Annotated in this window: 48 protein-coding genes (1 of these 48 running past the window's edge); 20 read left to right on the top strand and 28 right to left on the bottom strand. The window is 59.5% G+C overall.

Going from position 1 to position 57671, the window contains the following annotated elements; translation table 11 throughout:
* On the top strand, nucleotides 1-784 hold the 3' portion of the coding sequence (locus tag IEW18_RS18820) for an AAA family ATPase (RefSeq protein ID WP_188559425.1). The gene continues 329 nt to the left of window position 1, outside the view; the window shows 784 of its 1113 coding nt (coding positions 330-1113); its start codon lies off the left edge, out of view; its stop codon occupies nucleotides 782-784.
* A 159-nt stretch (nucleotides 785-943) separates the two neighbouring features.
* Here IEW18_RS18820 and IEW18_RS18815 read toward each other — a convergent pair whose 3' ends face one another.
* Entirely contained in the window at nucleotides 944-1363 is a 420-nt protein-coding gene (locus IEW18_RS18815; protein ID WP_110978668.1) for a nucleoside-diphosphate kinase, read from the bottom strand.
* Nucleotides 1364-1627: 264 nt separating this feature from the next.
* On the opposite strand from IEW18_RS18815, the gene IEW18_RS18810 reads away from it, so the two are divergent.
* From IEW18_RS18810 to IEW18_RS18780, 7 genes are all read left to right on the top strand, one after another.
* Complete coding sequence (locus IEW18_RS18810) at nucleotides 1628-2671, top strand: DHH family phosphoesterase (RefSeq protein ID WP_188559424.1); 1044 nt, start codon at nucleotides 1628-1630, stop codon at nucleotides 2669-2671.
* 47 nt (nucleotides 2672-2718) lie between these two features.
* The gene (locus IEW18_RS18805) at nucleotides 2719-3768 is read left to right on the top strand and encodes an FKBP-type peptidyl-prolyl cis-trans isomerase (protein WP_188559423.1); all 1050 of its coding nucleotides are present in this window, start codon (nucleotides 2719-2721) and stop codon (nucleotides 3766-3768) included.
* A 98-nt stretch (nucleotides 3769-3866) separates the two neighbouring features.
* A complete protein-coding gene (locus tag IEW18_RS18800; RefSeq protein WP_188559422.1) occupies nucleotides 3867-4373 on the top strand; it encodes an FKBP-type peptidyl-prolyl cis-trans isomerase in 507 nt (168 codons plus the stop codon).
* 103 nt (nucleotides 4374-4476) lie between these two features.
* Entirely contained in the window at nucleotides 4477-5382 is a 906-nt protein-coding gene (locus tag IEW18_RS18795) for an FKBP-type peptidyl-prolyl cis-trans isomerase (RefSeq protein ID WP_188559421.1), read from the top strand.
* Nucleotides 5383-5427: 45 nt separating this feature from the next.
* The gene (locus IEW18_RS18790; RefSeq protein WP_188559420.1) at nucleotides 5428-5973 is read left to right on the top strand and encodes an FKBP-type peptidyl-prolyl cis-trans isomerase; all 546 of its coding nucleotides are present in this window, start codon (nucleotides 5428-5430) and stop codon (nucleotides 5971-5973) included.
* 99 nt (nucleotides 5974-6072) lie between these two features.
* Nucleotides 6073-6465, top strand: coding sequence for an FKBP-type peptidyl-prolyl cis-trans isomerase (locus tag IEW18_RS18785; RefSeq protein ID WP_188559419.1), 393 nt, complete (start codon nucleotides 6073-6075; stop codon nucleotides 6463-6465).
* Nucleotides 6466-6603: 138 nt separating this feature from the next.
* Complete coding sequence (locus IEW18_RS18780; RefSeq protein ID WP_229728850.1) at nucleotides 6604-7575, top strand: FKBP-type peptidyl-prolyl cis-trans isomerase; 972 nt, start codon at nucleotides 6604-6606, stop codon at nucleotides 7573-7575.
* A gap of 99 nt (nucleotides 7576-7674) precedes the next feature.
* Here IEW18_RS18780 and recO read toward each other — a convergent pair whose 3' ends face one another.
* From recO to IEW18_RS18760, 4 genes are all read right to left on the bottom strand, one after another.
* Nucleotides 7675-8397 carry a DNA repair protein RecO gene (recO, locus tag IEW18_RS18775; RefSeq protein ID WP_188559418.1) on the bottom strand — a complete coding sequence of 241 codons (723 nt, stop codon included), beginning with the start codon at nucleotides 8395-8397 and terminating at the stop codon, nucleotides 7675-7677.
* Nucleotides 8398-8579: 182 nt separating this feature from the next.
* Nucleotides 8580-10949 carry a type IX secretion system anionic LPS delivery protein PorZ gene (gene porZ, locus IEW18_RS18770; RefSeq protein ID WP_188559417.1) on the bottom strand — a complete coding sequence of 790 codons (2370 nt, stop codon included), beginning with the start codon at nucleotides 10947-10949 and terminating at the stop codon, nucleotides 8580-8582.
* A 119-nt stretch (nucleotides 10950-11068) separates the two neighbouring features.
* Nucleotides 11069-11692: a thymidine kinase gene (locus IEW18_RS18765; RefSeq protein WP_188559416.1), complete on the bottom strand. Its 624-nt coding sequence runs from the start codon at nucleotides 11690-11692 to the stop codon at nucleotides 11069-11071.
* Nucleotides 11693-11962: 270 nt separating this feature from the next.
* On the bottom strand, nucleotides 11963-12286 hold the full coding sequence (locus tag IEW18_RS18760; protein WP_188559415.1) for a 2Fe-2S iron-sulfur cluster-binding protein: 324 nt from the start codon (nucleotides 12284-12286) through the stop codon (nucleotides 11963-11965).
* Between the two features lie 34 nt (nucleotides 12287-12320).
* On the opposite strand from IEW18_RS18760, the gene IEW18_RS18755 reads away from it, so the two are divergent.
* Complete coding sequence (locus IEW18_RS18755; RefSeq protein ID WP_188559414.1) at nucleotides 12321-13550, top strand: DUF8457 domain-containing protein; 1230 nt, start codon at nucleotides 12321-12323, stop codon at nucleotides 13548-13550.
* Between the two features lie 200 nt (nucleotides 13551-13750).
* On the top strand, nucleotides 13751-14818 hold the full coding sequence (locus IEW18_RS18750; RefSeq protein WP_188559413.1) for a hypothetical protein: 1068 nt from the start codon (nucleotides 13751-13753) through the stop codon (nucleotides 14816-14818).
* Here the strand turns inward: IEW18_RS18750 and IEW18_RS18745 are convergent.
* The 6 genes from IEW18_RS18745 to IEW18_RS18720 all read right to left on the bottom strand — a co-directional run bounded on the left by IEW18_RS18745 (nucleotide 14777) and on the right by IEW18_RS18720 (nucleotide 22167).
* The gene (locus tag IEW18_RS18745; protein ID WP_188559412.1) at nucleotides 14777-16135 is read right to left on the bottom strand and encodes a glycosyltransferase family protein; all 1359 of its coding nucleotides are present in this window, start codon (nucleotides 16133-16135) and stop codon (nucleotides 14777-14779) included. The genes IEW18_RS18750 and IEW18_RS18745 overlap by 42 nt on opposite strands.
* A gap of 45 nt (nucleotides 16136-16180) precedes the next feature.
* The gene (gene rodA / locus IEW18_RS18740; protein WP_188559411.1) at nucleotides 16181-17479 is read right to left on the bottom strand and encodes a rod shape-determining protein RodA; all 1299 of its coding nucleotides are present in this window, start codon (nucleotides 17477-17479) and stop codon (nucleotides 16181-16183) included.
* A 90-nt stretch (nucleotides 17480-17569) separates the two neighbouring features.
* Nucleotides 17570-19408, bottom strand: a complete 1839-nt coding sequence (gene mrdA, locus IEW18_RS18735) for a penicillin-binding protein 2 (protein WP_188559410.1) — start codon at nucleotides 19406-19408, stop codon at nucleotides 17570-17572.
* 161 nt (nucleotides 19409-19569) lie between these two features.
* Complete coding sequence (locus IEW18_RS18730; RefSeq protein ID WP_229728848.1) at nucleotides 19570-20082, bottom strand: hypothetical protein; 513 nt, start codon at nucleotides 20080-20082, stop codon at nucleotides 19570-19572.
* Nucleotides 20083-20102: 20 nt separating this feature from the next.
* Nucleotides 20103-21029, bottom strand: a complete 927-nt coding sequence (gene mreC, locus IEW18_RS18725; protein WP_188559409.1) for a rod shape-determining protein MreC — start codon at nucleotides 21027-21029, stop codon at nucleotides 20103-20105.
* 112 nt (nucleotides 21030-21141) lie between these two features.
* Entirely contained in the window at nucleotides 21142-22167 is a 1026-nt protein-coding gene (locus tag IEW18_RS18720; protein ID WP_188559408.1) for a rod shape-determining protein, read from the bottom strand.
* Between the two features lie 361 nt (nucleotides 22168-22528).
* On the opposite strand from IEW18_RS18720, the gene IEW18_RS18715 reads away from it, so the two are divergent.
* Nucleotides 22529-23809, top strand: coding sequence for a PAS domain-containing protein (locus IEW18_RS18715; RefSeq protein ID WP_188559407.1), 1281 nt, complete (start codon nucleotides 22529-22531; stop codon nucleotides 23807-23809).
* 97 nt (nucleotides 23810-23906) lie between these two features.
* Here IEW18_RS18715 and purH read toward each other — a convergent pair whose 3' ends face one another.
* Nucleotides 23907-25442 carry a bifunctional phosphoribosylaminoimidazolecarboxamide formyltransferase/IMP cyclohydrolase gene (purH, locus tag IEW18_RS18710; protein WP_188559406.1) on the bottom strand — a complete coding sequence of 512 codons (1536 nt, stop codon included), beginning with the start codon at nucleotides 25440-25442 and terminating at the stop codon, nucleotides 23907-23909.
* A gap of 455 nt (nucleotides 25443-25897) precedes the next feature.
* Here purH and IEW18_RS18705 point away from each other — a divergent pair, with 455 nt between their 5' ends.
* The 3 genes from IEW18_RS18705 (at nucleotide 25898) to IEW18_RS18695 (ending at nucleotide 28584) form a co-directional block, all read left to right on the top strand.
* On the top strand, nucleotides 25898-27079 hold the full coding sequence (locus IEW18_RS18705; protein WP_188559405.1) for an acyl-CoA dehydrogenase family protein: 1182 nt from the start codon (nucleotides 25898-25900) through the stop codon (nucleotides 27077-27079).
* Between the two features lie 94 nt (nucleotides 27080-27173).
* Entirely contained in the window at nucleotides 27174-27980 is an 807-nt protein-coding gene (locus IEW18_RS18700) for a PIG-L deacetylase family protein (protein WP_229728846.1), read from the top strand.
* A complete protein-coding gene (locus IEW18_RS18695) occupies nucleotides 27970-28584 on the top strand; it encodes a class I SAM-dependent DNA methyltransferase (RefSeq protein WP_188559404.1) in 615 nt (204 codons plus the stop codon). The genes IEW18_RS18700 and IEW18_RS18695 overlap by 11 nt, the downstream gene beginning before the upstream one ends.
* Here the strand turns inward: IEW18_RS18695 and IEW18_RS18690 are convergent.
* The 8 genes from IEW18_RS18690 to IEW18_RS18655 all read right to left on the bottom strand — a co-directional run bounded on the left by IEW18_RS18690 (nucleotide 28581) and on the right by IEW18_RS18655 (nucleotide 34854).
* Nucleotides 28581-29837: a glycosyltransferase family 2 protein gene (locus IEW18_RS18690; protein WP_188559403.1), complete on the bottom strand. Its 1257-nt coding sequence runs from the start codon at nucleotides 29835-29837 to the stop codon at nucleotides 28581-28583. The genes IEW18_RS18695 and IEW18_RS18690 overlap by 4 nt on opposite strands.
* A 102-nt stretch (nucleotides 29838-29939) precedes the next feature.
* Complete coding sequence (locus tag IEW18_RS18685; RefSeq protein ID WP_188559402.1) at nucleotides 29940-31199, bottom strand: BamA/TamA family outer membrane protein; 1260 nt, start codon at nucleotides 31197-31199, stop codon at nucleotides 29940-29942.
* A 182-nt stretch (nucleotides 31200-31381) separates the two neighbouring features.
* Complete coding sequence (locus tag IEW18_RS18680; RefSeq protein ID WP_188559401.1) at nucleotides 31382-32305, bottom strand: geranylgeranylglycerol-phosphate geranylgeranyltransferase; 924 nt, start codon at nucleotides 32303-32305, stop codon at nucleotides 31382-31384.
* Nucleotides 32306-32439: 134 nt separating this feature from the next.
* Nucleotides 32440-32634 (bottom strand): cold-shock protein, encoded by a 195-nt coding sequence (locus tag IEW18_RS18675; protein ID WP_125421751.1) that lies wholly within the window; start codon nucleotides 32632-32634, stop codon nucleotides 32440-32442.
* A 108-nt stretch (nucleotides 32635-32742) separates the two neighbouring features.
* On the bottom strand, nucleotides 32743-33249 hold the full coding sequence (locus IEW18_RS18670; protein ID WP_188559400.1) for a KdsC family phosphatase: 507 nt from the start codon (nucleotides 33247-33249) through the stop codon (nucleotides 32743-32745).
* A gap of 57 nt (nucleotides 33250-33306) precedes the next feature.
* Entirely contained in the window at nucleotides 33307-33543 is a 237-nt protein-coding gene (gene iscX, locus IEW18_RS18665; protein WP_125440131.1) for a Fe-S cluster assembly protein IscX, read from the bottom strand.
* 102 nt (nucleotides 33544-33645) lie between these two features.
* Complete coding sequence (locus IEW18_RS18660) at nucleotides 33646-33975, bottom strand: 2Fe-2S iron-sulfur cluster-binding protein (protein WP_188559399.1); 330 nt, start codon at nucleotides 33973-33975, stop codon at nucleotides 33646-33648.
* Nucleotides 33976-34038: 63 nt separating this feature from the next.
* Nucleotides 34039-34854: a Rossmann-like and DUF2520 domain-containing protein gene (locus IEW18_RS18655; protein WP_188559398.1), complete on the bottom strand. Its 816-nt coding sequence runs from the start codon at nucleotides 34852-34854 to the stop codon at nucleotides 34039-34041.
* Between the two features lie 360 nt (nucleotides 34855-35214).
* On the opposite strand from IEW18_RS18655, the gene IEW18_RS18650 reads away from it, so the two are divergent.
* Entirely contained in the window at nucleotides 35215-37902 is a 2688-nt protein-coding gene (locus tag IEW18_RS18650) for an NIDO-like domain-containing protein (RefSeq protein WP_188559397.1), read from the top strand.
* A 266-nt stretch (nucleotides 37903-38168) separates the two neighbouring features.
* Here IEW18_RS18650 and ccsA read toward each other — a convergent pair whose 3' ends face one another.
* The 8 genes from ccsA to IEW18_RS18610 all read right to left on the bottom strand — a co-directional run bounded on the left by ccsA (nucleotide 38169) and on the right by IEW18_RS18610 (nucleotide 48871).
* A complete protein-coding gene (gene ccsA / locus IEW18_RS18645; protein WP_188559396.1) occupies nucleotides 38169-40772 on the bottom strand; it encodes a cytochrome c biogenesis protein CcsA in 2604 nt (867 codons plus the stop codon).
* Nucleotides 40773-40838: 66 nt separating this feature from the next.
* The gene (locus IEW18_RS18640; RefSeq protein ID WP_188559395.1) at nucleotides 40839-41840 is read right to left on the bottom strand and encodes a hypothetical protein; all 1002 of its coding nucleotides are present in this window, start codon (nucleotides 41838-41840) and stop codon (nucleotides 40839-40841) included.
* A 9-nt stretch (nucleotides 41841-41849) separates the two neighbouring features.
* Complete coding sequence (locus IEW18_RS18635) at nucleotides 41850-42278, bottom strand: cytochrome c maturation protein CcmE domain-containing protein (RefSeq protein ID WP_188559394.1); 429 nt, start codon at nucleotides 42276-42278, stop codon at nucleotides 41850-41852.
* Nucleotides 42279-42462: 184 nt separating this feature from the next.
* Nucleotides 42463-42711, bottom strand: a complete 249-nt coding sequence (locus IEW18_RS18630) for a CcmD family protein (protein ID WP_229728844.1) — start codon at nucleotides 42709-42711, stop codon at nucleotides 42463-42465.
* Entirely contained in the window at nucleotides 42692-43363 is a 672-nt protein-coding gene (locus IEW18_RS18625) for a cytochrome c biogenesis protein (RefSeq protein ID WP_188559393.1), read from the bottom strand. Before IEW18_RS18625 ends, IEW18_RS18630 begins: the two co-directional genes overlap by 20 nt.
* Before the next feature lie 169 nt (nucleotides 43364-43532).
* Nucleotides 43533-44174 (bottom strand): heme exporter protein CcmB, encoded by a 642-nt coding sequence (locus IEW18_RS18620; protein WP_188559392.1) that lies wholly within the window; start codon nucleotides 44172-44174, stop codon nucleotides 43533-43535.
* A 221-nt stretch (nucleotides 44175-44395) separates the two neighbouring features.
* Complete coding sequence (locus IEW18_RS18615; protein ID WP_188559391.1) at nucleotides 44396-47749, bottom strand: TolB-like translocation protein; 3354 nt, start codon at nucleotides 47747-47749, stop codon at nucleotides 44396-44398.
* A gap of 9 nt (nucleotides 47750-47758) precedes the next feature.
* Nucleotides 47759-48871, bottom strand: a complete 1113-nt coding sequence (locus IEW18_RS18610) for an NAD(P)/FAD-dependent oxidoreductase (protein ID WP_188559390.1) — start codon at nucleotides 48869-48871, stop codon at nucleotides 47759-47761.
* Nucleotides 48872-49103: 232 nt separating this feature from the next.
* Here IEW18_RS18610 and IEW18_RS18605 point away from each other — a divergent pair, with 232 nt between their 5' ends.
* The 5 genes from IEW18_RS18605 to IEW18_RS18585 all read left to right on the top strand — a co-directional run bounded on the left by IEW18_RS18605 (nucleotide 49104) and on the right by IEW18_RS18585 (nucleotide 57200).
* A complete protein-coding gene (locus IEW18_RS18605; RefSeq protein ID WP_188559389.1) occupies nucleotides 49104-49739 on the top strand; it encodes an MBL fold metallo-hydrolase in 636 nt (211 codons plus the stop codon).
* A 58-nt stretch (nucleotides 49740-49797) separates the two neighbouring features.
* The gene (gene pssA, locus IEW18_RS18600) at nucleotides 49798-50490 is read left to right on the top strand and encodes a CDP-diacylglycerol--serine O-phosphatidyltransferase (protein ID WP_188559388.1); all 693 of its coding nucleotides are present in this window, start codon (nucleotides 49798-49800) and stop codon (nucleotides 50488-50490) included.
* Between the two features lie 225 nt (nucleotides 50491-50715).
* A complete protein-coding gene (porU, locus tag IEW18_RS18595) occupies nucleotides 50716-54651 on the top strand; it encodes a type IX secretion system sortase PorU (RefSeq protein WP_188559387.1) in 3936 nt (1311 codons plus the stop codon).
* A 57-nt stretch (nucleotides 54652-54708) separates the two neighbouring features.
* Complete coding sequence (porV, locus tag IEW18_RS18590; RefSeq protein ID WP_188559386.1) at nucleotides 54709-55899, top strand: type IX secretion system outer membrane channel protein PorV; 1191 nt, start codon at nucleotides 54709-54711, stop codon at nucleotides 55897-55899.
* A 14-nt stretch (nucleotides 55900-55913) separates the two neighbouring features.
* Complete coding sequence (locus IEW18_RS18585; RefSeq protein WP_229728854.1) at nucleotides 55914-57200, top strand: M16 family metallopeptidase; 1287 nt, start codon at nucleotides 55914-55916, stop codon at nucleotides 57198-57200.
* Nucleotides 57201-57671 lie beyond the last annotated feature (471 nt).

The raw sequence follows: 57671 nt of genomic DNA, 5'->3' as shown, positions 1-57671 counted from the left end.
CCGGGGCGCGTTTGTGTTCTACTCTCCCGACACCGACCGGCAGGAACTGGAGCGCGTCACGAAGGTGCTCACCAGCCTGCTCGACGCCGGCGAGCAGGAGCGCCACCGCATTCATGTACTGCGCTTGGCCTTCAACGACCTGGAGTTTACGCCCCTAAGCATCAAAATTCCGGAGGTAGACCTGGCCACGCACTACAACGACGACCTGCTACCGGCCCACGAAACCATTGTGCAACGCCTGCGCCAGCCCCAGGACAAGGGCATCGTGATTCTGCACGGGCAGCCGGGTACGGGTAAAACCAGCTACATCCGTCACCTGTGCGGCCTCACCGACAAGCCCAAGCTGTTCATTCCGCCCAACCTGGCCCCGCGCATTGCCGATCCGGAGTTTATCAACCTGCTGCACGACAATACCAACTCCGTGCTGCTCATTGAGGACGCCGAGGAGCTCCTGCTCAAGCGCGACGGGGGCCGCGGCAGCAGCGCCGTCAGCAACCTGCTCAACCTCTCAGATGGCCTGCTGGCTGACTGCTTCCACATTCAGATAGTGTGCACCTTCAACACGGATCTGGCCCGCATTGATAGCGCCCTGCTGCGTAAAGGCCGCCTGATTGCGGCCTACCATTTCCAGCCGCTCGTGCAGGAAAAGGCCCAGGCCCTGGCCGCTTCCCTAGGACAAACGGAGCCCGTTACTACCCCTCTGGCCCTAGCCGACATTTACAACCGCGACGCACCTATTTTTGAGACGACAGTGAATGGGAGCCGCATTGGTTTCAGCCGTTAGGCACGCTGGCTTAAGTTTTAGATTGGTATATAATCAGTCTATAAACAGTCTGTTTATGGCACACAAAAAACCCGCTCCACAAGGCTGTGGAGCGGGTTTTTTGTTGTTTTCGCTAAGCCAGAAGCCGCAATTGGACCTTCCAGTAGAAGCAGTGCAGACTTAGAATTGCTCGTCGGCCGTGAAGAAGAAGTTGCCTTCGATCTGCGCGTTTTCGTCGGAATCCGAGCCGTGCACGGCGTTGGCTTCGATACTCTTGGCGTACTTTTTCCGGATGGTTCCTTCGGCGGCCTGGGCGGGGTTGGTAGCGCCAATCAGGGTACGGAAGTCAGCCACGGCGTTGTCTTTCTCCAAGATAGCCGCTACAATGGGGCCCGAGGACATATATTTAACCAGGTCGCCGTAGAAAGGGCGCTCCTTGTGTACCTCGTAGAACTGGCCGGCGCGCTCCGGGGTCAGCAGTACTTTCTTCAGGCTAACGATGCGGAAGCCGCCTTCCTCAATCATGCTCAGGATGCCACCAATGTGGTTTTCCTGGGTAGCATCGGGCTTAATCATCGTGAACGTGCGGTTCGTGGCCATGGGCTCTGTCGTATAGTTGGGGTTGAAATGAGATGCTGCGCGCGAGGCATTGCCTGTTTGCGGGGGCAAAAGTAGCGGGTTTAGCCGGCATTGCGAGGTGGAACCGAAGCATTCCACAAAAGTGTCTTGCTATTCCAGCGGGCATTGACCGCCTTAAACGCACCTTTCCAAAAGGTGTTTTGTTGGAACCCAGATTATTTACGACTTTTGCCGCCTTTGTACGCGGCCTAATCGACCGAAATTCAGTCACCTACCCCGTAGGCAATGTCCACAATATCTGAGCTGAAGGAGCTGCTGGCGCAACCCCGACAGATTTTCATCACCACCCACCACAAGCCCGACGCTGACGCCCTGGGCTCGTCGCTGGGACTGGCCGGTTACCTGCGCAAGAAGGGCCACTCCGTTACGGTCGTGACCCCTTCGGACTACCCGAACTTCCTGGCCTGGATGCCCGGCAACGACGAAGTAGTGGTCTATGAGCCGCGCGAAAACGACGCGCAGGTCCGCGACATCATCGGGACGGCCGAGGTGCTCTTCTGCCTCGACTTCTCCTGCCTGGGCCGCATCAATGAGCTGGGCGAATACATCCGCAACGCCCCCGGCACCAAGGTCCTGATTGACCACCACCAGGAGCCGGAGCAGTTCGCCGACCTGGACTACTCCAACTCCAAAGCCGCCGCTACGGCCGAACTGGTATTTGAAGTAATTCGGGACCTAGGCGACCAGGACCTGATTGACACCGGCATTGGGGAGTGTTTATACGCCGGCATTATGACCGACACGGGCTCGTTCCGCCACCCCAGCACTTCCCGCAACGTGCACCTGATTATTGCCGAGCTGCTCAGCGCTGGCATCAACCTTTCCGATGTACACCGCCGCATCTACGACTCGCACTCCGAGGAGCGTCTGCGCTTCCTGGGCTTCGTGCTGAAGGACAAGCTCACGGTGCTGCGCGAATACAACACGGCCTACATTGCCATTACGGCCGATGAGCTGCGCCAGTACCACTCTAAAACCGGCGACACGGAAGGACTGGTCAACTTCGCGCTCAGCATCGAAGGCATTGTGTTTGCCGCCATTCTCATCGACCGGCCCCAGGCAGTGAAGATTTCCTTCCGCTCGGTAGGTGACTTCTCGGTAAGCGAGTTTTCGCGCCGTCATTTCCAGGGCGGCGGCCACCACAATGCCGCCGGTGGTATCAGCCACGACCCGCTGGAAGACACTGTACAGCGCTTTTTAGGGCTGCTACCGCAATATCAAACCCAACTGGTAACGGCTCCGCTGGCCATTACGCCGCCATCGGTATAATTCGGTGTAACTTGGGCCCACATTCCGTTTTAACGCTAAACCCTTTCATGCTCCTTCAACGCAACCTTTTGAGCCTGGCCCTCGCTGCCGGCGTCCTGGGCCTCGCCTCCTGCAACAAAGGCGGTGATTTCAGCAAGACGAAATCGGGGATTGAATACAAAGTTTTCAAAGGCACCAACGGCAAGTACGATGACCGTGAGGTAAGCGCCGAAGGTGACCCTACCTACAAAGACCGGGTAGGCAAAATCATGGCTCTGCACGTGGAATATCGCACGGCCAAGGATTCTATCCTGTTTAACTCGCGCAAGCAGCAAATGGGCTTCCCGGTGCGGGTGCCCCTGGACTCGGTGCGGAAGGAGCAGCGCGGCGGTCTGGAGGAAGCTATTTCGCTGTTGCAGCCCGGCGACTCGGCCGTGTTCCGCTTCAACGTGGACACTATCTTCGCCAAGTCGTTCCGCCAGCCGGTGCCGCCCTTCATGAAGAAAGCCGGTAACACCATGACCATGTACGTGAAGGTGGACAAAGTCCAGACTCGCGACGAGGCCATGGCCGACGTGCAGAAGATGCAGGTAGAGCAGCAGCAGAAAATGCAAGCCTACGCCGAGACCCAGCTTAAGAAGGACGACGTAACCCTGCAGGACTACATCAAGAAAAACAACCTAAGCGCCCAAAAGGATGCTTCAGGCGTGTACGTAGCCGTAACGCAGCCCGGCACCGGCCCCAAGCCTAAGCAGGGCCAGCTGGTGTCAGTGCAGTACAAAGGCACCCTGCTCGATGGCAAGGAGTTCGATTCCTCCGCCAAGGGCAACCAGGGCAAGCCCATCGAATTCCCGATTGGGGTAGGCCAGGTCATTCCCGGCTGGGACAAAGCCATTCCGCTGCTCAACAAGGGCTCGAAGGCAGTGCTGCTGATTCCGTCCTCGCTGGCCTACGGGCAGCGTGGTGCCGGCGCTAATATTCCCGCCGATGCTATCCTGCGCTTCGACGTGGAGCTGGTAGACGTGAAAAACGCGCCGGCCGCTCCCGCTGGTCAGCCTAACCCGGCCGACATTCAGCGTCAGATTGAAGAGATGCAGCGCCAGCAGCAGGGTAAATAATCCCGCTGGTTAGCGCCCCCAGAAAAGCCCCCGGTCCGGTGCAACCGGGTCGGGGGCTTTTTGCTCTTGTTAACTATACTGCTTTCTCTCCTTTGCGTATGCGTACCGCTTTTTTCCGCGCCCGATTAACTCGCCTACCCCTGCTGCTACTCAGCCTGTTTACCCTGCTACTGGCGGCTTGCCAGAAGGAGGAGGAAGACAACACCGACTACGCCGCCCGCGACGAGGCCGCCATTCAGGCCTACATTGCCGACAACAAGCTCACCTGGTTTCAGCGCCAGCCTTCGGGCCTGTACGTGGCCATTACCCAGCCCGGCACCGGGGCCACTGCCAAAGCCGACCAAACGGTTTCGGCCAAGTACAAGGGCACCACCCTCGACGGGAATGTGTTCGACAGCAATATGAATACGCTGGGCTCGTTTTCGTTTGTCCTCGGCAAGGGGCAGGTTATTGCGGGCTGGGACCAGGGTTTTGCCCTGCTCAACAAGGGTAGCAAAGCCATTCTGCTGATACCGTCTGAGCTGGCGTACGCCGCCCAGGCAAGGCCCTCTATTCCGGCGCACTCTATTCTGCGCTTTGATGTAGAAGTAACCGACATCAAGTAAAGCCCAGACAACTTGCCACGGGCAGGTAGGCCGGGTGCCGGTCGACTTTGCCGCACCAGTTTCTGCTTGGTAGTTGCAACACCCCTCCTTTCTCTATCACACGATGAACACCGCTTTATTCCGCTCCCGGTTGGCTCGGCTACCTCTGCTACTGCTGGGCTTGTTTGCGCTGCTGCTAGGCGCTTGTCAGAAGGAAGACAACACCGACTATGCCGCCCGCGACGAAGCAACCATTCAGAAGTACATTGCCGATAATAAGTTGACTGGTTTTCAGCGCCAGGCCTCGGGCTTGTATGTGGCTATTACCCAGCCCGGCACCGGCCCGACGGCTCAGAAAAACCAAATAGTATCGGCCAAGTACAGCGGCAGCTTCCTCAACGGAAATGTGTTCGACAGCAACACCAACTCCTACAACCTGCTGGATTTTCCCTTGGGCCAAAATATCATGATTCCGGCTTGGGAAGAGGGCTTCACCCTGCTTAACAAAGGAGCTAAAGCTACTTTCCTGGTTCCTTCGGCCCTGGCCTACCGCGAGGTTGGTGCTGGCCCGATTCCGCCCAACACGGTCCTGCGTTTTGATGTGGAAGTCGTGGATGTTGCCGCCTCTATCGACTACGCCGCCCGCGACGAGGCCACCATTCAGAAGTACATTGCTGACAAAAAGCTTACGGGTTTTCAGCGCCAGCCTTCGGGCCTGTACGTGGCCATTACCCAGCCCGGCACTGGCGCCAATGCCAAGAAAGGGCAAACGGCCGCAGCCCGTTACACGGGCACTACTTTAGACGGCAAAGTGTTTGACAGCAATACCTCAGCTGCTAGCCCGTTTTCGTTTGTGGTCGGCAATGGGCAGGTAATAGCCGGCTGGGATGAAGGGTTTACCCTGTTAAACAAGGGCAGCAAGGCCATTCTGCTGCTGCCCTCGAATTTGGCCTACGGGAACAGAGCCGTCAGCACAATCCCGGCGAATTCCATCCTGCGCTTCGACGTAGAACTGGCTGATATCAAGTAAATTAAGACAAAACAAACAGTAGTTCGTTACCTTTTGCGTTTTCCCATGAAGAAGTTTGCGCTGGCCCTCTCCTTATTGGCTTTGCCGCTCGTTACTGTGCCGGCCCTCACCAGTTGCAACACCGAGCCTGACTATATCAAGCAGGCCCGCCAACTGGAAGAAGACCAGAGAAAAGCTGACGACGCCACGATTCAGGCCTATCTCACCCGGCACAACATCACCAACTACTCCCGCCTACCTTCGGGAATTTACTTAGTACCAGTGGTCGATGGGCCAACCAGCAACCCGCTGATTAAGGCTGGCAACAAGGTGAACACCAAATACATCGGCAAGTTTATTGGTGCCAATAATGACGGGCAGGTGTTTGACGCCTCCAGTAATAACCGAACCGCCTGCGGCTGCTTTGGCTTCGTTAACGGGCAGGCTGGAGGAGTTATTCCGGGCTGGAACACGGCCACCTTGCAAATGCGCAAGGGCGACCGGAAGCTGCTGCTAATTCCGTCATATCTGGCCTATGGCGCGAATGGCTCGGCCGCCATTTTCCCGAATACGCCCCTGCTTTTCGACCTTGAGATCCTTGACGTTCAGTAACCAGCAACTTCTATGCGGCACCCGTACCTTGGCATTATAAGCTTGCTTCTGAGTGCTTTGCCCTTTTGGGCGCAGGCGCAGCAGGTACTACCCGTTGCCGTGCCCACCACCACTGACAGCTTGCTGGCCCGGGCTGTTACTACCTCTTCGGGGCTGCGCTACCTGATTCGGCAGCCGGGCAGTGGCCCTACGGCCCGCGCCGGCGAGAAAGTAACCGTACACTACACGGGCTTTCTGACGGATGGGCATATTTTCGATGCCTCCGTGAAGCAAGGCGGGCCGTTGAAAGTGCGGGCCGGTCGCGGGGAAGTGGTACCAGGCTGGGACGAAGTGTTGCTGCTACTACCCCAGGGCAGCCGGGCCCGGGTCTGGATTCCGGCGGCGCTGGGCTACGGCTCGGAAGGCCGCCAAGACCCGGACAACGAGCAGCGCTACCTGATTCCGCCCAACGCAGACCTGGTGTTCGAGCTGGAAGTGTTGAAAATAAAGTAAACAAGCGGCCCACTAGTAGCACACTGGTGGGCCGTTTGGTTTAGATAAACCGAAGGCGGCTCTTGATGCGGCTACCTAACCCGGCCCTGACTTGCGGGCCAGCCCGTATCTTGAGGCCACTGAATCCTTTTCACTTGTATGCAACTTCCTTTGTCCCGCTGGCGCCTGCTTGCGCCTGCCGTCCTGCTGGTGGCTGGTCTGATGAGCTTTCAGGGTGAGCCCGCGCCCTTCAACAAGCTGCGCTCCGGCCTGGAGTACCGAATTTACCGCCGCGAAAATGGGCGGTACGTGCTGCGCCCAGCCCTGCCCGCCACCGGCGACCCCGCCTACGCCGCCCGCGTGGGCCGCATCATGAGCTTGCATCTGGAGTTCCGCACGGCTACGGACTCGGTGCTGATGCACTCCCGGCGGCAGGGCGGCGGCAAGCCCGTGCGCGTGCCCCTGGACACGATACGGCGCGGGCAGGCCGGCGGCGTGGAGGAAGCCCTGTCCTTGCTGCAGCCCGGCGACTCGGGTGTGTTCCGCCTGAACGTGGATACGGTGTTTGCCAAGTCGTTTCGCCAGCCGGTGCCGCCGTTTGTTCGCCGGGCCGGCTCAACGCTTACAGTGCTAGCCAAGGCGGAAAAAGTACAGACGGAGGCCGAAGCCATGCAGGAAATGCAGCAGCAGATGCAGCTGGCTCAGGAACAAGCTAAAAAGCAGGCCGCCCAGCAGAAACTCAAGGACGATGCCCGCATTTTGGCCTACCTCAAGCAAAACAAGCTAAAGGCGCTGAAAACCCCGGGTGGGGTGTACTACGTCGTGACCAAGGCTGGCACCGGCCTCAAGCCCAAGAAGGGACAAACGGTTTCGGTGCTGTACAAAGGTCTCTTGCTCAACGGGAAAGTTTTTGATTCTTCGGAGCGGAATGGAAACAAGCCCATCGAGTTTCCCCTGGGCACGGGCCAGGTAATTCCCGGCTGGGACCAGGGCATTGCCGTGCTCAACAAGGGTAGCAAAGCCATTCTGCTGATTCCCTCTGGCCTGGCCTACGGTCCGCGCGGCGCCGGCAGCGACATTCCCCCGAATGCGGTGCTGCGCTTTAATGTGGAGTTGGTAGGCGTCAAGTAAACGGCCGTTGACCCTTGTCCGTCTCGCTTAAACAAACAGGCCCGACTCAACTGCTGAGTCGGACCCGTTTGTTTAAGCCTATTTCGTTGGCGTACCCGCTTACAGCTCGGCCAGTACCTCCGAGAGGACGGCCAAGGAACGGATGTCGCCTAGGTGCTCTACGTGGAGTTGGTAGTAGCGAATCAGTACGCCCAGCAGCTCCCGGCGCACGCGCCCGTTGGGAATGGCGGCAGTGGCAGGCGTACGGAGCAGGGCGTCGAAGTGCTCCTCGAATTCCTGGAAACGCATGGCCGTGGCGCTGGAGCTAACCGCGCCGCCCGGCACCTCGGAGGCAAAGGCCACCTGAGAAGTAATCTGCTCGCCGTTTTCGGGGCCGAAGCCTAGGTAGTGGCTGAGCCCCAGCAGAAACACTAGGGCAAAGTTCTCAAACCCCTCCTCCTGCCGGTCGAAGGCCAGAATGGAGTCGTGCAGAAACGTAAACAGCGGCTCGTTCTTTTCCTCTTCCTGCAGCACCCGACCCGTAATTTCCGCCAGAAACAAAGCAATGCTGCTTTTGCGCACGTCGTAGGGCAACGTGCGGAACGGCTCGGCGCAGCGGTACTCGGAAAGGCGGGTGAGGCCCCCGCTACGGGAGGTGTAGGCTACCAGCTCCAACGGCGTGAAGGGCTGAAACAAGGCAATGCGGCCCGGAGGCTTGGCCTTGCGCACCCCGTTCACAACGTAGCTCTGCAGCCCCAACTGCTCCGTGTAAATGCGCGCAATGATGCTGGTTTCGCGGTAGCGCATGTAACTCAGAACGATACCACGGGTTTTGATAAGCATGAAGTAAGGGCTACTGGTGAATGATGAACCGACCTGCCGGGTAGAGGCAGCCCATAGCGCAGGGCCGCAGCATTGTAGCGAAGCACCGGCGGGCTACCGAAGTTCGGCTCTGATAAGGTAGAACAACCAGCAAGGCCGGATTGGCTCCGTACTGCGCAGCAAAATTCAGGCGGAATTCAGCTTTAGCGTTCCACTACGGCCACTTTGCTGACGCAGCCATTCTTGCCATCAGCATCCGAAGACAGCACCAGGTACACGCCCGACTGCACCCGGCGGCCGTTGTAATCGGCCAGGTTCCAGGTAACAGTGCCACCATTGGCGCGCGTCTGGTAAACAAGCCGGCCCGCCACATCCGTGATTTTGACCGAGGCGTTGTTGGACAGCCCGGAAATGCCTACCTGCCCCGTAAAGTCCGTGCGAACGGGGTTTGGCGACACGCTGGCGCAGCTGGGCTTGCCTTCCGTGACGGTAGCGCCCCCGCGGTAAGACACCACCCCGGCATCGGTTACCACGAACACCTCACCGGTTTTGTCATTGACTTCCACGTCCACAATCCGGTCAGACGGCAGGGGGCTGTTTGCGGTGGTGAAGTGGGCCAGGGCCTCGTTGCCATCTTCGTTGAAAAGCCACAGGCCCCGGTCGGTGGCAAACCACTTGCGGTTGCCCCCGTCCACGGCAATAGCGCGAATTGCTTCGTCCCGCAGCGCGGCAAAGCCAGTGCCTTCGCCACGCTGCACGATGGGTGTGGTAAACCCCAACGGCTCCGCTGAGTTGAAGATGCCGCCCAGGTCGCTGAATACGGCCGGCCCCTTCAGGGTAGCGGCCCAAATGTAGCCCTGGCGGTCTTTCACCAAGTCGTAAATTTCCCCGTCGGGTAGGCCGTCGCTGACCCCAAAGTAGCGGTTTTCCCGAGTGGTCGGGTTGAGCACGTTAAGCCCCAGCGTCGTACCAATGGGAGCCCGTGCCCTCGATACCCACGCGTTGCCGGCGTCGTCTAGCACGAGGCGCTCCAGGTTTTCACTGCCCCCGAAGTAGGGCACAATCGTCCAGGCAGAAGCTACCGGATCAAAGACAAACAAGCCTGACTGGCCTGCTACCTGGTGCCTATTGACTACCCATACCTTGCCTTCAGCGTCAGTAGTTACATCCGTTACGCGGGTGTAGTTAGGGTCACTGATGGCGCTACGCAGCGGGTTAGGCAAGCCGGAGGTGGGGTTGAACAGACGAAACTTGCCGGGCCCCTTCCATTCCAACAGTCCGTTGCCGTAGCTGGCGATGTACAGCGTGCCGTCGGGAGTGCGAGTACCGCGCGACAAGTCTTTGGGGTTGGGATAGACGGGATTGGGAAACGTGGTTGAAGGCAGGTTCACCGTATCAATGGTAGTCCACTGCCCGTTTTTATACTCAAAAAACCCGCGGCGGTAGTCGCGCTGCAGGTACCGGTCGGAGTAGCCCCCGCTGAAGATGTCCACCGTATTGCTGCGGGCGTCGGCTAGGACGCTGTAGGCTTGGGCTTGGGCCGGAGCATTGGTAATAAACTGCTGCGCCTGCTGTCCGTCCGTGGTTTTCAGCAGGCCACTGGCGAAATCAGCCAGGAAGTAGGCGCCCTCCCGGGTACGGAGGGCGGCGCGCGGGTCGCGCAGCAGGGCGGGCCGCAGCGTGGCCGTTACCGCGCCAGTAGCCGGGTTCAGCACCGATACCTTGGTGTTATCAGTCACGAGCAGGCCGGCCCGCGAGGCAGTCAGCTGCCGGAACTCCGCGCCCCGCAGGGAAGGGGCCACGGGTTGCCAGCCCGTAGCGGGGGTAGCCGGATTGTAGCGGTAGAGCTGGTCGCCGATGCTGCCGGCGAAAACCTGCCCGCTCTGCACCGCCACTGTGCGGAAGGAGTCGCCGCCACGGTTAGGCAGGTCGGTAGTCCAGGCGCGGTAGTCGAGCAGGTTGCCGGCAAGCGGGGCGCGCATCAGCCCATTGGAAGTTGCGGCGAACAGCTGATTGCCGGCCACGGCCGTGGCATACACCCGCACTACCGTACCGCCCGGCCCAATATTGGTGTACGAATCCCGGATTTCAAGGCGGGTCAGGTCCAGCGCTACAATGCCGAAGCTACACGACAGATAGGCCATTCTGCCCGCCACGTGAATGTGGTTGATGGTTTTGGTGCCGCTAATTTCCTTGCGCAGAATATCCGTCAGGTTCAGGATGGCCCCGTCCTTCAGGCGCAGAATATCCAGGTTCGTGTTGCGGTAGGCCACCACTACCTGCTGACTGACGGAGTCGTAGGCCAGCGTGTTCACGCCCACGTCGTGCAAACCGTCGCGGCGCGACAGGAGCTGGGTAGTGTTCAGGCCTTTATCGAAGTAGAAGAAGGCGTCTTCGGCCGCCACGTACACCCGGTCGCCTACTTCGGCCAGGGCCTTGGCCCGGTTGGTGGGCAAATGGAGCTGCCAGTCGCCGTAGCCGGCCGTGGACTGGGCACGAACCTCGGAAGCAGAAACGGTCAGGAAGAAAGCCGCGAGGGTAGCCCCCCGGCGCAGGCGTAACACTAGAGTCATCGGCAGATACGTACGGCACTACTACAAGATGCAGTGGCAAGATAACGCCGCCAGCGGGGCTTTAGTGCTGCCGAGTAGGGCGGGCCGCCTCGGGACTGGTTCTGAGTCGGCCCCCGCGGTTAGCGCGCCTCCGCCTGACTGCTCGGCTCGGTTGCTTTTTCGCGCATGCCTTCCTGAAAGCAGTGGCGGCAGCGGGCTTCGTAGGCATCGGTTTCGCCGAGCAGGATCTTGCTTTCCGAAGCCGTCACGCGGAAGGAGTAAGAGGCTATTTCACCGCAGCATACGCATACAGCGTGCACTTTGGTCACGAACTCGGCCACGGCCATCAGGGCGGGCATGGGGCCGAAGGGCTGGCCCATGTAGTCCATATCAAGGCCGGCCACGATGACACGGGTGCCGCGGTTAGCCAGCTGCACGCACACCTCCACCAAGGACTCATCGAAGAACTGCGCTTCATCTACGCCTACTACGTCGCAGCCGGCGGCTAGTAGCAGCATCTCCTGGGCCACGGGCACGGGCGTGGAGCGGATGCTATTCTGGTTGTGCGACACCACGTCTTGGGCATGGTAGCGCGTATCGAGGGCGGGCTTGAAAATCTCGACCCGCTGGCGGGCAATCTTGGCCCGGTTCAGCCGCCGGATCAGCTCCTCAGTCTTGCCGGAAAACATGGAGCCGCACACAACTTCAATCCAGCCCCGGCGGGCAATATCACGGCCGGTACCGACGCGGGGTTCGATAAACACAGGAGAGTGGGTAAGAAGGTGAGCAAATACGGGGCTGACCAGCCGGTGGGCAAGCGCAGTACCGAAATTACGAGTTTGCTTCCGGATACTAGCAACCGGCCGGGCAAGCTACTGCCGCGCTGGCCAGCCTCTGCTTACAGCTTTGTCATGCTTAACAGCTCAGCCTCTGCGTTGTAGACCAGCTAAATTTTATCCCCTTTTTCCAGCGCCCGGCAGAGCTGGTCGGATACGGGCACTTGTTGCTGTTTCAGAAACAATGTCGCATCCGTATCACTCCGTGTACAGCATGTGGGGCAGCTTGGTGGCCTCGGGCACGCGGCCCGTGACTTCGCCGGCGAGTAGGCGCGTCTGGCAGGTAAGGCGCTCGGTGGGCAGCAGCCGCCCGGCCGCCCGGTAGCGCAACTCCGGCTCGGTGGGCGGCGTTAGCAGGTCCAGGCCGCTGACAACCTGCAGGCGGCAGGTAGTGCAGCGGCCCCGGGCCCCGCAGGCGTGGAGCCAGTCGTGGCCGGCGGCTTGCACGGCGGCCAGCAAGGTAGCACCGGCCGCCACCGGAATCGGCTTGCCGGGCAGATTTTGCACAAGTAGAGTGGGCATCTTTCCCTAAATTGCCCGTTGAATCAGGCTTTTCATGAAGACCAAATATAGCCACGCCAAGCGTGAACAATACGGCCGCCTGCTGGCTTCGCTGCTCTGCGACCAGCACTTTGGGGCCCGCCCCACGGCTACCCTGGATGGGCCGGCGGTACTGCGCTTCACCCCTATCCGGCAGGTCAACCTGTTCGTTGTGCAGCAGCTGCTGGGCAAGTGGACGGCGGAAATGACCAAGCTGCGCAGCCCCTATTTCGACTTTGAGGACGCTGATGTGCGGCAGGCGCTTACGCAGTTCATGAACATTCTCTCGCGCCGCATCAAGCTCAGTCGGCCCGTGTTTGAGCCCCTGCTGGCCCAGGCCATTACCGACACGCTGGGCGGGGCGCTGGCTCCCACGGAAGTCTTCATTCATAAGCTGCTGGGCGAGGCTACTACCTGCACGCCCGAGCAGCTGCGCGAAGGCCTGCGCTATATCGACCTGAACAAGCCCGTTTTTGAAAGCTTCCTGACCACTTTGCCGGCCCAGCAGGAACAGGAGCGCGACTATCTGGTGAGCCGCTTCCGCCTGCACGAGGAGGCTTGCGCCGCGGAGCTGCAGCCGCTGGCTGCCGTGCTAGAGTCGTTTAACGTGCTGCTTCCGCTGACGGAGAAGGAGCTGTACGAAGAGCCGGCTGCTACGGAAGCAGCGCCTGCACCGGCAACCCCGCCAGCAGCGCCGCCGGTTCAAGTGGCGCCGCCCGCACCAGTAATGACTGCCGCCCCCGCCTCTACCCCGCCAATACCGCCCGTACCGGAACCCACGCCAGCTCCCGTAGCGGCAGCCACGGCGGCCGTACCGGCGGCGGCACCGGCACCGAAGCCGACGCCCGAGGCCCCGGTGGAACCTCGTCGGCCACTGGTAGAGCCGGCGGCTGGTGGGGCAGTGCCGTTGTATGAGAAGCTCAAGGCCGAACAGCCGGCGGCGCCCAGCTTAAGCGAGACGCTGCGCCAGGAGCGCTCCAGCGCCACCCTGGCTGAGAAAGCCCCCCGGGTAGAATCCTTGCGCGAAGCCATTTCCATCAACCAGCGCTTCAGCTTTATTAACGAGCTGTTCAACGGGGAAAACATGGAGTACCACGCTGCCATTCAGCACCTAGACACCCTGCCCGATGCCAGCACCGCCAAGCGCTACGTCACGGAAAACCTGATGGAGCAGTACGGCTGGGTGCGCAAGGATGAGCACATCAACAAGCTTCTGAAGCTTATCGAGCGCAAGTTCAGTAACTAGGTACCCCATCGGGAGGCCATAGCTTGGCCTAGACTTTCGATTGGACTGTAATTTCAGGTCTGGCTCTACTACCCCACAGCGGCCGGTTGGCATTACGTCGGCCGGCCGCTGCTGCTTGCGGGGTGCGGTCAGACCCAGCCTCGAGTTTTATTTTTCAGGCGGGAGCTGCCCGCCGTTACGCGCCTTGTATGTTGTCTGGTTTGCCTGCTTCCTCCCGCTTCTTGGCGTTGCGCTGGCCCCGGTGGTTGCTGGTGTACGTGCTGGCGCTGGGGCTGGTGGCCGGACCGGCCTACACCATGTACGTGCACTACGACTTCTCCCACTCTTTGGACACGCGCAGCTACCTGCGCATTGCGCGCGGGGAGTTTGCGGGCGTGAGCGTTACCCGGCGCTACCGGGTGCTGGTGCCCTGGGTAGCCGCGGCCGTGGCCTGGCCCCTGGAAAAGGTGTACGCCCACATCTGGCCCCAGCGGGCGGCCAGCGAGTGGCCCTTACGCCTGGGGTTTTACGTGGTCAACTGCCTGCTGATGGGGGGCTTTGGGCTGGTGCTGTTTCGGACCGGCCTGCTGTACGGGGCCGCGCCCCCGGCGGCTGCCCTGGCCATGGCAGCCGTACTGACGAGCAGATGGGCCGTGTACTCGGCCGGCCTACCCTTGGTGGATAGCTTATACCTGCTCGTGTTTGCCCTGGCTTTCTACGGGGCACGCAGTGGCTCCGCGGCGGCCCTGGTGGCGGTGCTGCTGCTGGGGCCGCACGCCAAGGAGTCGTTTGTGTTTCTGGTGCCGTGGCTGCTGGTATTCGGGCAGCGGGCCTTGCGCTGGCCGGCACAGCTGGGCTGGTTGGCCGTTGGCGGGGCAGTAGCGCTGGGGCTGCGCCACTGGATTGAAGTTCAGGTAGGCGCCCCACCCGCCGAGAGCCTCCACAACGCCCTGGCCCACCTGGAAAACCTTGTGTACTCCCTGCACCGGCTGTTTTCGGTGAAAGGAGCCGGGGAAATCTTTAGCATTTTCGGGTTTTTCAGCCTGGCGCTCCTACCCGGGCTGCGCACCCAAGCCGCGCGCCACGCCTGGCTACCGCCCCTGGGCTGGCCGGCGGCCGGGCTGCTGGCGGTGGTGGCGGCTCACATGGTCCTGTCCGGCGACCTGGGGCGAATGGGCTACTTGGCCGCGCCCGTTTTCGCCGTTGCCTTCGCCCTGATTATAACCCGCCTGCCGCTTTTTCACTGGCTAAGCCGTGCGTCTACTGCTGAGCCTGAGCGGGTAGGTTAGTCCGGCCCCAGCGGCAGCCACCAGCAGGGGTAGGACTGGCACCGCAAACCGGGAAGCGCCCAGCGGCCCCGTCAGCAGGGCAACGTACCCAATAATGACTACTACCCCCCAGCGTGCCGCCGCATTGCCTGCGTCCGGCTGCAGCAGGAAGCGTAGGGCCAGAACCAGCCGCGCCACATTGGCCAGCAGTATCAACAGCAGGCCCGCCACCAAACCCCCGGGTAGTTGGGGCAGATACCTGGGAATGGCGCGGTAGCCTTGCTCATTCAGGCGCTGCAGCAAGCCAGGCCCGGTTGAATCCGGCAGGCCCAGAAAGTACACCATATCAAATCGGCCCGGGTCCAGGAAAAAGCTGACCATCCCGCGCAGGTGCTGCGCAGCATAAGCCACCGGATGGCGCCAAAGCACCGCTACGCTGGCCCGCTGAATGTACTGCTGCTGCTCCCGAAAACCAGGCAGCTGCTGGCTGGCAGCTACCGTCCCGCGCACGAAACGTTCTGCCGCCACAGGTCCCTCGGTTGCCTGCAATACGCCCCGCGCATTGTAGCGCAGCAGATTTATCTCGGCAATGCTGGAAAAGTGAAAGTAGCCGGTGCGCGCCTCGTTGCGCCCCATCCAGAGCAACGCCACCAGCAGGGGCACAACGCCCCAGACCACCAGCAACGGCCGCTTCTGCTGCCATCCTACCACAGCTCCTACCCCCAGCAGCAGGGCTGCGGCGGGAAAGAAAACTGGCTTGATGAGGAGGGCCGCCGCCGCCGCCAGGGCCGCCCCGGCGAAGTACCGCGCCTGTCGGGTGGGCTGCCAAAACCTTACGAGCGCCGCCCATAGCACAACAATAGCGGTCTGCAGCAGCAGCTCACTCATCACTACGTTGGCGTAGATAACCTGGGCCGGGGCCGTCATGATGAGCAGGAGCACCACGGCCCACTGCTTATGGCGCAGGCCTTTCCGGGCTAGCCAGCGCAACACCACCCCCAGGTTCACCAGGCTTAGCACGTTCTGCAGCAGCAGCGTAGCCACCGGCAGCGAGGTAGCGGCCTGGGTTCCGCCCGTCAGTAGCAGTAGCACGGGGTAGCCCGGCGGACGAATACTGTACTCCTGGAGCCGCAGCGGGGCAGCGGGCAGCGGCTCCGCGTACAACACCCCGCTGGTGTGCAGGTTGCGCGCCGCTTCCACGTACCGGCCGGAATCAGGGAAAAGAGGCTGCCGGTAGTGAAGTTGCCACCCCAGGGCTACCGCGTGCAGCACCAATAGTGAAGCCCACACCCACGCGGGCACGCGGCCAGTATTGCGCGGGGAGGCGGGCTGCTTCATGGGGTGCAAGTTGCTACGGCTTAGCCACGGAACCAACGCTACCTATTAATAGCGCTCCAGGTCCTGCTTGCGGTAAGCATCAATGGCCAGCAAGATGAAGAGCAAGGTGGTAAAGGACCAGAGCGAAGAACCGCCGTAGCTGAAGAAGGGCAGCGGAATGCCCACCACCGGCGCCAGCCCAATGGTCATGCCGATGTTGACGCAGAAGTGGAAGAAGATAATGCTGGCCACGCAGTAGCCGTAGGTGCGTCCAAACACGGATTTCTGCCGCTCGGCCACGTAGAGCGTGCGGGCCAGCAAGGCCATGAACAGGATGATGGTAACCATGCTCCCGACCCAGCCCCACTCCTCGCCTACCGTGCAGAAAATAAAGTCGGTGCTTTGCTCGGGCACGAAGTCGAACTTGGTTTGGGTGCCCTGCAGGAAGCCCTTGCCGGCCAGCCCACCCGAGCCAATGGCAATTTTCGACTGCGTGACGTTCCAGCCTACCCCCAACGGGTCGGCTGAAGGATTGATCAGTACCTCGATGCGCTTGCGCTGGTGGGGCTGCAGCACGTTGTTGAAAAAGAAGTCGACCCCGAACACCATACCAACTACCACCGCCCACACGCTCAGGGCCAACACCAGGTGATGGCGCAACACGCGCACGTTGAAGGCAAAAACCAGCCCCAGAATAACCGTGAAGGCCCCAATCAGCCAGAGCTTGGGTACCAGCAAAGCCAGAATCAGAATCAGGCCGGCAGCGGCCAGAATCAGCAAAATCAGGGGCGACATCCCCTCCCGGAAGTACGCCAGCAGAAAGGCCCCGAACACCAGCGCCTGGCCGGTTTCGTTGGCAGCAATAATGAGCAGCGGGGGTAGCAGCGTCAGGCCAGCCAGCACCAGCTGGTCGCGGAAGTTTTGCTGGCGCAAGTTGATGCCCGCCATGTAGCGCGACACGGCCAGGGCAGTAATGAACTTGGCAAACTCGGCGGGCTGCAGGCGCACGGGCCCAATTTCCAGCCAGGAGCGGGAGCCGGCAATGGGCCGGGCAATAAACGGCGTCACGACCAGTAGGGCAATCATTACCCCGTACAAAACGAAGGCAAACGTATCGTACGCCTTGTAGTCGACGACCAGCAGAATCACGATGAGGACTATGGCGGTGCCAATCCAGAGAATCTGCTTAAACCAGTTAAAGGCCATCAAGTCCTGGAAGCCCAGCGTGCTGAGCGGACTGGCCGGGGCGTCGGGCGAGTAGCTGGCCGCGTACACGTTCAGCCAGCCCAGCCCAACCATCAGCAGATAAATCAGGACGGTAGGCCAGTCGATGCTACGCGAATACCGGGCGGGAGAAGTGGGCATATAGAAACTGTCATTCCGACCGGAGAAAGGCATCTGGGTGTACCATTTGCGGCTTATTCCAGATTCCTCTCTCCGGTCGGAATGACACAGTTAACGGTGTCGGACGAATTTTTCGGCGGGGCCCTGGAGCCAGAACTCCCACCGTTTGCGCCAGGGGGCAATGTTGCCGCGCAGGTACTTTTCCATCATCAGGGCGGCCATAGGAGCGGCGGAAGTGCCCCCGAAGCCGGCGTTTTCGATGAAGACGGCAATGGCAATTTTGGGGTCTTCGGCCGGGGCGAAGGCGGCAAAGGTGGCGTGGTCGTCGCCGTGGGGGTTTTGCACGGTACCGGTTTTGCCCGCTACCGAAATGCCAAACTCGGCCAGCGAAGCCAGGTTCCCGGTGCCGCCGCGCCCGTCCACTACCGCCTGCATGCCCGGAATCAGGGCCTCAAAGTGCACCGGATCGACGCCCACCGTGTGCCGCTCCCGAAACTGGGGTAGCGGCCCGCCCTGCCCCACGCTCTTCACGAAATGAGGCGTATAATAGTAGCCGCGGTTGGCAATGGTAGCCAGCACATTAGCCATCTGCAGGCCCGTAATCCCGATTTCGCCCTGGCCAATGCTCAGGGAGTATACCGTTCGGTAATTCCAGCGGTGAAAGCCGTTGCGCTTGTCGTAGAAATCGGGGGAAGGAATCAGGCCTTTCTTTTCCTGGGACATATCTACCCCCAACCGGTCGCCGAGGCCGAACTTCATCACCTGCCGGCGCCACTCGCCCAAGCCCAGGCGGGCATCCTCGAAGCGGTTGGTGGAGCGGCCGCGCATCACGGCCGCCCGCATCACTTGGTAGAAGTAGGGGTTGCAGCTGTTCTTAATGGCAATGCCCACGTTGCTAGGGTACTCGTGGTTGTGGGTGCAGCGCACCAACCGCTGGTTGCACGGAAAGCCAGTGTTGGGTAGTACCACGCCCATCTGCAGGGCCACCAGCTCATTCACCAGCTTAAACACGGAGCCGGGCGGGTAGGTAGCCATCAGAGGGCGGTTGAACAGGGGGCGCTCCGGGTTGTTGAGCAGCTCCATGTAGCGGTTGCCCATGCCCTTGCCCGACAGCGTGGCCGGGTCAAACATCGGGGCCGACACAAAGGCCAGAATCTCGCCGGTTTTGGGGTCCAGGGCCACAATGGAGCCCCGCTTGCCCTGCATCAGCAGCTCCCCGTAGGCCTGCAGCTCGGAGTCGATGCTCAGGTGCAGGTCTTGCCCGGCCACGGACAGGGTGTCGAACTCGCCGCCGCGGAAAGCGCCCTTCTCAATGCCGCGCACGTTCACCATGCGGTACTGCACGCCGCGCCGGCCCATGAGCTGCTCCTCATAGTACGACTCCAGCCCGGTAATCCCGAGAAACTCGCCGGGCTGGTATTTAGCGTACTTGGGTTTCTCCAGAAAGGCCGGCGTGATAGAGCCCACGTAACCCAGGGCGTGGGCCATGGAGTGGGTGTTGTACGAACGGGCCATCCGCGATTTGATACTAAAGCCGGGGAAGTCAATGAGGTTGTCCTGGATGGCGGCCAGCTCGGGCGTGCTTAGGTTCTGGAGCAGCGGCGAGGCCTTCACGCGGCTAAACGCCCGGGCCGCTTTCAGGGAAGCGCGCACTTCTTCCAGGGGCAGTTGCAGCAGTTGGGCAAAACGCACCGTGTCCAGCTGCTTTACTTCCCGGGGCGTCACCATCAGGTCGTACACGGGCGTGTTCTGCACCAGAATCTGTCCCTTCCGGTCGTAGATGAGGCCCCGGTAGGGCGTCTGCACAATGCGCTGCAGCGTGTTGCGGTCGGCGGCCAGCTTGTAGCTGCCGTCCAGCACCTGGATGTAGAAGAGGCGCGTCGCAAACACCAGCGCGACGGCCAGGAAAATTGCCTGGACTACGTACTTGCGGCCTTCGAGGTATTGCAAAGCAGAAAAATCTGAGAGGTAATCAGTTCCGGCTCCCGCGCCGGATTTGCAAAGATACTACATGGTGAGGTGGTGAGATAGTGAGGTGGTGAGTTTGCGTTCTGTCTGCGCAGACTGCGCCACAGGTGCAATCAGAACGTCAAACTCACCACCTCACCATCTCACCTGTTTCTGCGGCGGGTAGGGAAAAACACCAGCTGGATAATCAGCAGGGTGAGGCCGGTGTACAGGGTGCTGACCACGATTTTGGCCAGCGTAATGCCTGGTACTTGAAAAGAGCCGAGTTCCAGCAGGAAGAAAGCCGCGTGGTGCATGGCCGTCAGCATAGCCAGGTATACCACCATCCACTGCCAGCCCATCTGGTGAATGTTCACCGAGTCTTGGGTGTCGTAACCGTCGCGGGGAGTGAGCAGGCGCAGCACCCAGGGCCGTAGGTACATCAGCAGCACGGCGGCGGCGGCGTGCACGCCCCCGGTATCAAAGAAAATATCCAGGGTAACGCCCGTAACAAAGCCCAGCAGTAGCTGCACCACAATGGGGGTAGCAATGGGCAGAAACAGCAGAAAACCCAGGTAAATAAAGCACCAGCCCAGGTTGAAGAGTACGAAATCAGTGCCGCTAATCAGCAGCACGTAGAGGGCCACGTAGCCCACGCCGCGCAGTAACTGCCACACAATACCAAGTACGCCGCCCCTCATGGCTTCACCTCCCCTTCCGGCAATACCCCTGCCCGCGCCTCCACCGTGTCGCGCTCTACTTTGGGCCGGCTCGTGACCAGGTACACGTAAATCAGGCGCGAGAAATCCACGGCCAGTTTTACTCGCACCGTCCAGAAGTTTTTGTCCGGCTCCTTCACGAAGCCATCAATGGTGCCAATGAGCACGCCCTCCGGAAATACGGCGTTGTAGCCCGACGTTACCACCGTGTCGCCGCGCACGAGCTTATTCTGGCGGGGCACTTCATCGAGCAGCACGTGGGTAGGATCTTCACCGAGCCAGCGAATGGTGCCAATGGTGCCGTCGCGCTGGATGCGGGCGGAAATGCGCGTTTTGGAGTGCAGCACGGACGTAATGGTGGTATAATGCTCAGAGGCAACCTTTACCCGACCTACCACCCCAGCCGCCGACACGACCCCCATGCCTTCCTTCACGCCATCAGCGGTGCCCACGTTCAAGGTCAGGTAGTTATCCACGCGGCGCAGGGTACCGCTGACTACCCGGGCGGGCAGCAAGGGGTAGTCGGGGTCGTGGGCGGGCAACTGGCGCAACCCCAGCAGCAAAGAATCGGGGCGGCCCGCTTGGGCCAGCCGCGCCTGGGTAAGGCTGTCCGGACTGACCGGTAGCGAATCGGCCTGACGGTTGCTTCGGTCAGGGGGGTAGAGTTGCTCGCGCAGCAGGGCGTTTTCCTTCATCAGGCCCTGGTTCACCTCAATCAGCCGAAAATAATCTTGCACCTGGGTGCGCCAGTCCAGCACCTGCCCGATGTAGGCATTCGAGGAGTTGAAAAACGCCGCCCGCTGGTAGGTACTATTCCGAATCAGCAGATATAAACTCGCCACCTCCAGCAACGCAAACACGAGGATACCCCGGTAGCGAAACAGAAAGGAGAGGAGATTATTCATGGAACAAGCTAGGAGTCAGAAGCTAGAAGTCAGAAGCTAGGAGCCAAGAAGTCAGCTGTCTGTTACCTCTGTCGCTCCTAGCTCCTAACTTCTAGCTTCTAGCTCCTCTACATTACGTCAGCAGGACGCTGCGGAAAGCGGGAATATTTTTGATGGCAGCGCCGGTACCGCGCACCACGGCGCGCAACGGGTCCTCGGCAATGTGGATGGGCAGCTTGGTTTTGGCCGCCAGGCGCTTATCGAGGCCGCGCAGCAGGGCGCCGCCGCCGGTCAGGTGAATGCCGTTTTCGTAAATGTCGGCCGAGAGTTCGGGCGGGCTGATTTCCAGCGCCTTCAGCACGGCTTCCTCGATTTTCGCCACCGATTTATCCAGGGCAATGGCAATTTCCGAGGACGTTACCTTGATTACTTTCGGAATGCCCGTCATCAGGTCACGGCCGCGCACTTCAAAGTCGGCGGGCGTTACTTCCAGCTCCGTGAGGGCGGCGCCTACTTCAATTTTGATACGTTCGGCGCTCCGCTCCCCGATCAGCAGGTTGTGCTGGCGGCGCATGTAGTCGAGAATGTCCTGGTTGAAGACGTCGCCGGCGGTTTTGATGGACTGGTCGCAGACGATGCCCGACAAGGCAATTACTGCAATTTCGGTGGTGCCCCCGCCAATATCGATAATCATGGAGCCCACGGGCTGCTCCACGTCGATGCCGATGCCGATGGCGGCGGCCATGGGTTCCTGAATCATCCAGACTTCCTTGGCCCCGGCGTGCTCGGCCGAGTCGCGCACGGCGCGCTTTTCTACCTCCGTAATGCCCGAGGGAATGCAGATGACCATCCGGTGCGAGGGCTGAAACAGCCGCGTCCGGGTGTCAATCATCTTGATCATGCCCTTGATCATCTCCTCAGCGGCGTGGAAATCGGCAATTACGCCGTCCTTGAGGGGCCGAATGGTTTTAATGTTGTCGTGGGTTTTTTCGTGCATCTGCTGCGCCTGCCGCCCCACGGCAATTACCTTGTTGGTCGTGCGGTCTTTGGCAATGATGCTCGGCTCATCCACCACGATTTTATCGTTGTGAATGATGAGGGTGTTGGCCGTGCCCAGGTCAATGGCAATGTCGCTGGTCAGAAAATTAAAGAAACCCATCGAGTAACGGCAAGTAAATGAGAACGGGCTGGTTGCGCCCGTCAAAAGTGGGGGCAAAAGTAAGCAAGTTTCAGCGAAGGCCGATGCTCCCCTCCCCCGGCCCGGCAAAACACCAGGCAACGCGGCACCCCGCAGGGCAGGCCTAACGTACACAGGGCTGGAGTTCGTACAGTTGCTGCTGAATTCCGGCCTTTTCAGCGCTGCAATATTATCTGCTATGCCCTATATTATAAGGGAATTGCCGCGCGCCGCTCCCGTAAACGCTGCTGGCGTTTAGTTACTTATACTCGCCTCACCTGCCTCATTCCCTCAGGCAGCCCACGCTTGCTCAACTCCGCACCAGTGGTCTGCCTTACGTTTTATGCGTCGCACTACCCCTCCCTCCCCGACCAACCATTCGCCTTCCCCAGCCCCGGCCCCTGCTTCCGCCCCCGATGCGCTGTCGTACGCGGCGCTGGCGGAGCGCTATGAGCAGCTGCGGCACACCTGCTCCGCGGCTGAGGCAGCCCGAGCTCATTACCGGCGCTTGTACGAACAGGCACCGGTGGCCTATTGCACCCTCAGTTCCGACGGCTCTATTCTGGAGCTTAATCAACAGGCCGGCACCCTGCTCGACCAAGACCCGCGTCAGCTGACGGGAATTGCCTTTGCTACGCTCGTAGAGCCCATTCAGCGCTGGGATTTCCTGTACCTGTTCGGGCAGATGCTGGCAACTAGCCTGCCGCAGAGCGGGGTAGTAACGTTGCGCACGGCCATTGGCAAGTCGCTGACGGTGCAGCTGGAAAGTACCCTGGTCGCTTCCCCAGCAGGCGAGCAGCAGTGCTTGCTGGCCCTGCTCGATATTACAGATGCGCGGCAGGTAGCCCTGGTGCTGGCCGCCAGCGAGCAGAAATTCCGGCGCCTGTTTGAGCAGAGTACCGATGCCGTTGCGCTAATGCAGAACGAGCAGTTCGTGGATTGCAACGCAGCCGTGTTAGAGCTACTCGGTGCCACCGACAAAAGCCAGATTCTGGGTCACTATCCCTGGGACCTCGCTCCGGAAGAGCAACGGCCCGGCTTACGCTCAGCCACCTACTTTCAGGAATCGGTAGCGGCAGCCCTGACATCGGGCTCCAAGCGCTGTGAAGGCGTGCTATGCCGCCTATCCGGGGAGTACATGTGGGTGGAAGCCGTACTCACGCCCATCAAGACGGATGGGGAGCTGCTGCTGCACGTGTTGTGGCGGGATATTTCAGACCAGAAGCGCGAGCAGCAGCGCCGCCTTCAGTGCGAAGAGCAACTACAGTTGGTCCTAACTGCTACCAGCACCGGCCTGTGGTGGTGGGACGTCGTCACGAACCAGTTCCATTGCAACGCCCAGGCGCGGGCTTGCTTTGGCTGGCCCGCCACGGAAGCAGAAACCTTACCTCTTGAGCTGCTGCTGACGGCTATTCACCCTGATGACTGCGCCCCCCTCCAGGCGGCGCTGGAGCGGGCCACCCAACATGGCAACCTGCCCGCCCACTCCCTGCGCACCCTGTGGCCCGATGGCACAGTGCATCCCGCGGTGCTGAGCGGTAAGCTCGTTACCAATGAGTTTTATCAGCCCCAGCGCGTGCAGGGCGTTGTGCACACCCCGTGCGCCCAGGTGCTGGAGCAATAAGTACGTAACTCACCCGCCGCCGCCCGCTGCCCCGGAAATGAGGAGGTAGCTGACGGCGGCGGGTGAGGTTCAGGCCGGGAAGAAAAGTAGCGGCGGCTTAGTGCTTGAAGTGCCGCACGCCCGTCAGCACCATGGCCATGCCCCGTTGATTGGCGGCTGCAATGCTGTCCTGGTCTTTAATGGAGCCGCCGGGCTGCACCACCGCCCGGATGCCGGCTTCGCCAGCAATTTCCACGCAGTCGGGGAAGGGGAAAAAGGCATCGGAGGCCATAACGGCTCCCTGCAGATCGAAGCCGAAAGCGCGGGCCTTGTCAATGGCCTGGCGCAGGGCATCCACCCGCGAGGTTTGGCCAACCCCAGAGGCGAGCAGTTGCCCGGCGCGGGCCAGCACAATGGTGTTGCTCTTGGTATGCTTGCAGATTTTGAGGGCAAACTCCAGCGCCGCTACCTCCTGGGCCGTCGGGGCTGATTCGGTAACGGTCCGGAACTGCTGCGCGCCTTCTACTACCTGGTCGAAGTCCTGCTCAATAACGCCGTTGAGCAGCGTTTTTACTTGCTTGGTGGGGAAGGCAACGGGCTTCTGGCGCAGCAGAATACGGTTTTTCTTGCTCTGCAGAATGGGTAGCGCTTCGGGCGCAAATTCGGGCGCAATCAGCACCTCAAAGAACAGCTTGTTCAGCTCCTCGGCAGTAGCCACGTCCACGGGTTTGTTCACGATGAGTACGCCCCCAAAAGCCGACACCGGGTCGCAAGCCAGGGCATTGAGGTAGGCTTCGCGCAGGGTTTCGGCCTGGGCTACCCCGCAGGCGTTAGTGTGCTTGAGAATGGCACAGGCGGCGGGCCCCTCGGCCGCGAATTCCTGCATGAGCAGCACGGCCGCGTCCACATCCACGAGGTTGTTGTAGCTGAGCTGCTTGCCGTGGAGCTGGTCGAAGAGGGCCGTTAAGTCGCCGTAGAAGGTGCCGGCCTGGTGGGGATTCTCGCCGTAGCGCAGCGGGGTAGCCGGCTTTTCGCTAAGCTTGAGACTAGCGCCGCTCAGCGCCGTGCCCTGCGCCATGTAGCTGAAAATCTGGGTGTCGTAGTGGGAGGTAGCCTCGAAGGCGGCGGCGGCGTAGTGGCGACGGTCTTCCAGGTCGGTGGCGCAGCCCTTGGCTTGCAGCAGCTCCGTTACGGCCGCGTACTGGTCGCGGCTGCTGACCACCAGCACGTCGCGGAAGTTTTTGGCCGCGGCCCGCAGCAGCGAGATTCCGCCGATGTCAATCTTCTCAATAACGTCCTGCTCGGCGGCCCCACTGGCCACGGTTTCCTCAAAAGGATAGAGGTCCACAATTACCAGGTCAATGGGCGGAATCTGGTGCTGCTCGGCCTCCTGCAAGTCGCTGGCCTCGTGGCGGCGGTGCAGAATTCCCCCGAACACTTTCGGGTGCAGGGTTTTTACGCGCCCCCCAAACACGGCCGGGAAGCCCGTCAGGCTCTCCACGGCCGTAACCGGCGCGCCCTGCTCCTCAATAAACTGCTGGGTACCCCCCGTGGAGTACATAGTCACGCCGTGCTCTTTCAGCAGCGCTACCAAGGGCTCCAGGCGGTCTTTGTAATAGACGGAAACGAGGGCGGAACGAATAGGCTGCGACATGACGAGCGAGAGTTGGTGAAGTGGTGAAACGCGCCGCGAAGGTAGGCACGCCCTTGCAGAGGGAGGTTACGGAATTGTTACGGGCCAGCCAGCTCCCGGATTCTCATTCGAGGAAAAGAGCAATACGGAGAGCATGAGCAGGAACTACGCTTCAGTAGGCGAAGCGAAAACAGCCCCAACACTTCGTCCGCTTTCAGCCGCCGGCAAGCCCCCTTACCACTGCCAGATGGCACTGAAAGCAGCTGCCGTTTTGCGGCGCATCCAGAAAGCCGGCTCCAGTCTGGCACTTGCTGCTGGGTAGGTGCCGCTTTCCCGGTGCCGCAACGGGGCCTGTTTGCTGGGCTTTTCAGCCGTGTTAGCCTGGCCCGGCTGACTCTTTTTTTCCTATCCATAACAAAACGCTAGCTCGACAATTAAAGTAGAGGTAACTCAACCGTATCTGTTAGCACCGTCTTATGTCTAGCTCAACTTTGGCTATTTCGCCCTCATCACGGCAGCAACTTCCGGTGGCGGCGGAAGCAGCTGCCCTGGCGCTTGCCCCACGTCTTTTTCAGCAGGCTCCTTCCTCTGACTACGAGGGCGGGTTTCCGACGGAGGAGTTTGAGTGGCTACGCGAAGCCGGCCTGCTGGCGGCCCCGCTTGCTACTACCCTGGGCGGCAGCGGCCTAGGTGAAAAGAAACAAGTGTATGCGCTGCTGAGCACCCTGCGCCATATTGGGCGGGGCAACCTGGCCGTGGGTCGCCTCTACGAAGGGCACGTGAATGCCCTGCAGCTTTTTCAGCGTTTTGGGCGCCCCGACCAGATCCGCCATTGGGCGGCCGACGTGCTGGCTGGCCATTTGTTTGGCGTGTGGAATACGGAGGCCGAGAATGGAGCCCGGCTAGAGCCCCTGCCCAATGGCCGGTTCCGCTTGCAGGGCAGCAAAACATTTGGCTCGGGGGCCGGACACGTCACCCGCCCCTTGCTCACGGCTGCCCTGCCCGACGGGGGCTGGCAAATGCTGATTCTGCCGCTTGATTTGCAGCAGCCCGAATACAATACCAACTTCTGGCGGCCCCTGGGCATGCGCGCCTCCGCTAGCTTCCAGGTAAACCTGAGCGGGCTGGAACTGGATGCCGCCGACCTGCTGGGCAAGCCCGGCGATTATTACCAGCAGCCGTGGTTTAGTGGTGGGGCCATCCGGTTTGCGGCGGTGCAGGTAGGCGGAGCGGAAGCTATTTTCGACGAGACTACCCGGTTTCTGCGCGCAATGGGCCGAACCGACGACCCCTACCAGCGCCAGCGCCTCGGCGAAATGAGCATGCTGATTGCCACGGGCCAGCATTGGCTACGGGCCGCCGCCGAGTTTGTGAAGCGCCCAGGAGCCGCCACCAGCTCTACCCTGCCCAGCCATACCGAAGCCACCGTGGCCCACGCCAATCTCATGCGCTCCGTGGTAGAAGACCTTTGCCTGCGCTTGCTCACCTTGGCCGAGCGCTGCGTAGGAGCCCGCGGCCTGCTCCGGCCCGAGCCGTTCGAACGCCTCCACCGCGACCTTACCCACTACCTGCGCCAGCCCGCCTCCGATGCCGTTCTGGCCGACGCAGGCCGCTACGCCCTGGCCCACGATATTCCCGCCTATCAACTCTGGGCATAGCGGGTAAGCTGGTGGTGGCCGCGTGTTTTAGCCGTAGCGTGTCGTTCCAGCTCTTGGTTTTCTGTATTCGAGTACGCCTTATTCTATTCTCCTTTTGACTGCTCAGTCTGCTTCAACTTCCCCGTTTCTTGGTTACCCCATCCGGCCGGCGGCTACTGCTGCTACGCTGGGGCCTACGGTGGTAGTAGCCCCCCACCCCGACGACGAATCCTTGGGCTGCGGCGGGCTACTGGCTCTGCTGCGGCAGGCGGGGCAGCCCGTGTGGTGCGTGCTGGTCAGCGACGGCACCATGTCGCACCCGAACTCCCGGGCATTTCCGCCCGCGGCCCGGCAGGCCCTGCGCGAACAGGAGCTGCGTGATGCCTTGCATATATTGGGAGTTGAGCCCGCTGCCTTGCTCACCTTGCAGTTGCCCGACAGCCAGGTACCGCTACCCGATTCGCCCGCCGGCTTCGCGGCCGTGCAACAGTTGCAGCAGTTTCTGAGCCAGCACCAGCCGGCTACCCTGCTCGTGCCCTGGCGCCGCGACCCTCACCCCGACCATCGGGCCACCAGCCAATTGGTAGCCGCCGCGCTGGTCGGCTTGCCCGGTGCTCCGCGGCGGCTGGAGTACGTGGTGTGGGCCTGGGAACGAGCAACGCCCGCCGAGTGGCCGCAACCCCAGGAGGTAGTTGGTTGGCAACTCGATATTCGTTCCGTACTCGAGCAGAAGCAGCGCGCTATTGCCGCCCACCGCTCCCAACTGCCCGGCTCCCCTATCCATGATGACCCCACGGGCTTTACGCTGGCGCCTTCCATGCTGGCTCATTTCACGGCCCCGACGGAAGTGTATCTGGAAGCACCGCACCCTCAGGACGCTCTTCACTCCGGGCTGTTACCGTACCCTACCCATGATTCCTAACCCGAACCAACCCCACACCCTGCCGCCCGCTTACTTTGCCGAAGTGTACCGCGCCAATACTGATCCGTGGCATTTTGAAACCAGCCCTTACGAGCGGGAAAAATACGCCACTACCCTAGCTGCCTTGCCGCGCGCGCACTACCAGCGGGCCTTCGAAATAGGCTGCTCCCTGGGGGTGCTAACCGAGCAATTAGCGGCCCGCTGTGGCCATTTGTTGGCGGTCGACGTGGCCGAAGCACCGCTGGTCCGGGCCCGGCAGCGCTGCGCCCACCTGCCCCAGGTAGAGTTCCGGTGCCTGCGGGTGCCCGAGGAATTTCCTACCGGTTCAGCTTTCGACCTAGTTGTGCTTTCGGAGGTAGGATACTACTGGAGCCCGGCGGACCTGGAGCGGGCGGCCGGACAGCTGCTGGGCTCCCTTGCCGCCGGCGGGCACCTACTGCTAGTTCACTGGACCCCGCCCGTACACGACTACCCCCTCACGGGTGACGCCGTGCACGAGTTTTTCCTCGCGAAAGCCCAGCCGAACGGGCCTTTGCGCCACGTAGCCGGCCAACGGTACGAGCAGTACCGCCTGGACCTGCTGGAGGCCACGGGCAGCCTTTAAATGCACAGGTGACCCGCAGCTACCGGCGGGCTGCTTTCCAGAGCCGCAACCTGTTCCCGCAGCATCCGGATGGCTACTGACAACGGAACGGCGGGCCAGCAGCCACAGCATTGAACCAGAAACCGACCTCGTATTTTTTCCCACAACTGACCAAAGCTGCCGGCCCGGGTTATTTCGCGACGTAGGGCGGCTCGGCTCAAGCCAGTTGCCGTCGGATAGGCTGGCAACGCCCGCAAGGTACCCGCGCTGTGCTGCTTCCATAACCGGCGCAGTTGGGCCCGCAGCTGCCACTCGGCTTGCAGCCGCTGGGGATTATCGACTAGTGGCTCGCGCTGGGCTTGCTGCAACTCGGCCCATTGCCGTAACTGCCACGAGAGCCCCACGGCCACTCGCCCTTGCTGCCGCCCAGAGGTATAAACCTTCACGGCGGGGCTGTGGCGCAGGTGCAAATCGTGGTGAACCAGACGTTGTACCAGGGCCTCATCCTCCAGGTAGGGCACCACCGGCAGCCCACCCACATGGCGGTAAGCCCGCGTCGTCAGGGCCAGGTTGGCTCCGAAGTGCTGGTGATGGCGTGGCCAGGGGTCGTAGGGCGCGGGGTCCAGGTGGTCTTCCAGGCGAGCCCGCAGCAGGTAGTAGGCCGCGTCGCGCAGCTGACACCGGCGCACCGGGCAAGTAGGGTCGGCGTTATCCATCAGAATGCGCCCTCCCACGGCATCAACCCCGGTGGCCAGCTCCGCCGCAATGGAAATCAGCCAAGTGGGCGACACGCGCGTATCGGCGTCGGTGCTGGCAATAAAGGCCCGCGGATGGCCGCCTTGCTCCAGGCGCCGGCAGGCTTCATCCATGAGCAGGCGCCGGGCCTGCCCCACGTGGGCCTGTTCTTTGGGCAGGGTTACTTCCGCTATGTGCAGGCGCAGGCGCGGGTGCCGCGCGGCAAACTCGCGCACGACATGCGCCGTGTGGTCGAGGCAATTATTGGCGAGCACCAGCACCTCAAAGCTATGCGGCAGCAGCGCCTGTCCGTGCAGATCCGTTTGGGCGGCCAGGGCTGCTAAGGTAGCCGGCAGGTTCACGGCCTCGTCTTTGGCTGGAATGATAACGCTGGCCTGTACGCCCCGGGCGGGCAGAGGTAAAGCGCGCCACATGGCGTGATGAGCCGCTTCCTGAAAATTGGTGATGCGGTCAGCTCGCCCCGATTTTTTGCTGGTAGTAACTACACGAACCGCGGTTTTAAATGAACGTGATGCCATGGGTAAAGAAGGCGCCTCCGGCCGGGACCAGCTCGCAACGCAGGAAATCCTATCCTGACTGCACTTGCGAGCTGGTCCCGGCCGGAGGCGCGGGTAAAAGAGCTAGAAAGCCTCGCCGACAGCGAAGATGATACCGGAGTTACCGCCCGAGCCCACGCCATAGTCCAGGCGGATGTTGAGCCGGTCGCGGCGGTTGAAGCGGAACCGGATGCCCCCGCCGCCGGCGTATTTCATATCATCGAAGGTGTAGTCGCCGAGGCGGGGTGCCACCTGGCCCACGGCCCCGAACAGGGCCCCATCAAAGCGCCAGAACAGCTTCTGCCGAAGTTCAGCCTGGAACGTGGAGAACTGCCGGTCGCGGAAGCGGGCTTCGTAAATCCCGCGCATCAGGTAGGCGTTGTTATATAGGGAGCCGCCGAGGGTAGCCCCCATGCCGCCTAGCTCGCGGAAGGGCACGCTGCCCGTGTGGTACTGGCCCAGAAACTGTGCGGCCAGAATGCTGTTGTTGGAGCCAAAAAGCGGCACAAAATGCCGGGCATCCACCATGTAACGGGTAAACTTGTAGTCGCTACCCAGGCCACCGCCATTAAACAGCATGTGCGCATCTACGAAGCTGCCACGGTAAGTAGCCAGCACATTGTCGCGCCCATCGTAGAGCAGGGCTGGCCCGACTCCGGAGGTGGTATAGCCGTTCCGCTCCTTGCTGCTGAGGGCGTAGTAGGGAGCTGTATTCCCTTCGTTGTCTTTGAGCTTTACTTCACCCAAGTTGGTGAACCGGTAGCGCACGCCCACAAACAGGTTTGGCACTACCTTAATCAGGGCTTTCTCGTCGAACACCCACAACGGATACTGAATATGCGACTCGTCGCTTTTGCGGGTATCGTTGCCGATGCCGTAGTAGTTGAATGCCAGATCATAATAGCTCAACTCGCCCGAGAAGAAGAATTTTTCCTCCTTGGTGAAGATGGTGTGCGTCAGCTGAACGGTAGTCTGCTTTTTCTGGGAAATCCAGGCAATCAGGCGGGCGTTGGATTTGCGTACTGTGGTATCATCACCGAAACGCCACACCGGCAAAATGGCAGCCCCACCGGCGAAGCCGGTTTCCTGCTGGTAGAAGGCAATGGGCACCGGAATAAAGCTGGGCTTATCGGGGTCGTCGGGGGTAAGCTTAATAGGCGCTGTGGGTGCCAGGGCGCGGTTCAGGCCCACGGGCGCACCGGCAGCAACTTCATTCGGGGCGGGGGCAGCAGGGGCTAAGGCAACCAGGGCCGCGGCCGAATCGTGGGTAGCGGAAACGGACTGCGCCTGGGCAGTGGAGGCGGCCAGCGTGCTGAGAGCTAGCAGCGGGTAGAGAAAGCGCATACGTGGATGGCTGGAGTCAGGAATAAGGTTCGGCAACCAACATATACCGGCTGTTAGTCAGCGGCATTGGCTGGTTAGGCGGCCAGCCATTATCGGTAAGAAAGCTAACGGAACAGTAGCCCCTGCGGTTGTCTCGGCTCCGGGCAGGTTTTCTGAACCCGCGCAGCTTTACGCTCCGGCCTTTAACTAGCTACCACTGTCATCGACAGCACCCCGGCCAGCATAATCCACTTACACCAGGCGCTGAGGTGGGTAAAATCCCGCTTGCGGTCGGCCCGCCGCAGCTTGTACCCTAGCCCTACCAGCGGTGCCAACACCAACCCCAGCAACCACGCGGCCAGCAGAAACCGATTGGTAACCACGGCGTTGTAGCTAGCACCTAGCAGAAGTAAGCCCAGACAGCCCAGGAAAAAGCCCGCCACCCATTTCGTGCGCGCCACTCCCCACACGATGGGTAGGGTACGGCAGTCGTGCTGGGCGTCGCCGCGCATATCCTCCACGTCCTTCACAATTTCGCGGACGGCCGTGAGCAAAAAAGCCGCCAGCGCGTAGCCCCACACGGCGCTGGTGCCCGTCTGGATTTGTAATTCGGGTAGCAGAACCAGCGCGGCCGTGAGGGTGGCAATGCTGATATTACCGACCAGGGCTACCCGTTTAAACCGCACTGAATAGCCCCAGAGCAGCAGCGCCGACCCCAGGTTTACCAAGCCCAGCAAAGGCGACAAGGCCCCGCTTACTACCACTCCCAGGCCCGAGAGCAGCACATGAGCCAACATGGCGTGGCGGCGGTTTACTACCCGGCCTACTACCAGTCGCCCGGGCCGGTTAATAGCGTCAATCTTGACGTCGTAGTAGTCATTGATGATGTAGCCGGCGGCCCCTACGCTCAATGAGGCCAGCACCAGCAGGCCAAATGAGGGCGCCAGCACCTGCCGCCACGGAGCGGCCGGCAGCAGCAAACAGGCGCGGACCAGCACCAGGCACAGCCCCATAATCAGGAGGTTGGGCAGGCGTACCAAGCGGGCCAGCTGCTGCCAGCTGCCCGGCTCCGGGGCCGATGACGACCCCAGCAGGGCGCGGAAAGCAGAACTATAGAAAGCAGACATTCTTGGAAACCCAGCAACACCACAGGCCGGCATGCGCAAAGATGCACTACCCCCACGAAACCCACATAAGAAAGCCCCTCCCGAATTCGGAAGAGGCTTTCCACGTATGCTAAAAACCTAAGTAAACGCGCGGTTTACAGTTTCTTCACATTTACCGCGTTAACGCCTTTACGGCCTTCCTGAGTGTCAAACTCTACGCGGTCATTCTGCTGGATCTGGCCCCCGTTAAGGCCGGTAATGTGGACGAAGAAATCTTCCTTCGTACCGTCTTCCGTAATGAAGCCGTAGCCCTTCGACTCATTATAGAATTTTACGGTTCCTGTTTTCATGTAAAAAGAAAAAAAATAAGGTGAAAGATGGTGGGGGTAAATATAGAGGGATTTTAGAAAAGCACAACTCTACTCCCGTGAAGTGCAACTACTGCCCTACGGGTAATCTTACAGCCACATATTCTGGGCTTTGAGCACGGCTTCAATCAGCTCCCGCACGGCTCCGTGGCCACCGGGCCGGGCGGCGGTATAGTTGCTGATGGCGTGCACATCGGCGGCGGCATCGGCGGGGCAGGCGGCCACGGCGCACCGGCGCATTACCTCCATGTCGGGTACGTCGTCGCCCATGTAAGCAATGTGGCTGGGGTCGAGGCGGTAGGTGTTGATGTAGTTATTAAAGATTTTCATCTTGTCATCAACGCCCAGAAAGATGTCGCGCACGTCCAAGGATTCCAGGCGCTTGCGGACCCCTTCCTCTTCCCGGCCCGAAATAACGGCAATCCGGTAGCCTTTGGCCAAGGCGTGGCGCACGGCAAACCCGTCACGAATGTGGAAGGTCCGGGCCTGCTCGCCCGAGTTGAGGGCCAGCAGGGTGCCATCGGTAAACACCCCGTCCACATCGAATATAAACGCCTTAATGGCCGATAAATTGGGAGGGGTAGAAAGTGAAGTCATACTAGCAAGAGCGAAGCAATAAGGGGTAAAGGACGCCGCAACAGCGGCGGGTGGGCGCTATTGGTTGTCGCGCCACTCATACACCCACTTGGCCTGGATTTGCTCTAGGTGCCCTTCCGTAGCCTGCTCGCGGGTACCCTCGAAGTTGGGCAGGCTCAGCACCCACTCCAGCAGCTCCGTGAAACGAATACGGTAAATCTTGGCCTCACTGAAGTCGTCGCCAAACTTCTCGTACAGCGCCATGGCAATATCCTCATGGTCGCTCCACTTAATTGGGGGCTCGAAATGGTTCATCTGGGGAAGGGTGAAGAATGGGGAGGAATAAACTGAATGTGAACATACGGATAGGCTTCGTAGTCTTCAATAGCCTTTTTTCACATTCAGCTACCTTAAAACTTAGTGGCCCAAAAACTCCTGAGCCGGAATGAGGACAACGACATCCTGATTGCCCTGCACCACGCACTGGCAGCCCAGGCGGGAGTTGATGCGCGGGTTCACGGCCCGGTCAATAAAGTCTTCTTCTTTGTCCGAAATTTCGGGCAGGTCGTCTTCGCCCTGCAGAATGTAGACGTGGCAGGTGCTGCACCCGCATACTCCACCACAGTTGTGCTGGAGCTGAATATTGTTGTTGAGGGCCACATCCAGCACCGATTCGCCTTGAGCGGCCACGTGGGTCTGGTCGGGCTGGCCGTCCTGAAACTTAAAGGTGATGTTTACGGCTTTCACGGCGTAACGCTAGGAGAACGAGGCAAAAATGCGGGTGCGAAGGTAGTCATACGGCTACCCGAATCAAAGCTGTAACCCTGCCTCATTGTTTGCCGCTGCCCCGGTTGCTACCTGCTGGATACTGCCCGTCAGGTGCTTATACAACGCCTGCCACTCCGGATGGCCGCCCTGGGCCGCTTCGTGCCGGGCTAGGGTGGCTTGGTCGTGACGGATAGCTGGCCCGGTTTGTACGCTGAAGGGAGGCTGGGTCAGGGCTTTGGCCATGGTTTCCTCAATAAGCGGCCGGAGCAGTTCCCACGGCAAACCCGCCTCCGTGAGCAGGGCGTGACTAATGCCGAGCAGGTGGTTAGGAAAGTTGCAAGCCCAGACGGCGGCCACGTGCAGCTGCAGGCGCTGCCCGGAGTCCACCCAGCGCACATCCTGGCTCAAGGAAGCGGCTATGTTTCCGAGTAAGACGGCGTCAGTGGCATGGGCTACCTCCAGGCACAGCGGCACCGTTTTCCAGTTGATGTGGCGCCCCGGACTAAAGGTTTGGAGCGGGTACAGCACGCCCCCGCGCACCTCGGGACGGGCTGCGAATACGGCCAGATCCAGCGCCCCGGCCGTGTGTACTACCAGGGCACCAGCAGGCAGGTGAGCCGCGGCTAGCAGCTCAGGCACGGCGCCGTCCGGCACGGCTACCAGGTACAGATCAGCGGGGGGTAGGGCTGCCAGCTCGGTGTCGGCAGTTGCTCCCGGAATGCTGGCGGCTACCCGCTGAGCGGCGGCTAGCGTCCGGCTCCACACGTGCATTACGTGGTGACCGGCTGCTGCCAAAGCGGGGCCCAAGTGTTGCCCTACCCGGCCGGCTCCTAATAAGACAATTGTGTAGGCTAGCATGAACGTACTGAGCAAAGGAAATAACCCGGATTCCGGTTGGCAACGACCATAAAGGCTGAATTACGGTACCAGGCGCGGCAGTTGAAACGAAGCTTCTGCCGGCCGTAGCTGAGCAGCAGGCCCAAGTAAGTAGGACGAAGCTAGATAATCTGCCCGTGGCATTCGCCTTGCCGGATGTTAGGCCATTTCAATTAAAAGCTTTGCCGGGCGCATAATTGGCAGTTTAATAACCAGAAATAAATAAATATTACATCAGATGTCGCCAAAAATGGGTTTACTTTGAAAAGGGAAGCCTATCTGATTCCCGGGCTTCTGCTGCCCGCCCCTGTCCTCCTCATTTTCACACCTTATTTCTCCTTCATGTCGAAATTTTACCCGAATCTGCTCACTCCAAAGAAGTTGGCTATGGCCGCTTTGCTGAGCGTGGGCACGTTGTCGGCTCAGGCACAATTTGCCTATACGACCTTTAATTCTGCCATAGGGGCAGGCACCTATACGGACCTGGCCAGCACCGGAACTGCCATTGCTACCCCCAATACTGATGACGCTAACTCGGCAGCTACCCCGATTGGCTTTTCCTTTCAGTACAACGGCCAGACGTTCACGGACTTCGTGCTTAATACCAACGGTTACCTGAAGCTGGGTACCACTGCCCCAGCGGCGCCCTATTTCTACGACGGGCCACAGAGCCCCTTTAAGGGTCCGTTGGATAATAACGCCGAAGCCAACCTGATTCTGCCCTTTAACCTGGATCTGGAAGGCTCCACCGCAGCTACCCCCGAGTATCGGGTGGCAACTACTGGCACGGCACCTAACCGAGTTTGTACAATCCAGTGGAAGAATGTCAGCGACAAAGCTAGTGGCACGGTCACTAAGCAATATGCCCGGGCCAACTTCCAAGTCAAGCTGTATGAAACCACCAACCAGGTAGTATTCTTCTACGGCACCTTTACGGCCAACGCCAGCACTACCGACGCCCTACGCACCGCGGCGGTAGGCTTGAAAGGCTCCGGGCCAGCCCCGGGGCAGACAGTTACCGTTTTAAAAAGATCAACTGACGCCTGGAATGCGGCCTCCTTTTTATCGGGTAACTACACTGGCGACGTATTCAATGTGCGTAGCTCAGTCCGCCCAGCTTCGGGTTTGGCATACGTATTCACGGCTGCTCAAGCCAAAGATGCCAGCGTGCAAACTATTCACACGCTTGGCAAACTAGCAGTTCCGTTTTCCTTGCCACACAGCGTGGTTGCAGCCGTACAAAACCGGGGCCTTGATGCTCTGACTAACCTACCCGTTACCTTGACGGTAACGGGGGCGAATACGTTTACCAGTACCAAAACCGTCGTCTCGCTGGCTCCCGGAGCTATTACTACCGTAACTTTTGATGCGTATCCAACAACCCTAACGCAGGGTACAAATAACCTGACAGTATCGGTTGCCAATGACGACCGAAATGAGAACAATAGTTTGCCGTACACGCAGGAAGTAACCGCGGGCACTATGGCTTTCATTGACCCAACGAAGCCACTCGATAGTGGCATTGGGGCGGCATCAGCCGGTTTTATGTTTGTAGCCAAGCATACTACCAGTCAGGCTACCTTCCTGAATGAGGTGAAGGTTGGCTTTTTCACTAGTGCCTCTTCCTCTAACTATCAGGTGGTTGTACTTAGTGCTACTGCTGGCGGAACGCCTAATGCAGTACTATACTCCTCGCCGGTATTGGTCCGGGGAACGGCCGCTACCACTGCCACCGTTCCCATACCCAGTATAGCCGTTAATGGGAATTACTTTATTGGCATTCGTGAACAAAACACGAACCCTCAACTTGGCTATCAGTTAGAGGTACCGCTGCGAGCAAATACGTTTTTCTACAGGTTTGCTACCGGCGGCTGGACTGAAGCCGGCAGTGCCGGTTTACCGCTGCGCCTGGCGCTTGAAGCAACAGTAGGAGCTCAGCTAACTTGCCCGATTGCTTCGGGTGCTACCTTCTCAAATATTACTTCTAACTCAGCTACCATAACCCTGACGGGAGTTCCGGCTAGTGGCACCGGATACACCATCATATATGGCACAGCAGGCTTTAACCCTGCTTCAGCGGGAACGTCTGTAACGGGAACGGGACCTGCCATTACGCTCACTGGCCTCGTTAGCGGAGCGCCTTATGATGTGTATATCCGCAGTAATTGCGGCACGACCGAGCAAAGCTCACTTCTTGGTCCTCTGCGCTTTACTACCGCCTGCCCCACTAACACAACGGTAGCCAGCTTCCCATATTCAGAGAACTTTGATGCTCTGGCTACCGGCACACGGCCTTGTGGCTATACGGTAGTGGATGATAACAACGACAACAACACTTGGCTGCTAGCCCCTATTACTAACAGCACCGTAGGCGCTTCAGCTCCTAATGCCATGCGCTACCGCTACAATCTGAACCGTACTAGCGCCGCCAATGACTGGTTTTTCACGCCGGCTTTGGCCGTTCGAGCCGGTTCGCAGTACCAGTTGACCTTCAAGTATAAAACGCTGGTTGATCCAGCCGATCCTACCGTTGAGAAACTGGAGGTGACATATGGTACCGCCGCTACGGTGGCGGCCCAAACCACACAGCTCTGGAAGAACGAAGCCATTCAAAATCCGACCTTCGCTAGCGTTGGTGCCGGCCAGGTAGCCGTTATTAAGCCAGCAGCAGACGGCAACATCTTCGTGGGTTTCCATGCCTATAGCATAGCTGATCAATACGACATTTACGTGGACGACATCAGCATTTCCTCCACCATCACGGCTTCCTCCGAGGCCTTGATGCGCGCCATTACTATGTTCCCGAACCCAACGGCAGGCGAGCTGGCTATTGATGTGCGGGGCGCGAATACGAAAGGCCCGCTGCAGGTAGAAGTGCTGAACATGCTGGGCCAGCGCGTGCACACGACCAGCATCCGGAACAACTTCGAGAATAAAGTGAACCTCTCGAACCTGGCCAACGGCATGTACATTGTGAAGATTCTGGCTGGCAACGAATACATGGTTGGTAACGTAACCATTCAGAAATAGCACTACTTTCTCCTTAGATATAGAAAAAGGCGGCCCAGGTGGCCGCCTTTTTTATTGCCTGGTTACTACTGCCAAGCGCTGCTTACCTCTACCTTACACCGCTACATATACCTCTTTTGTTCAGGGTTAGCAGGAGCACTTAGCCGGCAGAACACTACCCTGCATGTGAGCTAGTAACCTCAACTTGCTTTCGAGTTAAAATGCCCAGACAACAAAAAGCCCTGGCCACACCGGCCAGGGCTTTTTGTTGTTGACTTATAATGACTTTAGGCGACCTGCCGCGCTTTTGGCTGCGGCTGCAGCGTGGGCACTGCCTCAGCACCGGTGGGCTCCAAAACAGCCTCTGTTTCGTGGCGGCGCTTGTAAATGGCCATGCCGAAACCGACAGCCATCAGCAGGGTGCCGCTCCAGAGCAAGTTGATGAAGGGCTTCTCCACGGCTTTCAAGATGATGTAGTCCTTCTGGGTCGTGCTTACGCCGAAGGTAAACTTGCCTTTCTGGGGGTCTACGTTCAGGAAGCTTAGCCGCAGGCCCAGGTCTTCTACTTCGTCTGGTACGCGGCCAATCAGGCGGTTGCGCACCACGAACACGGGGTGCACGTGGTATTGCTTTTTCTCGCCGAACACCAGGAAGTCGCCCTGAATAGCCAAGTCGCCCTTGGCCAGGCCGAGGCCGGCGGTTTGGTGAGCGGGCTCTACCCCGCGGAAAACGGCAAAGTAGTCGTTGAGGAAGATGGTGTCACCGACGCTGAGCACGTGCTCTTTTACCTCGCTCCAGTCCTTCTCCTTGTCGGGCGGGGGCACGGCGCTGATATGGGAGTAGATGTCATGGTCAGCGAACCGCTTGATATCTGGTGAGGCCAGTAGCCCTTCTCCCATTTCTTCGTTCACCTGGCCGCGCGGGTACAGCACAAAGGCTTCGCCGGTTTTACGGTCCTTGTACTCCACGCGGTAGTAAGTGTTTTCGGGCAGAATGTCGACCGTGTCGCCAGCTTTGTAGTACACCTGGTCGCCGCGTTTGATGTCGGCGCGGGCCAGGGCCTTGTACTCGTCGGCGGTGCGGAAGAGCAGTTGCTTGTCTACGTAGCCGGGTACGCCCGGAGCATCGAGGTACTGGCCGGTATAGCTTACATCGTACTTGCCCATGGGAGCTTTGTCGTTGCGCCAGAGCAGCACGTTGTCGCGGTTGGTGGTTTCGTCGAACTCACGCGAGTACAGCAGGCCCGAGACGTTCTGGCTGATGATGTTGGAGTAGCCGGCCGAGGCCAGAACCCCCAGCAGCATCAGGGCAATACCAATGTGGGCAATACCTCCCCCCGAAAGGCTCACCTTGCGCTTCATCAGGGTAAACACCATCCCGAGGTTGGCCAGCACCCCAAACAGGGCCGTAGTGAGCAGCACAATGTAGCTTACCTCCATCTTCAGGCCGTAGTACTGCACCAGCAGAATTACGAGAGCCGCTCCGAGCAGGGTCAGGATGCCGGGCACAGTCAGGGAACTGGTCAACGACTCCTTGTTATTTTTCTGCCACCACATTACCTGGGCTAAGCCAGAGAAGAAGGCCACGCCTACCCCCATCCAGAGCTGGATCTTGGTGTAGTGCTGAATCTGGTCGGCGGGCAGAGCCAGGTTGGATTTAATGCCGATAAAGCCCAGAAACGCATTGTACACCGGAATACTGGTGGTAACCAGCACCTGGAAAGCGCCCAGGCATAGCACCGTAGCACCCACAAACACCCATAGCTCGGCGTTATAGGTAGTCAACTCTTTCGGGGAAATGGGAATTTGCTTCCAGCGCCACACCAGCAAGCCAATGGCCAGCACGACAAAAGCCATCAGGTAGATAATCAGCTGCCCTGAAAGGCCCAGATCAGTAAAGGAGTGTACGGAGGCGTTACCCAACACCCCGCTTCGAGTCAGGAAGGTAGCGTAGAGCACCAGCAGGAAGGTAGCAATGACCAGCACAAACGAGGTGCGCAGGGCCGTGCGGCTGCGCTGCCACAGCACCAAGCCGTGCAAGGAAGCCACCAGCACCAGCCAGGGGATGTACACGGCGTTTTCTACCGGGTCCCAGTTCCAGTAGCCTCCGAAGTTGAGGGTTTCGTAGGCCCAGTAGGCGCCCATCACGATGCCCACGCCCAGCACGAGGCCACCCCAGAGGGTCCAGCGCATGGCCGGGCGCACCCATTTGGTCAGCTCACCTTTCCAAAGGCCGGCAATGGCGTAAGCGAAGGGCACCAGCGTCAGGGCAAAGCCCAGAAACAGCGTGGGCGGGTGAATTACCATCCAGTAGTTCTGGAGCAGGGCGTTTAGGCCGGTACCGTCCTTGGGAACAAAGTCAGGGTTAAGCTTAAACACCGGCAGGTCCGGCATAAAGTCGCGGAGCAGAATGAAGGGCGAGGAGCCAATCTTCAAGTCGCCGAGTACAACCCCCAGAATCATGGAAGTCAGGAACAGCTGCACCCCGGCAAAAATGGACATAACGGGCGCCTCCCAGCGGCGGCTATAGCGCATCAGCACAAAGCCAATGAGCACGTGCCAGAAAATCCAGAGCAGGAAGCTACCCTCCTGCCCTTCCCAGAAGCAGGAAATCATGTAGTACACCGGCAGGTGGTTGCTGCTGTGGCTCCAAGCGTAGTAATACTCGTAGCGGTGCCCGTGAATGATGCCAAATAGCGCCGCTATAACCACGAACACGGCCAGGCCATGCACGGCAAAAGCGCCCCGCCCGATCCGGAGCCAGGAGGCATCCGTGTCGCCGAGGGTCCGGCCCTGCGCCGCCTTATAATAGGAGTACGCCGCTACCGTAGCCGCCACAAATGCCACGATGACACTCAGGTGTCCAACGTCGCCGATTACTGTATTCAACATGTGCTACTGCGTTGAAGAGGAAATGTTAGCCCGCCGGTATACTACCCGGCCAACACAAACTTGTTTTTAAGAATTAGGGTGCCGCTGCCCGGCCAGACGTTTCATCCGGGCCCGGTGGCCGCGCCGCTCCCAGCTTTGCTGGGCTTTGGCGGCCCGCTTAGCTCCTTCGGCGGCAGCCTGTACTTTGTTTTTGTCGGATTGCGGCAAGGGCAGGCTGTAAGCGTACCACTGCTGCTGCACCACGGCCGAAGCCGTACCGTCAGCGGCCTTCGCAACTACCTGATAGAGGTAGCGCCCCGGCGCGCTAAGCGTATCCGTCCAGGTGTATTCGGGGCTGGTGGTGCCGTAGGTAGTGCGCTGCACGGGCACCGTGGCAACCTCCGAGGCCCGGAAAGCCGCTGCCTCGCGCCGCAACACCCGGAACTGCTGGGCGGACCCCAAGGAATCGGGCAAGGTCCAGCGCAGGGTAAAACTGCTGTTGGCGGAGGGTGCTACGGAAGCCAGCAGGGGCGCCGGCTGGGCAGGTACGCCTTGGGCCTTGTCACTGACTGATAGGCTGAACTGACAGAAGTCCTTGAGGTAGCCATCCACATTCAGCAGGTAAGGCTGCCCAGCCTGCAAAGAATCCAGCAGCACAAATACATCGTCCTGGCTACCCAGGGAAGTACAGGAAAGCACCCGGTAAGTAGCCGGCTGGCAGGGCTGACCCGTCAGCACCACCAGTTGCACCCCGCGCGTATCCCGGCATTTCTGCCCGCCAATGTTCACGTAGTACCGGCCCGCGGTGCGGGGCGTAAACTCAAACCACTGGTCGTTATGGTACTCAATGCACTTGCCGGTGAGCTTTTCATCCACGCAGGCCCACTGCACGGTGCAGTCGGTGGTGCTAGAGACAACAGCCTCGCTTAAGCGGAGCACCCGCCGCCGCTCAATATCGTTGTTGGGTACTTGGCCTTTGGCAGCCAGCAAAGCACCCGGCAGTAAAAACAGGTTGCCAACGACCACGCGCCACCAGCGGGGAAAATCTCCCGGGGTAGTGGCAATGGCCGTTGGCAACTGGTTTCTCATGCTGTTGTATTAGTTAACTGAAGCGGTAGCGCCCTTGATATCCTTCTCCACGTACTTAGAGGGGCACTTGAGCAGGATCTTATCGGCCACGAACAGGTTGTTGCGCATGGCGCCGGTAATTACTACCTGCTCCGACTTGTCGAAGTCCTGAGGTTTAGGGTTGAAATACACCACGCGCTGCGCAATGCGGTTGGTATCTACCAGCGTAAAGGCGAAGTAGTTGGGGTCGAGGGTCGGGTTGTATTCCAGGCCCAGAATGTTCTGCTGCCCGTCGCGGGGTAAGCGGCCGACTACGTGCACTTTGGTTAGGTTTCCCTCGGCGGCCCGCTCCCGGGCTTCCTTGAATGAGACATACACACTAGCATCACCGGCGGCACTCATGATAATGCCAATGGCCACGGCAATGACGGTAATGGCGAGAATGTGGGCTTTTTTCATGTCGGTACAACAGGCTGGCTCCACCCGGAGCCGAGGACATTCAGAACAACAAAAACAATGGCAAAGGTCCACCAAAAATGGTGAAATTATGAGATGGCGAATTAGTGGATTGTCGTTTATGAGGCCCTGATAGCCTCACTTGCGCATACAGCTCCTTAAACTCACTTTCCCGCCTGTTCACTGCTTACTCCTTTACCTCCTTTTCAAGGCGACTTAGCTTGCGGTCCAGCGAAATCAGGAAAAACAATAAACCCGCCAGCACTACCGTGATGACGGCAACGACCACGTAGATTTTCCCGCTCTGGCGTAGGGCGTCGGCCATCTCGGGCGAGTCTGGGGCGGCAGTGGCCTGGGCAGCTACCCGCAGCACCGGCAGCAGCAGGGTCAGCAGCAGGAGCAGCGCGGCGCGGAGCTTAGGCAAGCTGTTTTTCATATACTTTCAGTTTGAGCAAGGAAACGCGGCTAGCCAGCTGAGCCAGCCAGAATGCCAGTAAAGTCCAGCCGATAACAGCCGGATAAAACACCAGCCGCATGTCGCTGTCGAGGTCGTAGCGGGCAAAGGCCGGGTTGCCGCCTGCCCCGGGGTGCAGGGAGTCCGTTAGGCGGGGCAGAATGTAGAACAGGGGCATGGCCGTGGCAAAGGCGAAGATGTTGTAAATGGCCGAAATGCGGGCCCGCTGCTGCTCATCAGTAAAGGAAGAGCGCAGCACCAGGTAAGCTCCGTATATCAGCATGGCAATGGCCGCCCCGTTGAGCTTGGGGTCGTTGGTCCACCAGGCACCCCAGGTGTATTTGGCCCAGATGCTACCGGTAGCCAAACCCACACAGCCCATCAGAATGCCAATGCGCGCCGACTCGTGGGCCCGAATGTCCAACTCGGGGGCCGGGTTGCGCAGGTAGCGCACGGAGTAGTACACGGAGGCAATCAGAATGAACGTCATGCCAAACCACATGGGCACGTGGAAGTACAGATTGCGGATACTCTCGTTGAGAATGGCCAGGCGCGGAACTGGCATCAGGAGCCCTGCCACGGCCACGTACAGCAGCAGCACCACGCTCAGGGCTTTCCACCAAGTATTTTTCATGAGCAGCAAGAAATTAGGAAGGCGAAGCCGGCAGCAGGTAGCCCGCTGCTATAAGGAGCACAACTGGCCGTTCGTTTCAGGGGCGCCAGTATGTGCGCGGCCCCGGCGCCAAACGGCTTATTGTTAGCCACAACAAGCCTATTAACCAACTGGTTGCCAATATTTCGCATCAGCTTCGCCACAGAAAAGGGAATAGCAAATACGACACGGCCCCCACAATCAGGTTCAGGGCAACAAGGGTTAGCAGGGAGCTTTGGCTGGCCTCGAATTCCAGCCCATCCAAGGCATTTTTGGAAACTTTGATGAGCAGCAGCAACATGGGCACCATCAGCGGGAAGCCCAGCACGGCCATCAGGGTGCTGCTGTTGGTGGCTTTAGCCGCAATGCCCGATACCAGGGTCAGGGTGCTGGCAAACCCCACCGCTCCCAATAGCATGTTGCCCATAAACAGCGGCGTATTCTCAACCGGATTACCCAGCACCACCGCGTACAGCCCAAATGCTACCAGCGCCAGGCCCAACAGCAGCAGGGCGTTGTACCCAATCTTGGCCAGAATCACGGCCTGGGGCCGTACTACTGTGTAGTAGTAGAGCATACGGCCCCGACTTTCCTGCAAAAAACCCTTTGCTACGGCATTTACCGCCGAAAACAGCAACACAATCCAGAACAGGGCGTTCCAGGCCGGGGCCGGCAGTTGCCCACCGCGGAGCGAGAAGCTGAGGTAGCAGACGAAAACCGTGCTGCCCACGTACAGGAGCATGCCGTTCAGGGCCGCGCGCTGGCGCCATTCCAGACGGAAGTCCTTCTGCATCAACACCCAAATTTCGCTTAGAAGCGTCACGGCTACACGGCTGGTAAAAGGACCGCAAAGATACAACCCAACTCCCGGATTACCCCGCATCCGCCCGGGAATACCACAACCTGCTCGACCAAGCCTGCGTTGAAGGTGCTTTTGCCCAAAACCCAACGGGCCTTTCACCGATAAAGTGAAAGGCCCGTTGGGTTAAAGAACTTGTGGCTTGTGGCTCCTGCCTAGAAATCGTAGCCCAGCGTTACGTACAGCTTCGGTCCTTTTTCCGTGTACTGCTCCCGGCCCCAAGCCATGTCACCTTTCACGTAGAAGCCCAGCATGGTAGTGCGAATACCAGCCCCGTAGCCGTACAGCATGGGGTTGGCAAAGTTGATTACCGTACCGGTGAAGCTGTTGCCATTGCCCAAGTTGCCAGGGTTCACCTGCGTGTTAATGGAGTTGTTGACACTAAAGGGGTTTGCACCAGAATAGGTAGTACCCAAATCTCCGAAGGCCGTCAGCTGCAGGTTGCGGAAGAAACCCGACTCGATGGGGTTACGCGAGAAGTACTGAATAATGGGCAGGCGCAGCTCCGTGTTCAGGAGCACGTACTTCTGGCCCACCCGCTTGCTGTAGTCAAACCCGCGCAGGTTGGTTACAAACTGCTGGTAGAACATTTGGGTAGGCGGCAGCTGGGCCGGATCGGGGCTGTTGCCGGTGGCATCAATGATCTGGCTGTCGTCGTAATCGTAGTTCAGCCAGTTATCCATGCCGCCGAGGCGGAAGAAGGGCTGCGAGGAGCCCCCGCCAATATACTGCCCAAAGCTCACGCGGTTGGCCCAAATCAGCTGGCGGTGAATTTTCTGGTAGTGGCGCAGATCAACGTAAATCTTGGTGAAGTCTCTGTCGCCGCCGGCCACATCGTAGAGGCGGGTCATGCCCACTTTCATGCGGGTGCCTTGCAGCATGTTCACGCCGGTAGCAATGGAGTTGTCGAATACCAGCTCGCCGGCGCCCCCGAGGTAGCTGGTGTTGCTGTCGTTGGCCCCGTTCAGGTCGGTGAAGGTTTTGCGGCTTACGTTCACGAAGCGCGGGCCACCGCGCACACTCAGGTTGTGCGTGAGCGGGTAGGCAATGGTAGGTGCTATTTCGTGGCGCCCAAACCGCGTCCGGCCCGTCGTCTCATTATCAAAGAAATAGGCCTGCTTCTGATACAGAATGCTCCAGTCGTAGCGGCGCTTCAGGTTGGTGTACTCCGCGAAAATGTTACTAGTCCGCAGGTCCGTCAGGCCGAAAATTCCCGCCCGAATCCGGTGGTCCTCCATCAGGTCCGACATGTTTACCTGTCCCATCAGTCCCAGGCCCAGCAGAGGGTCAGAGTACAGAGAAGAAACCACGTTATCGATGCTGAAACGGGTGTCGTAGCGGAAAGGGCCTACCAGGGAAGCCGCCTCACTGGGAGCGGCCTGGGGCAGGGCTACCACCGTGGCAGCGCGCCGCTTTACGGGAGTGCCAGGGTTGGCCCGCGAAACCGGAATGTCCTCGTCAAACTCGTAGTCGCTGGTATTGATGCGCCCACTGGATTTTGCGGGAGCTGCGGCCGGCTCCGTGGTGGCCGGGGCAGCTTCTCCGGTAGTGGGAGGTGTAGCGGGCGTTTCCGTTTGCTGGGTGGCGTTGGCAATGGTAGGCCCAGGCCGGGTTGCGGTGGGCACGGCGGCTTTGGCCGGTCTGGAGCGGTCCTCCAGGGTTTCTTGCCGGGCTGTTTTGTAGAGCGTCAGGTTGTCGGGCAGCGAGTAGCTCGGGTACAGATACACGTAGTCGCGCGCCTCATCGGCGGCCACAAAGCCCAGCGTGCCCGTGGTAGCGTTGTAGTCGTAGTCCTTGATGTTGGCCAGGAAGCTGGTAACGGGGCGGTACTGCTTGGTGGCCAGCGTCATCCGGTAGAGGCTGCGCACCCCGCTTTCCTCGCTTAAAAACAGAATTTCCGAGTCGGAAATGGCCCGCGGGCGTCCTTCGTTGGAAATGGTGTTGGCCAGCACCTCCACCGACTGCGCCCGGCCATCGAGGTGGTAGAGGTACAGGTCGTAGTTATTGACAACTGCCCCAAAGCTTCCCTTTGCCGTGCCGGCCGAATCAAGCCAACGGTTCGAGCTAAACACGATGCCGCCCCCACCGGGCAAGAAGCTGGGTTCCACGTCGTCGAATACGTCATTGGTCAGCTTTTCCGGGGTCCGGCTGCCCGCCCGTAGTAAGTACAGGTCGTTTTGCCCGTTGCGCACCCCGCTAAATACCAACGACTTGCCATCGGGCGAGTAGTTCAAGTCGGTAATCTGGGAGAACTGAGCAAACAGGGAAGTGGACCGGCCAAAGTTAGGTAGCAGGCTTTTCAGGCGGCTTACCATGTTCGAGACAACGCCATCGGCGTCGCGGAGCTGCAGCGTCAGGTTGCCCTTGCTCATTTCGGCTACGGCCAGCTGGCCGTTACCACGCCAGGCCATCACCGGCAAGCGGGTTTCTACCTCCTGATCGGGGGTTTTGTACCCACCCCGGTGCACCACGTCGCGGCCCCGGCCATTCTTGTCTACCACCACTACCCGGTAGCGGCCCTGGTCGTTTTGCACGTAGGCCAGGCGCTGCCCGTTTGGGCTAAGCACCGGCTGGCTGTAGATGGTGTTTTTGCGGTTGTTGCGCACCACGCGCCGGGCCTCATCGGCCTGCTGGTAAGGCGTTTGCGGCTGAGCGTTCAGCTGGCGGTAGTACCCGAGCCAATCCTTCAGAAACACCTTGTACGGCACGTTCAGGGAGGAACTGATGCCCACCTCCACGTCGCGGGTAATGCGCGTCAGGTTCAGGATGTTCTGCACGGAGGTATAGCCGTAACGCTCCGCAATGTAATTCCAGATGCTTTGGCCGGCCAGCTCGGGGTTACGCAGAAAGAACGGGGCCGTGCGGTTGCCCTCGTGCTCCTTGGTCATGGTACGCATGTAGTCGTCCATTTCCACGCTCCAGCCCTGGGCCGCGTAGGCCGAGGCCCCGCTGATAAACCAGTTGGGCAGCTGGAGCAGGTAGGTGCTCTGGATGACTTCCTTGAGCGAGCCGCCGTACATCATGTCATTCAGCAGCACGCGGGTAATGCGGCTGCTCAAATCCTGCTTAAAGCGCGTTTGCTGGCCTTGGAAGGCTATCTGCACCTTAGTGGAGCGCACCAGAGAAGTTTCGCCGCCGGTGGCGTACTTGTCCGTATCGAGGCCCACGTTGCTCTGCCGCAGGTCGCCCACGGAGTTATAAAGCATGATGGTCGTTTTTGAGTACGGGTAGTACCCAATCAGGCCGGTGATGCGCTGCAACTCCTTCTCGGCGTACTCGGCGGCATGACGGGCATTGGCCTCGCCGCCGGCGTAGTAGTAAATGTTGAAGTTCTGGGTGCTAAGCTGCAGCCAGTCGAAGTTCTTGTACTGAATCCGCACCCGCCCAAAGGGCTCCTGGGCCGTTTGGGCCCGCGCGGTTTCGCCGGAAAATGCCAGCCCCAGCAGCAGGGCTACCACGCCAGCCGGACGACCCAAATGGCGCCGGGAAAGTAAGGATATGTGCTTCATAGGAGAAAGCTAGGAGCGGGGAGCAGGAGTAGCCGGGCCGGCCGGAGCCGGACCCGAAGAATATAACGTAAAATACCGCCGGATATTGACTTCGGGCCAGGGCTCGATGCCTTTTTCCAGCCAGTCGGCCAGCACCTGGGCCAGGCGGGGAGCCATCATTACCCCTTTGGAGCCCAAGCCATTGAAAATATGTACGTTCGGCAGCGCCGGATGGGTTCCGAGCAGCGGCTTCCGGTCGCGCACGGCGGGCCGCACGCCAGCCCGCTGCCCCGTCACCCGAAACGGTTGGTCGGTCATGTCGTGGAGGCGCTGGCTGAGCTCCTGGCGGGCTTCGGTCGTGGTGCCTGCGGCAAACGGCGGCCAGCGGTAGGTAGCTCCCACCCGGAACCGATGTTCCCCGAGCGGCACCACGTAGGCACCTTTGTTGAGTACCTCCGCTTCCGGCAGCCCGGCGCATTCCACATCCAGCACCTCCCCTTGGTTAGGAGTTATCGGGAGCCACTGAAAGTACGGGTTATGGATGGCCGCCGCTCCTTCGCAGCACACTAGGTGCCGGGCCTGCACGCGGCCGGCGTAGGTAAGGCTACCATCCGGCTGGGCAACAAGCTTCGTCCAATCAAAAGTTTCGTGACGCAGCCACCCTTCCTGCTCCCCTTCCGCAGCCAGCGCGCTCAGCAGTTCCCCTATCCGCACGTAGCCCCCACGCCGAATGCGCAAGCCGCCCAGCTCCTGCCGCACGCCCGGCCGGGCCGGCAGCTCCGCGCCGGGGTCCTCCACAAAGTCCTGCCAGGGCTGATCGGCGCTACGGGCAATGATGGTGTTTTGCTCACCCACCGACGAGAACAGCTTCAGAATGGGCAGCTCAAAGAAAAACCGCTGGCCTAGCCGCTGCTCCTGGGTTTGGTAGAAGGCCGCCGCCACCGGCAGCAGCTCGTCGGCCCGCCAAGCCAGGGCAAACCGCTTGCCGGCTACCGGGTTCATCAGGCCGGCGGCTACCCGCGAGGCTGAATCTGGCTGGAAGGTATCCAGCACGAGCACCTGGTGGCCGCGCGCCCGCAGCTCCGCGGCCAGCGTGGCCCCCGCAATGCCGTAACCAACTAGTAAATACTCAACGCGTGTCATGGCGGGCAAGGTAAGGCAGAAACCCAGAACACTACGTGCGGCCCCGAGGCGTTACAAGCCCGGCCGAGGGCTGGCGCGCCTAGTAAGCTCAGGCGGCCAGGCGCCTAGCCGTTATTCTTTCGCCCGGCCGGAGCGGCTGGGCCGGCGGCTACCCGTTTCATTCAAAGCAAGACTCGTAACTTACCCTCCTAATTTGATTCCTGGCTACAAGCCGGCTCCTTTTCCTTTGCGCATGACTGTTTCTGGCTTTACGTTCAACGCCTTTTCCGAGAACACCTATGTACTGCACGACGCCACGGGCCAGTGCGTCATCATTGACCCGGGCTGCTACGAGCGGGCCGAGCAGGAAGCCCTGCGCAGCTTTATTGAGGAGCAGGGTTTGCAGGTAGTGTTGCTGCTGAATACCCACTGCCACATCGACCACGTTTTCGGCAATCAGTTTGTGGTGGATACCTATAAAGTACCCTTCCTGATTCACGAGGCCGATTTGGCGACCCTCCGCTCGGTGCCGGCTTACGCCCCCAGCTACGGCTTTGCCCGCTACAATCCGGCCGAGCCCACTGGCTTCCTGACGCCTGGTGAGCCTGTGCGCTTTGGCCAGACTGAACTGGAAGTGCGCTTTGCCCCGGGTCATGCCCCGGGCCATGTTGTTTTCTACCACGCTCCTACCAGCACCGTTATTGGGGGCGACGTGCTATTCCAAAGCAGCATCGGGCGCACCGATTTGCCCGGCGGCGACCATGCTACCCTGCTTGCCAGCATCAAAAGCCAGCTATTGACATTGCCCGACGATACGGTTGTATATCCGGGCCACGGGCCAGCTACTACTATTGGCCAAGAGCGCCGCACCAATCCATTCCTGAAGTAAGCCGCCGTTTGCGCCGCGCTTACTTTCCCTTATTCCAAGGCATTCTTTCTCCTCTCCCTTGAAAAGACATCTTCCGAACGCCGTTACCTGTCTTAATCTGTTTTCGGGCTGCCTGGCCCTTTGCCACATTTTCGCGGGCGAGCTGGAAACAGCCGCGTATTTTGTGGGGCTGGCGGCCGTATTCGACTTTTTTGACGGCTTGCTGGCGCGGGCCCTGCACGTTTCCTCCCCCATCGGCAAAGACCTCGACTCCTTGGCTGATATGGTATCCTTTGGCGTGGTGCCGGGCGCTTTCCTGTTTGACCTGCTGCGCCAGGCCGGAGCCGACTTGCCCACTTGGCTACCCTACGCGGGGTTTCTACTCACGGTGTTTTCGGCCCTGCGACTGGCCAAATTCAACAACGACACCCGCCAGTCCGACTCCTTTATTGGGTTGCCTACCCCGGCCTGCACCCTGGTAGTAGCCTCCCTCCCGCTCATCATGGCCCACGATGAGTTGGGCATAACCAAGCTCATTCTGAACCCCTGGCTCCTGCTCACGCTAACAGTGGTTTTATCGGGGTTGCTGGTGGCGGAGCTGCCGTTGTTTGCCTTGAAATTCAAGTCTTTCCGCTGGCAGGATAACCAAGTGCGCTTTATTTTTTTGCTGCTAAGCCTGGGGCTGCTGCTGGTGCTAGGCGCCGCGGCTATTCCGCCCATCATCCTGCTGTACGTGCTGCTGTCCATGCTCACGCGGGCCAAAACGGCCTAAGGCGGCCCGGTAGGTGATACTCAGTAATTAGGCGGCCGGGGTGGGCCGGTTATCAATCCGAGTACCGGAGTTACTGCGTTCATGAAGTTGTAATTTTCTAGCCACGGGCCGCAATAATTCGTAGGCTCGGCAGTTACCTACCTTGCGCTGAACTGAGTTACTGTCTATCCTGTTGCCTGCCCAAAGCTGCCGCTTTTATATTGTCCTGATTTCTGCGCCCTGTCTATGCGGTTTTTTACTTGCTGGTTGTTGCTCTTACTGGGAATAAGCGTGGGCGGCCCACCGGCTCGGGCCCAGGCAACGGAGCAAGTTGTGCGGGCGCGTATTGCCTGGACGGGCCCCGAACCCGTAGTTATCCGGGGGCAACAGCGGCGGGTGCCATCCTTCCGGGGAGCTTTTTTCCGCTTGAACGAGCAAGTCGGCACGTATCAGCTTAGGCTTCTGGGCACAGTAACCGAAGGCAGCCTGCGCGAAGCCGTGTATGAGCCCGTTGCGGCCGCCGATGCGCGCCAGCTGGACCTAGCCGCGCTGCCGACTACCCCAACCGTGCGGCTCGTAACCGGCCTGGAGCAGCGCCAGCCAGTAACGCTGCTGGCACTGCAACCCCTGCGCCGTAACCCACAAACCGGGCAGGCCGAAAAGCTCGTTTCCTTTGCTTACGCCTATTCCCGGGGCGCAACTGCCCAACGGCCGGCCGCCGGTACCCGCACGTACGCCCGCGCCTCGGTTCTCAGTCAGGGCGACTGGTTTAAAATTGGGGTTCCGGGAAGTGGCATCTACAAGCTCGATAAGAAAGCCCTGGCCAGCCTGGGGCTCAACGTACAGGCTCTGGACCCGGCCCGCTTGCGCCTGTTTGGCAATGCCATGGGCACTTTGCCTCAGGCCAGCCAAACCTTCCGGCCCGACGACCTGGCCGAAAATCCCATTCGCTTCGTGGGCGACGCCAATGCTACCCTCGATGATAACGAGTACTTCCTGTTCTACGCCCGCGGCCCCCACACCTGGACGCGGGCGGGCGGCGCGGCGCGCTTCCAGCACCAGCTGAACCCCTACACCGACACCGCCTATTACTTCCTGACGGTGGGCAGTACTGCCGGCCGGCGCGTTGCCACGGCTCCAACAGTTACGGGCGCCGCCACGGCCCGCATCACCACGTTTACGGACCGGCAGTTTTACGAGCTGGAACTGCTGAACTTGGCTAAATCGGGCCGGGTGTGGCTAGGAGAGCAGTTCTCGACTTCCGACCAGAAGTCTTTTTCTTTTACCGTACCCGATTTGGTAGCCGGCACTACGGTGCAAGTGACGTCATCGGTGGCGGCCTCCTCGGCGGCGGCTACCTTCTTTCAGAGTAGTATCAATGGGCAATCGGCTGCCAATCAGGTAGTGCCGGGTTACTTTTGCACCAGCGGCTTCGGGTGCTACCCCGAGGTAGCCAACACGAACCTCACGACGCTGAGCTACGTGGTGCCTGCTTCGGCACCGGCCGCCGTCAAGGTAGACCTCACGTACAACGGCAGCAACGACCCGGCCGCGAAAGGCTACCTGGATTACCTTGAGCTCAATGCCCGCCGCCAGCTCCGGTTTACGGGCAACCAGCTGGAGTTCCGTTCCCTCGAAAACATTGCTCCCGGCGCTATCAGCCAGTATGAGTTGGCCAATGCTGGCGGCGTTACCATCTGGGATGTCAGCAACCCGCGCCGGCCGGCTGAGGTAGCGGCCGCTAACGGCAGCTTCCTGGCCCGCACTGATACCGTTCGGGAGTTTGTGGCCTTTAGCGGCAGCAATTTCCCGGCCCCCCGCAACTTTGGCCGGGTTGCCAACCAGAACCTGCACGCCCTTAACCTCGACAGCAAGCTGGAATTGGTTATCCTGACTCATCCGGCTTTCCTGGCCCAGGCCAACCGCCTGGCGGCCCACCGTGCCGCGCACGATGGCCTGACCGCGCAGGTAGTCACGACTAGCCAAGTGTACAACGAGTTCGGCTCCGGAGGACAGGACGTTACGGCCATCCGGGACTTCATGAAAATGGTGTACGACCGGGCTCCAGCCGGTAAGCGTCAGTATCTGCTGCTGTTCGGCGACGCTTCCTACGACTACAAGTCCGGCCCTACCAACCAAGCCGACCAGCTGCCCACCTGGTGGAAAAACCGGCTCCCGGCCAACGCCGACAAAATCAACCAGAACTTTGTGCCGGTGTACGAATCAGCGGAAAGCTTTGACCAGATTATGGGCGCGCGACCCGGCGCCCAGGGCATTACGTACTCCTCCGACGACTATTACGGCCTGCTCGACGACGATGAAGGCAGCTGGGCCCCCAATTCCAACAACGAACTGCTCGACATTGGCGTAGGCCGCTTACCCGTACGGACTCCCGACCAGGCGCGGCTCGTTGTTGACAAGCTGCTTGCGTATGACTCGCCGGCCAGCTACGGAAAGTGGCGCAACCGCCTTTCTTTCGTGGCCGATGACGGGGACAACAACCTGTTTACTACCTACACCGAGCAGCTCACCAACCCGCTCGATACGCTTGCTACCGCCCGGGGCTACAACGTGTACAAACACTACCTCGACATGTACCCTCAGGTGATTGTGGCGGCGGGTCAACGCTCCCCCGCGGCTGAGCAATCCATTGACGAGGCCTTCGAGCAAGGCTCCCTGCTGATCAACTACATTGGGCACGGGGGCCCCAAAGGCTGGGCCGAGGAGCAGATTCTAACCAATTCCTCGGTACTACGGCTGCGGAACAGCAACCGTCTGTCTTTCCTGTTTACGGGCACCTGCGACTTCAGTACCTACGACAACCCCGAGTTTACCTCGGCCGGCGAACAATCCCTGACCGATATTGCAGGGGGCGCCATTGGCCTGTTCACCACCACCCGGGTAGTATATGCAGATCGGAACCAGAACATGGCCGTGGAGTTCTTCCGCGACTTGTTTACGCCCCTTGCCAGTGGTAGCATGCCCCGCATTGGCGACATCTGCCAGGCCACCAAAAACGCGGCGGTTTCCGGCGACAATAACCGCAACTACGCTCTGCTCGGCGACCCCTCCATGCGGCTGGCCTACCCGGAGCAGGAAGCCGTAGTAACCGAGGTCAACGGCAAATCGGCCGCCTCGGCTCAGCTTGATACGCTGAAGGCGTTGCGGCAAGTGGAAATAAAGGGCGAAATCCGGCGCGCCGGGCAGCGCAATGCTCGTTTCGCGGGTACTGCCCAGGTGCAGGTGTTCGAGAAGAAGTCCACGGTGATGACGCTCGGCAACGAATCGGGTGATAAGCCTACGCCGATTGCTGTGCGCGAAAATGTGCTCTACGACGGCCCCGCTACGGTCAGCAACGGGCAGTTTAAGCTGCAGTTTGTAGTGCCCAAAGACATCAACTACCAAGTTGGGCTAGGCAAGATCAGCCTGTACGCGGCTGACCCTACCGCCCGCACTGACGCCCACGGTCAGCGGCTTATTCCCGTCGGCGACGCGGCCCAGCTGGCGTACCGCGACACTATTCCGCCCCGCATTCAGCTGTACATGGACAGTGAAACCAGCTTTGTATTTGGGGGCCTAACGGGGACGACGACCACGCTGATTGGCAACCTGCGCGACGCCAGCGGCATCAACACAGCGGGTACCGGCATCGGCCACGACCTTACCGCTACCCTCGACGGCGACCCTACCAAGGTTACTATTCTCAACGAATTCTACACGGCCAAAGTAGACAGCTTCCAAGCTGGGCAGGTGAAGTATCTGTTCAAAAACCTCAGTCCGGGTCCCCACGAGCTGCGCGTGAAGGCCTGGGATACCTGGAATAACTCGGCCGAACGCGCCATTGAGTTTATTGCGGCGCCTACCGAAAAGCTGGCCCTGCAACACGTCCTGAACTACCCGAATCCTTTTGCTAGCGCCACTACCTTTCACTTCGACCATAACCGCCAAGGCGAAGAGCTGGAGGTACAGGTGCAGATTTTCACGGTATCGGGTAAGCTGGTTCGAACCTTGCAGGCCTCGGCGCTGAGCAGCGGCCCCCACGTAGCCTCCATCAGCTGGGACGGCCGCGACGAATATCATGATCAGTTAGCGCGCGGTGTCTACGTGTACCGCGTCAGTGTCCGCTCCCCTCGTGACGGCTCCACGGCCTCTAAATTTGAAAAACTAGTTCTGCTTAACTAAAAGCAAAAGCTTCCGCATTTCGCCTACCTTCCGCCTCTATCTTTTCTTCGTTCCCCTATGACACTGACGAAACTGACCTTGCGCTCCATGCTGTTGCCGGGTCTGCTGGGCCTGGCTGCTACCGCTCATGCCCAGGACCGGGTTATTCCAATTACCACCGCTGTTCCCATCCTGACGGTTAGCCCAGATTCGCGTTCGGGAGCAATGGGAGAGGTTGGCGCGGCTATTAGCCCAGATGCCAATTCCGCGTACTACAATCCTGGTAAATTGGGCTTTGTGCGCTATCAGCACAGTGTTTCTACCTCCTACACTCCCTGGTTAGCTGGTGTGGCCAATGACATGGGCTTAGCCTATTTGAGTGGAACGACCAAAATTGGCGAGCGAGCTACGCTTGCGGCTAACCTGATGTATTTCGATTTGGGGGAAATCCAGTATCGTACTTCCACAGGAGCAGCTAACGGCACTTTTAATCCCAAGGAATATGCCTTTAGTGTGGGCTATGGTCAAAAGCTCAGCGAAAAATTCGGGGTAGGCATCAATGCCCGCTACATCCGCTCCAACCTTACCGGCGGCAATATCACCGACACGAATCCTGGCAACGCAGTTGCCGTAGACTTGGGTGCTTACTATAATACGGACCTTACGATTGGCGCTGGTGAGTACAGCTTGGCCTTCGGGGGCGCGGTTTCCAACATCGGCAATAAAATCAGCTATACCCGCGCTAACCGGCCAGATTTTCTTCCCACTAATCTGAAGTTAGGCACTGCTATCACGAAAGAGCTGGATGCCTACAACAAGATTACACTAGCCTTCGACGTCAACAAGCTCCTGGTACCTAGCCCCTACTACGAAGATGGCGTACCCTCTAATGACCCAAGGATCATAGAGGAAAATCTCAAACGGGCCGACTATGGCATCGTGCGCGGCATCACCAGCTCATTCGGCGACTCTCCTGATGGGTTTAAGGGGGAGCTGCGTGAGATTAACCTTTCCGGCGGACTTGAGTATGTATACAATGATTTGTTGATGGCTCGGGTAGGCTATTTCTACGAGAGCCCCAACAGTGGCGCCCGCCAATACCTCAGCGTTGGGGCTGGTGTCCGGTATCAAGTATTCGGGGTTGATGGGGCCTATTTAGTGCCCAATTCTAGAGCTAACCCGTTGGCCCAAACATTACGCGTGTCGTTGCACTTTAACTTCAATGAACTGAGCGAAGCCTTCGGCAGCTCCGGCGACACCTCCAACTAACTTTTTCTCTTTTGATGCTCGACCGTAAAGTCGCTCCTCCCGTTCAGCCGCTGGCCCGCGTAACGCTGCCCGCGGCTGACGTGTTTTCGCTCCCCAATGGAGCTCGTCTGCATGTGCTGCGCAACGATGCCCAGCCCGTTGTACGTCTGCAAGTAGTATTCAAAGCTGGCAAATGGTATGAGCCTGCGCCTGGTATTTCCTTGCTCACCGCGCGTATGCTGCTTGAAGGCACCCGCACGCGCACAGCCCGGCAGATTGCGGATGAAATAGCTTTCTACGGCGCGTCCCTGGAATGCGAGCAAGGCTTTGATCGGGGCACGCTCACCTTATACTGCCTAACTCGTCACCTGCCCAAGCTCCTACCTCTGGTGCTGGATGTAATAACAGAACCCACATTCCCGGAGCCAGAACTGGAGCAGCTGAAAACCCGCACGATTCAGAACGTGCGCGTTGAACGGCAGAAACCTAGCTACCTAGCCGCAGAGCAATTCTCTCATAACTTGTTTGGCTCAACGTATCCCTACGGCACCAAATTCGACGAGAACCTCTTTCGTACAGTTACGGCCGCTCAGATTCGGACCTTCTTTCAGCAGCGCTACCAATTATCGCAAAGCGAAATATTCCTGTGCGGTGACGTCGCGAATACAGATCAAACGTTAGTTGGTGATTTGCTAGGTACTACTGCTTCCTTATCAAAAGCAGAACCTACCCTACTGCCTACAGTACCGAAAGCAGTAAGCGCACCAGCCCAAGATTACGTGTTGCTCAAAGGCAGTCTGCAGTCTTCACTCCGCATCGGGAAACTATGGCCGCCGTTAAGTCATCCACAAACGCATGAGTTGCAGGTACTGGTTAAAGTACTAGGAGGCTACTTCGGCTCGCGGCTGATGCGAAATATCCGGGAAGACAAAGGTTTAACCTACGGCATCTACGCCAGTGTAAACCCGCGCGAACATGCTTCCAGCTTTGTCATTGGCTCTGATGTCAATGCAGCTAACACGGAAGCCGCCATTAAGGAAATCCATTTTGAGTTGAGCCGGCTGCAAACTGAGCGTATCCCGGATGATGAGTTGCAAACCGTCAAGAACTATATGGCTGGTAAGTTTGCCAACGAACTCAGTACCGTATTCGAACAGTGCGATAAGTATATGAACTTAATATTTCATAGTCTTCCCACGACTTACTATACTGAGTTTGTGGAAAGAATTCAAGCAGTCAAAGCAAACAACCTGTTGGCATTAGCACAGGAATACTTATCGGCTAACTCAATGATAGAGGTAGTAACAGGACCCAAGGAGTAAACTAAAGATTGCTCGTATACAAAAAGGGAGCCTTGCTGGTGCAAGGCTCCCTTTTTGTATATCTAGAATGCTAGGCAGTTATTCTCATGCACCACTGATACTACACCTCACATCAGTAACACTGCTTTCATGAGCATTGAAGCGTTATAATAAACTACATATGTAAGCTTCCTGTATCTGCCAAAAGAAAATAAGGCCTGATATAAATAGGCATGAATACTACCATCGGTTATATAGCCACATTGGTTCCCTATCTAGCTCTATTAGCAGATAATGGCTAATGAAATTGAGTTCTATTTCCCTTCTCCTCGCCCTTGGGGTGGCGGCCAGCGTGGTGGCCGGCAAGCCGACGGCGGCAGCCAGAGCCCGGGGAAGGCGGAGCGGGGGCAGGGCAGGCCGGGGGGCCTACAACACAACTGCCCCCCGCAGCACAAGGTCGCGGGGGGCAGCAGGATGTGATAAGGTTGGCGG

Source organism: Hymenobacter glacieicola, from assembly GCF_014640315.1.
In the GTDB taxonomy this organism is placed as follows: Bacteria; Bacteroidota; Bacteroidia; order Cytophagales; family Hymenobacteraceae; genus Hymenobacter; species Hymenobacter glacieicola.
The sequence above is the reverse complement of the archived record's forward strand: the minus strand, read 5'-3'. Positions and strand labels throughout refer to the sequence as shown.

What these genes read in the sequence shown, in the direction of transcription:
- IEW18_RS18815 (WP_110978668.1), bottom strand. Translation starts at nt 1,363, where the DNA reads ATGGCCACGAACCGCACGTTCACGATGATTAAGCCCGATGCTACCCAG.
- IEW18_RS18810 (WP_188559424.1), top strand. Translation starts at nt 1,628, where the DNA reads ATGTCCACAATATCTGAGCTGAAGGAGCTGCTGGCGCAACCCCGACAG.
- IEW18_RS18805 (WP_188559423.1), top strand. Translation starts at nt 2,719, where the DNA reads ATGCTCCTTCAACGCAACCTTTTGAGCCTGGCCCTCGCTGCCGGCGTC.
- IEW18_RS18800 (WP_188559422.1), top strand. Translation starts at nt 3,867, where the DNA reads ATGCGTACCGCTTTTTTCCGCGCCCGATTAACTCGCCTACCCCTGCTG.
- IEW18_RS18795 (WP_188559421.1), top strand. Translation starts at nt 4,477, where the DNA reads ATGAACACCGCTTTATTCCGCTCCCGGTTGGCTCGGCTACCTCTGCTA.
- IEW18_RS18790 (WP_188559420.1), top strand. Translation starts at nt 5,428, where the DNA reads ATGAAGAAGTTTGCGCTGGCCCTCTCCTTATTGGCTTTGCCGCTCGTT.
- IEW18_RS18780 (WP_229728850.1), top strand. Translation starts at nt 6,604, where the DNA reads ATGCAACTTCCTTTGTCCCGCTGGCGCCTGCTTGCGCCTGCCGTCCTG.
- recO (WP_188559418.1), bottom strand. Translation starts at nt 8,397, where the DNA reads ATGCTTATCAAAACCCGTGGTATCGTTCTGAGTTACATGCGCTACCGC.
- porZ (WP_188559417.1), bottom strand. Translation starts at nt 10,949, where the DNA reads ATGACTCTAGTGTTACGCCTGCGCCGGGGGGCTACCCTCGCGGCTTTC.
- IEW18_RS18760 (WP_188559415.1), bottom strand. Translation starts at nt 12,286, where the DNA reads ATGCCCACTCTACTTGTGCAAAATCTGCCCGGCAAGCCGATTCCGGTG.
- IEW18_RS18755 (WP_188559414.1), top strand. Translation starts at nt 12,321, where the DNA reads ATGAAGACCAAATATAGCCACGCCAAGCGTGAACAATACGGCCGCCTG.
- IEW18_RS18745 (WP_188559412.1), bottom strand. Translation starts at nt 16,135, where the DNA reads ATGAAGCAGCCCGCCTCCCCGCGCAATACTGGCCGCGTGCCCGCGTGG.
- rodA (WP_188559411.1), bottom strand. Translation starts at nt 17,479, where the DNA reads ATGCCCACTTCTCCCGCCCGGTATTCGCGTAGCATCGACTGGCCTACC.
- mreC (WP_188559409.1), bottom strand. Translation starts at nt 21,029, where the DNA reads ATGAATAATCTCCTCTCCTTTCTGTTTCGCTACCGGGGTATCCTCGTG.
- IEW18_RS18720 (WP_188559408.1), bottom strand. Translation starts at nt 22,167, where the DNA reads ATGGGTTTCTTTAATTTTCTGACCAGCGACATTGCCATTGACCTGGGC.
- IEW18_RS18715 (WP_188559407.1), top strand. Translation starts at nt 22,529, where the DNA reads ATGCGTCGCACTACCCCTCCCTCCCCGACCAACCATTCGCCTTCCCCA.
- purH (WP_188559406.1), bottom strand. Translation starts at nt 25,442, where the DNA reads ATGTCGCAGCCTATTCGTTCCGCCCTCGTTTCCGTCTATTACAAAGAC.
- IEW18_RS18705 (WP_188559405.1), top strand. Translation starts at nt 25,898, where the DNA reads ATGTCTAGCTCAACTTTGGCTATTTCGCCCTCATCACGGCAGCAACTT.
- IEW18_RS18695 (WP_188559404.1), top strand. Translation starts at nt 27,970, where the DNA reads ATGATTCCTAACCCGAACCAACCCCACACCCTGCCGCCCGCTTACTTT.
- IEW18_RS18690 (WP_188559403.1), bottom strand. Translation starts at nt 29,837, where the DNA reads ATGGCATCACGTTCATTTAAAACCGCGGTTCGTGTAGTTACTACCAGC.
- IEW18_RS18685 (WP_188559402.1), bottom strand. Translation starts at nt 31,199, where the DNA reads ATGCGCTTTCTCTACCCGCTGCTAGCTCTCAGCACGCTGGCCGCCTCC.
- IEW18_RS18680 (WP_188559401.1), bottom strand. Translation starts at nt 32,305, where the DNA reads ATGTCTGCTTTCTATAGTTCTGCTTTCCGCGCCCTGCTGGGGTCGTCA.
- IEW18_RS18675 (WP_125421751.1), bottom strand. Translation starts at nt 32,634, where the DNA reads ATGAAAACAGGAACCGTAAAATTCTATAATGAGTCGAAGGGCTACGGC.
- IEW18_RS18670 (WP_188559400.1), bottom strand. Translation starts at nt 33,249, where the DNA reads ATGACTTCACTTTCTACCCCTCCCAATTTATCGGCCATTAAGGCGTTT.
- iscX (WP_125440131.1), bottom strand. Translation starts at nt 33,543, where the DNA reads ATGAACCATTTCGAGCCCCCAATTAAGTGGAGCGACCATGAGGATATT.
- IEW18_RS18655 (WP_188559398.1), bottom strand. Translation starts at nt 34,854, where the DNA reads ATGCTAGCCTACACAATTGTCTTATTAGGAGCCGGCCGGGTAGGGCAA.
- IEW18_RS18650 (WP_188559397.1), top strand. Translation starts at nt 35,215, where the DNA reads ATGTCGAAATTTTACCCGAATCTGCTCACTCCAAAGAAGTTGGCTATG.
- ccsA (WP_188559396.1), bottom strand. Translation starts at nt 40,772, where the DNA reads ATGTTGAATACAGTAATCGGCGACGTTGGACACCTGAGTGTCATCGTG.
- IEW18_RS18640 (WP_188559395.1), bottom strand. Translation starts at nt 41,840, where the DNA reads ATGAGAAACCAGTTGCCAACGGCCATTGCCACTACCCCGGGAGATTTT.
- IEW18_RS18635 (WP_188559394.1), bottom strand. Translation starts at nt 42,278, where the DNA reads ATGAAAAAAGCCCACATTCTCGCCATTACCGTCATTGCCGTGGCCATT.
- IEW18_RS18630 (WP_229728844.1), bottom strand. Translation starts at nt 42,711, where the DNA reads ATGAAAAACAGCTTGCCTAAGCTCCGCGCCGCGCTGCTCCTGCTGCTG.
- IEW18_RS18625 (WP_188559393.1), bottom strand. Translation starts at nt 43,363, where the DNA reads ATGAAAAATACTTGGTGGAAAGCCCTGAGCGTGGTGCTGCTGCTGTAC.
- IEW18_RS18620 (WP_188559392.1), bottom strand. Translation starts at nt 44,174, where the DNA reads ATGCAGAAGGACTTCCGTCTGGAATGGCGCCAGCGCGCGGCCCTGAAC.
- IEW18_RS18615 (WP_188559391.1), bottom strand. Translation starts at nt 47,749, where the DNA reads ATGAAGCACATATCCTTACTTTCCCGGCGCCATTTGGGTCGTCCGGCT.
- IEW18_RS18610 (WP_188559390.1), bottom strand. Translation starts at nt 48,871, where the DNA reads ATGACACGCGTTGAGTATTTACTAGTTGGTTACGGCATTGCGGGGGCC.
- IEW18_RS18605 (WP_188559389.1), top strand. Translation starts at nt 49,104, where the DNA reads ATGACTGTTTCTGGCTTTACGTTCAACGCCTTTTCCGAGAACACCTAT.
- porU (WP_188559387.1), top strand. Translation starts at nt 50,716, where the DNA reads ATGCGGTTTTTTACTTGCTGGTTGTTGCTCTTACTGGGAATAAGCGTG.
- porV (WP_188559386.1), top strand. Translation starts at nt 54,709, where the DNA reads ATGACACTGACGAAACTGACCTTGCGCTCCATGCTGTTGCCGGGTCTG.
- IEW18_RS18585 (WP_229728854.1), top strand. Translation starts at nt 55,914, where the DNA reads ATGCTCGACCGTAAAGTCGCTCCTCCCGTTCAGCCGCTGGCCCGCGTA.